We start from the raw sequence: 51039 nt of genomic DNA, 5'->3' as shown, positions 1-51039 counted from the left end.
TTTTGTGGCCGCGGCGCCGAACTCGCTACCGGTATCAGCCGGCTTTAGTTGCAGGCCGCGACGCTGCCTGCGGCAACGCCAGCGCAAACCTCGTCCTTCTTGATCCAGCCGGCGTCGATGACGACGTTGAGATTGTCCTTGGTGATCGCGACCGGGGTCAGGAAAAGCGACTTGACAGTGTTGCCGCCAGGCGTCGTGAAGTCCGTGACGCCGGCAATGTCGGTCATCTTCTTGCCGTCGGCCAGTTGCGAGGCAATCTCGGCGGCGTTCTTGCCGAGCTCGCGCGCATCCTTCCACACCGACACGGTCTGCGTGCCGAGCGCGATGCGATTCAGCGCGGCGTGGTCGCCGTCCTGGCCCGAAACCGGAACGGTTCCGGCCAATCCCTGCGCCGTCAGCGCGGCAACGACGCCGCCGGCGGTGCCGTCATTGGCCGCCACCACCGCATCGACCTTGTTGTCGTTGGCGGTCAGGAACTGTTCCATGTTCTTCTGCGCATTGGCCGGCAGCCAGCCGTCCGTATAGGCCTCGCCGACATTCTTGATCTTCCCGCCGTCGATGGCTTCCTTCAGCACTTCCATGGAGCCGGCGAACAGGAAATCGGCGTTCGGATCGGCACCCGAACCCTTGATGAAGACGTAGTTGCCTTCGGGCTTCGCCTTGAACACTTCGCGGGCTTGCATGCGGCCGACTTCCTTGTTGTCGAAGGTCAGGTAGAACACGTCCTTGTTCTCGATCAGGCGGTCATAGCCGACGACCGGAATGCCCTCGTCAAGCGCCTTCTGCACCGCCGGCCCGATGGCCGAGGCGTCCTGCGCCAGCACGATCAGCGCATTCGCACCTTGCGAGATCAGGCTTTCGACGTCGGTCAGCTGCTTGCCGGGATTAGACTGTGCGTCGGCGGAAATGTACTTGTCGCCGGCGGCTTCGATCGCTGCCTTCATCGCCGCCTCATCGGTCTTCCAGCGCTCTTCCTGGAAGTTCGACCACGACACGCCGATGACCTTGTCCTTCGCCTGCGCGACCGACGCCAGCGTCAGCGACATGGCGACACCCGCCAGCATGGCGACTGCAAATTTCTTCATGATATCCTCCCTGCGCCGCGCACGGCGCGACAAACTGACCCGAAGGCCGGCACAAGGCTCTCTTTTTTTCGAGCCTCGAAAAAATACTGATCCAACGCCGAAGCGCTGTCAACATCGATTCTGACGGTTTTTGACGGCCGTCGAATTTTTTTCGGGTCTCGGAATAAATAAATGACAGGACTTCCCGATTCTGCCAATATTCAGTGAGCGCGTCGACGGCCTTCGACGTTCACGAAGCGGCGGCGGCAGGGAGGAGACGCAGGCCATGTCGGTTGGAATCCGCCACGACGATCTACGCCGGCGCAACCGGGCGATGGTGATTTCGGCCGTGCGCAGGGCTGGCCAGCCGTCACGGACCGAGATCGCCGCGACCACTGGCCTCAGCCATTCGACCATTTCGGCGATCTCCTCCGACCTGATCCAGGAAGGCATCCTGACCGAGAGCAAGCCCAGCGAAGCGGCTTCGCTGAAGCGCGGCCGGCCACAGGTCGGCCTCGGCCTCAATCCGGAAGCCACCGCGGTGATGACCGTGGTGCTGTCGCTCAACTTCCTCTCCGTCGCCGTCATCGATTATGCCGGGCAGGTCATTGCCGAAGAGCAACGCCGCCTGGACACGCTGACCATGCCGCGCGACGAGCTGATCGGCGAATGCACGGCGATAGTCCGGCGCCGGTTCGAGGATCCCGATCTCGATGTCCGCAGCGTCGCCCGCATCGCGATGGGCATCCAGGGCATCACCGACACCCATGCCCGCGCCATGCTGTGGTCGCCGATCACGTCGCTGACCGACATCCCCTTTGCCGACATTCTGGAAGGCGAGTTCGGCATTCCCGCTACCATGGAAAACGACTGCAACATGATGGCGGTGGCGCTGCAATGGCGCGATCCCGAACGCTACCGCGACGATTTCATCGCCATCCTGCTCTCGCACGGCATTGGCATGGGGCTGGTGCTGAAGGGCGAACTGTTCACCGGCACTCATTCGTCCGGCGGCGAGTTCGGCCACATGATCCACCGGCCGGGCGGCGCGCTCTGCCGCTGCGGACGGCGCGGCTGCGTCGAAGCCTATGCCGGCAACTATGCCATCTGGCGCAACGCCAGGATGATGAGTGAGGATGCCGAACCGACCGATGTCGGCGACGCCGACATGCGCGCGCTCGCCGCCCGGGCGCGCGAGAGCGACGGGCCGGAGCGCGAAGCCTACCGCAAGGCGGGCGAGGCGCTCGGCTTCGGCCTTGGCAGCCTGTTCGCGCTGATCGATCCCGCACCCGTCGCCATGGTCGGCGTCAGCGCCGCCGCTTTCGATCTGATCGAACCGGCGCTGCGCGAGGCGATTGCCCAGACCGCCGGCGGCCAGCACTCGAAATCGATCTCCTTCGACACCGAGCCGAATGAGTTGCCGCTGATCCGCGAGGGCTGCGCCATGCGCGCGCTTGGCTTCGTCGACCAGGAGATTTTCGCGCCGGGCGTCCAGCAGCGAACGGGTTCGGCAGGAAAGAACGTGGCTTGATCGCGACTTGAGATGTGTTGAGGCCAGGCCGCGCCGTTCGCAGGCCTGAATATCAGCACATACCTAATCTTCCCGGATCGCGTATCCTGCCCCGCGGATGGTGCGGATGACGTCGGGCATGCGGCCATTGTTGACCGCCTTGCGCAGCCGGCCGACATGCACGTCGACCGTTCGCTCGTCGATATAGATCGTCTCGCCCCAGACATTGTCGAGCAGCTGGCTGCGCGAGAACACCCGGCCCGGATGCCGCATCATGAATTCGAGCAGCCGGAACTCGGTCGGCCCGAGCCTGATCTCGCTCTTCTTGCGGTAGACCCGGTGCGACTCGCGGTCGAGCACGATGTCGCCGACCTTGAGCATGCTGGACAGCACTTCCGGCTTGGCGCGACGCAGCAGCGCCTTGACCCTGGCCATGAATTCCGGCGTCGAGAACGGCTTGACCAGATAGTCGTCGGCGCCGGTGGAGAGGCCGCGCACGCGGTCGCTCTCTTCGCCACGCGCCGTAAGCATGATGATCGGCAGCCGCTCGGTCTCGGGCCGCATCCTGAGGCGCCGGCAAAGCTCGATTCCGGAAACCGCCGGCACCATCCAGTCGAGCACCAGCAGGTCGGGAACGTTTTCCTGCAGGCGGATCTCGGCTTCGTCGCCGCGCGTCACCACCTCGACCTGGTAGCCTTCGGATTCCAGATTGTAGCGGAGCAGCACCCCCAGCGGCTCCTCGTCCTCCACCACCATGATGCGTGGCGCTATCATCAGTCGGTTACCCCTGTCATGCAGCCGGCGCGGACATCGCTGTCTCGTCTTGCTTGGGACGATTGGCTGGCAATTGCGAGCCTGTCAGCACATAGTAGGCGTTCTCGGCGATGTTGGTGACATGGTCGCCAATGCGCTCCAGATTCTTGGCGCAGAACAAGAGATGCGTGCAGGCCGTGATGTTGCGCGGATCTTCCATCATGTAGGTCAGCAGCTCACGGAACACCGAGGTGTATTTGACGTCGATGCGCTCGTCGTCGTTCCGAAGCTTGGCGAGTGCCGCGGCGTCTGCGGCGGCGTATTCCTCGATCACCCCTTGCACCTGGACCAGCACCAACTGCGCCATCACATCGATGGAGTGCGACAGGTCGCGCGGCGTGACGCTGAGGCCGACGGTGCCAACGCGCTTGGCGATGTTCTTGGCAAGGTCGCCGATGCGCTCGAGATCGCCGGCCATGCGGATAGAACCGACCACCGCGCGCAAATCGTTGGCCATCGGCTGGCGCTTGGCGATCAGCGTGATGGCGCGGTCGTCCAGCTCGCGCTGGCGCGCATCCATGATGGCGTCGTCGGAGACCACCCTCTGTGCCAGTGCATTGTCGGAATTCAGAAGGGCCTTGGTCGCCCCGCCGACCATCGCGCCGGCCAGTTCGCCCATGTCGGAGATCAGCTTGCTGATCTGCCCGAGATCCTCGTCGAAAGAGGCGACGGTATGATGTTCACCCATGATCCTGTCCTCGTGCCTGAAAGTTGCCGCCGGACCACTCAGCCGAACCGGCCGGTGATGTAGTCCTGCGTGCGCTTGTCGTCGGGGTTGGTGAACATCTTGTCGGTGGCGCCCTCCTCGACCAGATAGCCGAGGTGGAACATGGCCGTGCGCTGCGACACACGCGCCGCCTGCTGCATCGAGTGCGTGACGATGACGATCGTGTAGTTTTGACGCAGCTCGTCGATCAGCTCCTCGACGCGGGCTGTGGCGATCGGGTCGAGCGCCGAGCAGGGCTCGTCCATCAGGATCACTTCCGGCGACACGGCGATGGCGCGCGCGATGCACAGGCGCTGCTGCTGGCCGCCGGAAAGGCCGGTGCCGGGCTCTTGCAGACGGTCCTTCACCTCGTTCCAGATCGCCGCCTTCTTCAGGCTCGATTCGACGATCTGGTCCATGTCGGCCTTGCGCTTGGCCAGCCCGTGGATGCGCGGACCGTAGGCGACGTTCTCGTAGATCGACTTCGGGAACGGATTGGGCTTCTGGAACACCATGCCGACGCGGGCTCTCAGTTCGACGACGTCGATGTTCTTGTCGTAGATGTCCTCTTCGTCCAGCGTGATCTTGCCGGTCACCCGCGCCGAGTCGATGGTGTCGTTCATGCGGTTGAGGCAGCGCAGGAAGGTCGACTTGCCGCAGCCCGAAGGGCCGATCAGCGCCGTCACCTGGTTGAGGCGGACGTCGAGATTGACGTCGAACAGCGCCTGCTTGTCACCATAGAACACGCCGACCTTGTCGCCGCGCATCTTGATCACTTCGTTCGACTTGGCGTTCATCTTGTCGCCCACTGCATTTTCGAGGGACTGTTCGGTCATGATGTTCATACAGATACCTTCTTTTACCAGCGCCGTTCGAAGCGGCGCCGCAGCACGATCGCTGTGATGTTCATGGCCATGAGGAAGACGAGCAGGATGATGATGGCGCCCGACATACGCTCGACGAAGGCGCGTTCGGCCTCGTTCGCCCACATGTAGATCTGCACCGGCAGCGCGGTGGCCGGATCGAAAGGCGTCGTCGGATAATCGGCGACGAAGGCCACCATGCCGATCAGCAGCAGCGGCGCGGTTTCACCGAGCGCACGCGCGAGACCGATGATGGTGCCGGTAAGGATGCCGGGGGCGGCAAGCGGCAGGATGTGATGGAACACCATCTGCATCTTGGACGCCCCAAGGCCGAGCGCTGCCGAGCGGATCGACGGCGGCACAGCGGCAAGGGCAGCGCGCGTCGCGATGATGATCGTCGGCAGTGTCATCAGCGTCAGCACCAGTCCGCCGACGAAAGCGGCCGAGCGCGGCATGCCGAGGAAGTTGATGAACACGGCAAGTCCGAGCAGGCCGAAGACGATCGACGGCACCGCCGCCAGATTGTTGATGTTGACTTCGATCAGGTCGGTGAGGCGGTTCTTCTTGGCGAATTCCTCAAGATAGATCGAGGCGGCGACGCCGATCGGCAGCGCCAAAAGCAGCACGATCACCATCATGTAGAACGAGCCGATGATGGCCACGCCCATGCCCGACGTTTCCGGGCGGCTGGAGGCGCCATAGGAGAACAGGCCGGTGTTGAAATGCTCGGCCATCACGCCGTCGGCCTTGAGCTTGTTCATCCAGGCGATCTGCTGGTCCGAGACCTTGCGGCGCGATTCCTCGACACTGAGGTCGATCTGGCCCTTGAAGGCGGAGTCGAGATTGGCGGCGGCGAGGATGTTGACGTCGCGCGTCGTGCCGATGACCGACGGGTCGGCGGCGACGATGTCGCGCAGCTGGACGCGGGCGCCTTCCGACAGGAAGCCCTTGAGCTTCATGACCATCGGCTTGTTGCTGGGATCGATGCCGAGCTTGGCGATCAGCGCGCGTTCGGCGAGCTTGGGATAATTTGCCTTGATCAGCACGCTCGGATCGGTGGCGCGCTTGTTGGACGGATCGATCAGCTTCTCGTCGAAGGTGATCGGCAGCGTCACCGTCGTCTGCCAGAAGGCGGTGTAGCCCTTCGAGACGATGGTGATGAGCATGATGGCGAGGAACGCCAGGCCGACGGAAATCGCCAGCCCGCCATAGATGCGGAAGCGGCGTTCGGCGGCGTAGCGGGCTTTCAGGCCGATATCGCGGCGCGGATGAGCCGCCGCCCGGACCATAGTATCCATGGGAATGTCGGTCATTCGTACTGCTCCCGGTATTTGCGCACGATGTACAGCGCGACGATGTTCATCACCAGCGTCAGCGCGAACAACGTCAGGCCGAGCGCGAAGGCGACCAACGTCTGTGGCGAATTGAACTCGAGATCGCCGGTAAGCTGGTTGACGATCTTGACGGTGATGGTGGTCATCGCTTCGAACGGGTTGACGGTGAGGTTGGCGGCGACGCCGGCCGCCAGCACGACGATCATCGTCTCGCCGATGGCGCGCGAAGCGGTCAGCAGGATGGCGCCGACGATGCCGGGAAGTGCGGCCGGCAGGATCACCCGCTTGATCGTCTCGGAGCGCGTCGCGCCGAGGCCGAGCGAGCCGTCGCGCATGGCGCGCGGCACCGCGGTGATGATGTCGTCGGACAGCGAGGACACGACCGGGATCAGCATGACGCCCATGACCAGGCCGGCAGTGAAGATGCTCTGGCCCTGGATGAAGGGCGAGCCGCCGGTCAGCGCCGCCGAGAGATCGCGCAGGAAAGGCCCGAGCGTGACGACGGCGAAGATGCCGTAGACGATGGTCGGGATGCCGGCGAGCAGTTCAAGCGCCGGCTTGACCACCCCGCGCACCTTGGGCGTTGCGTATTCGGCCATGTAGACAGCCGACATCAGCCCGACCGGCACCGCCACCAGCAGGGCGACGGCGGCGATGTAGAGCGTGCCGGCGAGCAGCGGGATCAGGCCGAACTGGCCCTGGCTGCCGCCGGAACCGGCGGCGGCAAAGCGCGGATCCCATACCGTGCCGAAGAAGAAGCTCATCGGCGACACGCTTTCGAAGAACTGGATCGTCTGGAACAGCATCGACAGCACAATGCCGACTGTGGTCAGGATGGCGATGGTCGAGGCCGCGAGCAGACCCCACAGCATCAGCTTCTCGACATTGTTCCTGGCGCGCGCCCGCGGCGCGATCTGCCTCAGCGCATAGAGGGCGCCGGCAATCGACAGAGCGAGGGTGACGACCGCGCCGAACAGTCCAAGCATGCCCTGGACCTTGTTCGTCTCGACGGCGATCGGGATCATGTAGTCCTGTGTATCCGATGCCAGCGCCACGCCCTTGGCGGCAAGCAGCGGCTGCAACTCGGCAAGGGTGGCGGGCAGCGCGGTGTTCGCATCGAGCTGGCGCAGGCCCTTGGCCAGGCTCTTGACCAGGCTGACATCAAGTGCCTCGCTGGCAACCTTGCTGTCGGCGGTGCGCTCCGGCAGGACGGCGTGAATGTGGCGGTCGAGATAGAAGGAGGAGCCGATGTTCCAGACGGCAAGCAGCAGAAGGGCAGGCAGGACGGCGAGCAGGAAGGCCCACCAGCCGTGGTAATGGGAGCGCGAGTGCGGCTTCACCGTGCCGTTTTCGTGCGCTGCGGCACGCTGCCGGCCGATCAGGAACGCAACCACGCCGATGGCGACGACAATGGCGAGTACGAACAAGGACGACATTGACCACCCCCGGGGAAGCTTTAGTCGCCAGCGCCAATGCGGCAGGCGATAAAACCAGGGCGCGGACTTGGTCCGCGCCCTGGCCTGGAAGATTGATTACATCGACTTCCCGGCGGCGAACGCGTCGCGCTGGGCCTGACGCTCGGCGTCCGGAGCAGCCACGAGGCCGTATTCGGCGAGCGGGCTTTCCGGGCCGACCATCTGGTCGTCGAGGAAGAATTCGACATACTCCTTCAGGCCGGGAACGACGCCGAGATGCGCCTTCTTGACGTAGAAGAACAGCGGGCGCGAAACCGGGTACTTACCGCTGGCGATCGTCTCGGTCGAAGGCACGACGTCTTCCACGGTTGCGACCTTCAGCTTGTCGGCATTGTTCTCGTAGAAGGAGAGACCGAACACGCCGACACCGGTCTTGTTGGAGTCGATGCGGGCGAGGGTCTCGGTATAGTCGCCGTCGATGTCGACAGCCTTGCCGTCCTTGCGGATGGCGATGCAGGTCTTGCCGATTTCCTTTTCGTCGGCAACGCCGGCGGCCTTGAGAGCGTCCTTGTCGCAGCCTGCGTCGAGAAGCTTGGTCTCGAACACTTCGCGGGTGCCGTGCTTCTCACCGGGAATGTAAGCGGCGATATCCCAGTCGGGCAGCTTCGGATTGACCTGGTTCCACTTGGTGTTCGGATTGTCGACCAGCTTGCCGTCGACGACCAACTTGGCGGCGAGCGCCTTGTAGATGTCGGCGGGAACCAGCGCCCAGTCCGGGCCCTTGATGTCGGTGGCGAAGACGATGCCGTCATAGCCGATACGGACTTCCTGGACTTCCTTGACGCCGGCGTCGGCGCAGGACTTCAGTTCGTCCTTCTTGATCGGACGCGAGGAGTTGGCGATGTCGATGGTGTCTTCGCCGACGCCCTTGCAGAATTCCTTGATGCCGGCGCCGCTGCCGCCGGACTCGACAACCGGGGTCTTGAAGTTGGTGAAGGTTTCGCCGAACTGCTCGGCGACGATCTTGGCATAGGGTAGCACGGTCGACGACCCGGCGACCTGGATCTGGTCGCGCGCGGCGGCGAAGCCGGACGACGCGGCGAGCGCAAGCGCTGCGGCCGACGCCGTGAGGAGAAATTTGTTCATGTGGCCTGCTCCTGTTCGGAAGATGGTCTCTCGGCACCCTTGTCCTAGGCGCCCGGTGAGGCCAATAGCTCCCGATTATTACAGTCGCATGACAGTTTCATGTCAGCCCGGTAACGTCTGACGGCCAAGTCGGAAACCGCCGGCTTCCAGCCTTGGCGGCGTATCGCAGGTTTGCCGCGGGAATCAGGGACTTGCGGGATTTTCTAGCCTCGTCTGCCCTCGGCGGCACGAGCCGCGCCGCCGAGAAAAGAAAAGCCGGACGGAAACGCGTTGCCCTTGGCCAGAGCGTGTCATGGCCGAGCCATCGCCGAAAACAGGTCCGTTGGGGTAGATTCGACGCTGTTCTAGTCGGCGGTCGCTGCTCCCGCCCGTAACCGAGGGAGCCAAATTCGATGCACCCATTGTCACGGCTGGTCGCCGGTTTTGGTATGGTGCGATCGCGCCATACCTTTGGGTAACCCGGCGTTTCCGGGGCGCCGCGAGCAAATCGCGTGCGCGGCGACCGCCCATCCAGGGACGGTGCACAGCCGCACGCGGAGATAAGATCTTAGCCGGCGCTGCGCTGAACCTGACTGTCCGCGCCGATCCAGCGCTCAAGCTTTTCGAGCAGCGCCCTTGGGCTGATCGGCTTGGGCAGATAGTCGTCCATGCCGGCCTCCAGGCAGCGCTCGCGGTCGCCCTTGAGCGCATGCGCGGTGACGCCGACGATCGGCACATGCGTGCCCGTCTCTTCCTCGAGCCGGCGAATGGCAGCTGTCGCCTCCAGCCCGTTCATCTCCGGCATCGACACGTCCATCAGGATCATGCGCGGATTGAGCCTGCCGAAGGCGTCGAGCGCCTTGCGGCCATTGCCGACGATTTCGAAGCCGTAGCCGGTCTCGCCGAGGATCTGGGTAAACACCATCTGGTTCACCTCATTGTCCTCCGCGACCAGAATGTCGAGCCCGCGCTCGCCCGTGGCCCGGACGCGCGCCCGAACCGGCGGCGGTTGCAGCTGGGCCCGCACCGAGGCGGTCGAGGACAGCTGTGCCGTCGACGGCGCCTGAGCGCCCCCGCCGCTCGCCAAGGGCAGCACGCGGCTCGCCTCCTCAGTGTGGTGGTGGCGCTGGATGGTGGCCACCAGCGTCTCCAGCAACACCGATGAGCGCGCCGGCTTGATCAGCTGGGCATCGATGCCGAGGTCGCGGTAGCTGGTGTTGGCGAGAGACTGGTCGACGGAGGTCAGCATGATGATCGGCGTATGGGCGAGACCCGCGGTGTTGCGCACGATCCGCGCCATTTCGGCGCCGCTCATGTTGGGCATCTGGTAGTCGAGCACGACGCAGTCGACCGGAACGCCATAGGCGGCGGCCGCGATCAGCACCTTCAGCCCTTCGGCGCCGCTTTCGGCCGCGCAGGAATCGAAGGTCCACGACGCCATCTGCTCGCTCAGGATCGACCTGTTGACGGCATTGTCGTCGACGATCAGCACGCGTGCACCGGTCACGTCCACCGGCATGATGCGTTGCCCGCTTTGCTGCTCCGCCCTGGGCAGCGTCACCGTGAACCAGAAGGTCGAGCCCTTGCCTTCGGCGCTCTCCACGCCGATCTCGCCTTCCATCAGCTCGACCAGCCGCGAGGTGATGGCGAGGCCGAGCCCGGTGCCTTCATGCCGCCTTGTCGACGAGGTGTCGACCTGGTTGAATTTCTCGAAGACGGCTTTCAGCTTCTCCTCGGGAATGCCGATGCCGGTATCGGTGACCGAGATGGTGAGCTTCGTTCCCGCGGGAACCCGGACGCCGGTGACGTCGACCAGCACATGGCCTTCGTCGGTGAACTTCACCGCATTGCCGAGCAGGTTGGTGACGATCTGCCTTACGCGCCCGACATCGCCGATGAACTGGCTTTCGAGACCGGGCTGGACACGCACGATCAGCTCGAGGTCCTTCTCCTTGGCGCGTGTCGACACCAGCGTCGCCACGTCCTCGATGGCCTCGGCAAGGTTGAAGGGCGCCGGGTCGAGCACGAGTTGGCCGGCATCGATCTTGGAGAAATCCAGGATGTCGTTGATGATGGTCAAAAGCGCGTTGCCCGACTTGACGATGATGTCGGTGAACGTCTTCTGCTTCGGGTCGAGGTCGGACTTGGCGAGCAGTTCCGCCATGCCGAGCACGCCGTTCATCGGCGTGCGGATCTCGTGGCTCATATTGGCCAGGAATTCCGACTTGGCGCGGTCGGCAAGCACGGCGCGCTGGCGCGCCTCGCTGAGCTCGGCCTCGCGCTGCTTCAGCTCGGTGATGTCGGTGGTCGAGCCGATCAGATAGAGCGAGCCATCGGACGCGATCATCGCGCCCTTGCGGGCGAACTGGTGCCGCACGCTGCCGTCGGCCAGCGTCACGGTCTCCTCGATCTCCTGCGTCTCGCCGGTGCGCAGCACGGCGAGGTCGCTGGCGACGAAGGCTTCGCCGTCCGGTCCGAATATCTCGACGTCGGTCTTGCCGGTCGCCTTGTCCTTGGTAAAGCCGGTGAGATCGCACCAGCCCTTGTTGACGTAGAACTGCCTGAGGTCGGAGCGCTTGGCGTAGATCGACACCGGCACATTGTCGATGAGACTGCGGAACACCTCGTTCTCGCGCATGCTCTCTTCCAGCGCCCGCTCGCGCGCCTTGACGTCGGTGATGTCGGTGCTGGAACCAACCAGATGCACCGACCCGTCGAGCGCCACCAGCCGGCTCTTGCGCGTCATCAATTGCCGCAGCGTGCCGTCGCGATGGGTAACCGGCTCCTCGACCTCCAAGACATTGCCGGTGACCACGACCTCTGTGTCGTCGAGGCTGTAGCTTTCGGCATCCTCGGTGCCGAACAGCTGGCGGTCGGTCCGGCCGATGACTTCCTCCTTGGCAAGGCCGGTCAGCGCGCACCAGGCCTTGTTGACGAATTCGATGCTGAGATCCTGGGCCTTGATGAAGGCTGCTACCGGCAGTTCGTCCATGACGTGCCGGAACAGGTCGATCTGGCGCATCGAGTCATGCAGCGCCTTCTCGCGGCTCTTGATATCGGAAATGTCGACGCGCACCCCGATGAAGGTGCCGTCGTCGGTCCGCATGTCGTAGACCTGGTACCAGCGGCCGTCGGGATTGAGGCGCTCGTAAGACGAGTTGGGCAGTCGGTAGCGGGCGAGGATGGCGTCCAGCCAGACGTCGAGATCTCCATCGTAGAGCCTGTCGATCTCGGCATCGCCGCTCAGCCGGAAATAGCCGGCCGAATGTCCCAGTTCCAGCGCCTCGCGGAAGCTGTGGCCGGGCTGCCATGCCGGCTTCAGCGCCGGCAGCGTGTCCTGCAGTTTGCGGTTGGCGAAGACGAAATTGTCGTCGCGGTCGTAGATGATGACGGCGGCCGGCAGCGATTCCAGCACGGTGGCAAGGTTCTTGCGGGCCTCCTCTGCTTCCGTCTCGCGCCGCTTGATCACCGCTTCGGCCAGCCGCGATTTCTCCAGCGCCTCGGCGAGCTCGGCCTCGCGATCCTTCATCTCGGTGACATCGACATAGGAGATCAGCCGCTTGCCGCCGGCCAGCGGCGCCAGCGATGCAATCAGCGTACGGCCGTCATTGCGCGGCAGTTGCCTGGAGCCCGCCACGCCGGCCATGATTTCGGCCTCGCGCTCCACGATGTGGCTCTGCCATACCGCGTCGTCGGTGCCGTAGGGGTCCGTGTCGCGGCTGGCCTGCATCACCTCGCGGAAGCCGCAGCCGATCCCGGCGCGCTTGGGATCGATTTCCCAGAAGTCATAGAAGGCGCGGTTGATCAACTCAGCGCGCATATCCGCATCGAGGACAAGGACGCCGATCGGCATCTGATCGACCATCGTACGAAGATTGGCGAAGGTCTCGGTGATTTTGGCGTTGGCGCTCTCGATCTCGGCGTCGCGACGCTTGACCTCGGTGACGTCGTAGTAGGTCAGCAGCCGCCTGCCGCCTGACAGCGCCGTCACCGAGAACATCATCGTCTTGCCATTGGCATGGCGAAACTCGCGTGGCGCGACGGAGCCGGCGCGAATCTCCTCGATGCGGGTGGCGAGGTAACGCTGCCATTGCTGCTCGTCGAGGTCGCCATAGATGCCGTTGCGGCGGTTGAGCTCCATCAACAGGCTGAACGGCGCGCCGACGGTCACGGCGCCGTCCGGAATCCTGGAGAGTTCGCGATAGGCCTTGTTGACGATCAGCGTGTCGAGCCGGGCGTCGAGAAGCACGACGCCCATGTGCATGGCATCCATCGTCCGCTCGAGATCGGCGAGATGCTGTTCGCTGCCCTCGCCGCGGGACAGGTCGTTCTGACCGAGTTCCTCGAAGGCACCGGCGAGTGCCGTCACGTTGCGACCGATGCCATGATAGCCGGCAAATTTACCCTCGCCGTCGAAGCGCGGCAGGCCGGTGATCGAGATCCACCGGCAATCGCTGCGGCCGCCCTTCAGCTCATAGACGAAGTCGCGAAACGGCCGATGTGCCTGCAGGTCCTCCAGATGCGCGGCGGCGCTATGGCTGCCCTTCAGCACCTGCTTAAGAAAATCGAAGCGGAAACGGCCGAGAATACTGGCGGGTTCAATGCCGGTGGCGGCCTGATAATTGTCCGAAAGCCGGGAAAACCGCAGCTCGGCATCTGTTTCCCAGGTCCAGTCCGCGGCTGCGTCGAGCATCTCGCGCAGCGCCTCGGGCGAAGACGCCTGCCAGGCGGGCGCAAGCGCGCCGTCGCCACGCGCAACCGCCTTGCGGGGAGCGTGCTTGCCAGCCGTCCCGACCGTCTCGTCCACTTCCGCCATGCCGCTCCCACCCCCAGGACCGAACCCCCTTCGCGACCCGTCGGCGGAATGTGCCCGAGAAGCATTAACGGACCGCTAACCATAACAACCCGCAGCCGGCCTCCGGCTGGATTCCGCATCGGCCCTGACTGCGGCATTGCATCGGTTGTCGGCCACGGCTCAGCCGCGTTATAAGTATATTGGGGTGTTGCTAATGTTCGGACGGTTCCTGCTTGTTTTCCTTTTCCCGGCGCTGCTTGCAGCGGGCGGGTGCGCGCGCAGCGGCGATGGCACCGTGGTCATCCCGAAGCCGCTAGACGTCAGGCGTATCTGGGACAAGCCTCCACCCCATGCGCAAACCAGCCAGTCGCAGGTGGGTGTCTTTCCGGTCGCACCACCGCAGGCACCAGCACGCGCGGCGGCCCGCAGGCTCGCCCCGCAGCCGAGACGGGTGACATCCAGTCCCCCGCCGTTTTCTTCCTCCGAGCCGGCCACTACTCTCGCCTGCAGGAATGTCAGCGAGCCCGGCAAGCGCTACCGGGTCGTCTGCGATTAAGCCTTGGCAGCGGGAGTTGCTCGACGAATTGACGGCGCCCAAGAGCAATTGCGCAAGAAGCAAATAGCTAAAGCGACGCCGCGCCCTTCTTGGGCTCCTTGGCGCCAAGCTTATCCAGCGCGATGCGAACCTGCCGCAGCTCGTCCTGCCAGCCGTCATCGTCGCTCATCGGTCCTTCCGACGCTGCACGCTGCAACCCGCGCGCCTCGGATTCGATGTCGCGAAGCCTGGCGATCTTTTGTTCGGTGGTCAGGGACTGGTCCTCGACAATTTCCTGCACCTTCATTTCCCTGAATGTGACCATGTCGATGGCTCCGGTTGGTCGTCTGTCACAACGCGGCAGCCGGCAAGCCGTTCCGGCGGCGAGCCGTTCGCCTGGATCGGGCGTCCCACGGCTGACCAGCCATCCGCCGAAAAGTCAGTCCGCGGGGACAGTTTCATTTCAAGATTGAGACAGGCGAAAGGCAGTGCCGACGCCACCATCCGTTGGCACGATCGACCGTGACCAATTTCACTGTGGTCCGCCGCTTGCTGTGAAACCTTTGTCCGACATCCCGCGTTGTAGGCAAAAAGGAGGGCGAAGATGTCTATCCACTTCACCGTTTCGGGGCTGACAAGGAACCTGATCCACTCGCTTGGACTGGATCATGAGTGGTGGCCAAAAGCCCTGACCCCGGAGCAGAAACTGTTGGTGGAATGCTATCTGGCCGGCCAGATTCCGGAATCGGCCTGGAACGACTACGTGTTCGAGATGCCCGAGCTGGAACGGCACGTCAACGCCAGGCGCGGACACCATTGAGCCTACATCAGCCGGTCGCGAAGCGAGCCGTCTGCGCCGGCAGGCGACCGCCTATTGCTTCGGTGACTTGAACTGCAGCGTAAACACATTACCCGCAACGCCCTTGGCAAGCGCCGGCGAAAAGCTAAGCGGCAGGCAGTTCCGCAACGCGGCAGTCGCGGCATCGACAAAGGCCTGACGCGCCTTTTCGTCACCGGCCACCTTGATGGCCGTCGTCTTGGGCGGGCCGATGAGCGTGCCGTCGCGCTTGAAGCTGAAGCTCAATGTGACCGTCGAATTGCCGGCATCCGCCGGCGGCGTCCAGCACGCCTGGATCGCCGTTCCGACATCGTTCATGGTGTTGAGCGATGCGGCATTCGATTGAGCGATTGCCGCCATCAATACTGTTCCCACAATCGCCGACAGTGCTGTGCCGCTTTTCATTTGCAGGTCCTCGTTTCTTCCACCGGCTGCCAGTCCGCACAGGACAACTGAAATCGATGATAGGGTCGGAGCCGGCAATGACAATATGCTTCGCAAGGACTTGATGCGGCTGCCGTTAGCGCGACTGCTCACCGTCCCCGGACAAAAGCCCTTTCAAAAGCAAAAAAGGCCGGCGCATGGCCGACCTTTCCTTCCATCTCTCGCTCAGCGCCAGTACATCCGTGGTCGTAGGCTGGAGATGAATTGCTATCCAGTAGACAGGGCTTTGGTTAACGAATCCTTATCGTTCGAGCAATTCCAGGAAAAGTGCGCAGCGGTTTTCCGTCCGGAATTGCGTAAAAACAAAGAACTAGAGCGGGTCGGCGATTCTATCAAAGCTGAACCGCTCTAAAGCCGCGCCGTCACGCCTTGGCTTGCGACTTCACATAGGCGATATAGCCGCGCACGTCGGCGGCCGGCTCGGCATAGGCCTTGCCGAGCTTCTTCTCGACCGCCGCCACATATTCCTTTGCCCATTTGGGCAAGGCGTAGTCGATGACCGCCAGGAATTCGAGCGTTGCCGCCAGACGGATGTCGGCGATCGACGGGTTCTTGCCGCCGATGAACGGCTTGCCGTCCCGGAAGAAGCTGTGAAACACCTCCAGCGGCTCGGCGATCGCGGCCATCGCCGCCTTCTGGGCCTCGGACTTCTTGTCGGGGTGGGCGTCGCTATGGCCGACCTCGCCGGCATATTGCGGGAAACCGAGGAACGGATAGGTGGCGCGCGCCACATAGGGGTAGAGCGTGCCGACCAGGTAGAACATGGCGCTGTCGATCATCGCCCGCTTGGCCGGCGCCTTGGGATAGAACTTCTCCAACCCATGCTTGTTGGAGAGGTATTGCATGATGGCGCAGCTTTCCCACAGCACGCCTCTGGGAAGCCCCTTGTCCTCGATCATCGGCGTCAAATGGGCGGGATTGCGCGCCATGAATTCCGGCGAGCGCGTATGGCCCCAGGCGTCGGTTTCGGCAGGGTCGAAGCCGGCCGCGCGGGCAAAGACGCGAACGGTCATGTTGTTGACGCTGGGCTTCAGCATACTGAGTTTTACGGCAGGTTTCTTCGCCGGCTTCGCCTTAGGCGCGGCTCTTGCCGTCGCCTTCACTGCCGGCTTCGCCGACGCTTTCGCTGCCGGCTTTGCCGCCGGCTTGGCCGCTGTTTTGGCCGCGGGTTTCTTCGCACTCTTCGTCGCTGTCTTGGCCATGTGTTCCTCCCTCTGTTTTTGTTTCAGTATGGGTTCTTCGGTGCCCGGTCGTCCGACAAGGTGGTGCGGGAGCGCTCGACCAGCGCCTGGATCGCATCGGCGAGATGCACTTCGGCAATGTTGTAGTCGCCGCGCGCGACACGCAGTCTGTGCGCTTCCATCAGCACATCGGCATGGGTGAAGCCTGCCGGCGGCTCGAAGCGGTAGGACGCCAGCTCGATCAGCAGGCCGACCGGATCCTCGAAATAGATCGAATCCATGAAGCCGCGATCCTTGACGCCGCTATGCTTGATACCGCGCTCGTCGAGCCGGGCGACCGCCTGCAGGAAGGTGACGCGCGACACTGCAAACGCGATGTGATGGACGCAGCCCGGATCGGTCGGCGTGCGCCGTTTCTCCGGCGTGCGGCTCTCATCGGTGAAGATGGTGATCAGCCTTCCGTCGCCCGGATCGAAATAGAGATGGCTTTCACTGGCCTTGTCGAGATTGGGCTGCTCGAAGATGAATGGCATGCCGAGCACGCCTTCCCAGAAATCGATCGAAGTCTGACGCCCGGCGCCGACCAGCGTGATGTGATGGACGCCCTGCGATTGCAGCTTCTGCATCGGCCTTCCTCCCGTGGCATCAACTGTCGTCCGGATCTGCCCGGCGCCCGGCGTTCTGCGCGCCGCTTGAGCCCGTGCAATGCTAATGCAATCGGCTGCCGCACGCCAGAAGCAGCGAATGCAACCAGAACCTGCCCCGACGCAAAGCGATGGATTCGGGTGATGGTGCGGAAAGCTTGGAGAGACTTGGTACGCCCAAGGGGAATCGAACCCCTGTTCCCGCCGTGAGAGGGCGGTGTCCTGACCGCTAGACGATGGGCGCGTTCAAGAACCGGCGATATAGGCTGACGGTTGGGAAAAAGCAACTGGGCTTCCGAGGTTTGATGAAAGCCGCGAAATGACTGTTGCAGGTCTAGCGTTTCGGCTCGATCAGGTCCCATAGATTTCCGTAGAGATCGGCGAACACCGCCACCGTGCCGTAGGGCTCATGGCGCGGCGTTTCGCGGAATTCGACGCCCTTTTCCAGCATCGCCTGATAATCCCTGGCAAAGTCGGAGGTTTCGAGGAACAGAAAGACGCGGCCGCCGGTCTGATTGCCGATGCGGCTTGCCTGCGCCGCGTCGGACGCTTCGGCCAGCAGCAGCCGCGCGCCCTGGCCGTCAGCCGGCGTCACCGTGACCCAGCGCTTGCCGCCGCCGAGATCGACGTCCTCGGTCAGGACAAAACCCAGCCGCTCGACATACCAGGTGATCGCCTCGTCGTAGTTTTTGACCACCAGCGCGATTGTCGCCACCCGGCGATGTTCGGCGAACCCGGTCATTGATACAACCTGGTCATTTGCTGCAACCAAGTCATTTGCTGCGGCCAAGTCATTTGTTTCGAACTGCAAAGCGGCCAATGATGCGGCGCTCGGCGATGTCGTAGACAAAGATGGTGCGGCTGCCGTCGGCAAGCTCGGCATCGATCGAGATCCGGTTGCCGGACAGCGACTGGCCGACCACCTTGGCGCCGACCGGCAGCACAATGTCGCCGCTGACCGGCTCGCCGGCCGGCGCCTGGATGTCGCTGGCCAGCGGCGGGCTGGCGGGTGGCGCGTTGCGGGCTTTGTAGACAAGCGCTCCGATCACCACCATAAGGGCGAGCAACAACAGGCCGAGATTGATGGCCATGAAGCGCAAGAGTTTCTTCCGCACGCCTTCGACTTCCGGGTCGAGTGGCTTTTCTTGGTCTTCGTCGGCAATTGGCCTGGCCATGGCAAAAATTCCGGAACTTTCTTTCGATGAGCGCTCATAACGAAGAGGGCCCTGGATTGATAGAGGACCAATTCATAGAGGCCGCGCCGACCGTGCTGGAGACCGGCACTGAGGCGGCCGGCCAGCGCCTCGACCAGTGGCTGGCCGGAATGCTCGGGCCGGATATGTCGCGCAACCGGGTGCAGATGCTGATCAAGCAGGGCGCGGTCAGGATCGGCGGCAAGCCTGTTGACGAGGCCAAGCGCAAGCTGGCCGCCGGCGACGTGGTGTCGGTTATCATGCCGGAGCCGGCGCCGGCCACGCCGCAAGGCGAGGCGATCGCTCTCGACATCCTCTATGAAGATGCCGAGCTGATCGTCATCAACAAGCCGGCCGGGTTGGTTGTCCATCCCGGCGCCGGCAACTGGACCGGCACGCTGGTCAACGCGCTGATCCACCATTGCGGCGACAGCCTCTCCGGTATTGGCGGCGTCAAGCGGCCTGGCATCGTGCATCGGCTGGACAAAGAGACCAGCGGCGTCATGGTCGTCGCCAAGACCGATCGTGCCCACAAGGCGCTGTCGGAGGCCTTTGCCGACCATGGCCGGACCGGCGACCTCCAGCGCGCCTATCTCGCTTTGGTCTGGGGCATCCCGCCGAGGCCGACCGGCACGGTCGATGCACCGCTCGGCCGCGCCGCCGACCGGGTGCGCCGCGCCGTGGTGCCGGAAGGCCGTGACGACGCCCGCCACGCCGTCACCAATTTCACCGTGGTCGAGCGCTTCGGCGAGCAGCAGCAGGAGTTTGCGACGGCCAGCCTGGTCGAGTGTCGGCTGGAGACCGGCCGCACCCACCAGATCCGCGTCCACATGGCCCATATCGGCCATCCGGTGGTTGGCGATCCGGACTATGGCCAGGCCTTCCGCACCAAGGCCAACCGGCTGCCCGAGCCGCTGAAAACGACGGTGAAGGCATTTCCGCGACAGGCGCTGCACGCGCGCCTACTTGAATTTCGCCACCCGGCCACCCATTTAACGATGAGGTTCGAGGCGCCGTTACCGAGGGACATGGAGGCACTCGTCGGCGGCTTCCGCAAGCTCTGAACCCGTCATCAAGGCGCTTCAAGCCAACCATCAATAAACCTGACTGGCGTTGTTCACTTTGGCGTGACACACTGTTTCGTGTTGAACAAATGCCTGTCTTTTCTGGTTTTGTTCCTATATACACCAGTTGCCGCGAGCGAGCCTTTTGGTGCTCGCGTCACATGCCCGCCGCGTTTCGGGGGCATCACTCCAATAGAGAGGGGGCGCTACCATGGCCCAGTCACTACCCAGTATCGTTTCCGGCGAAGGCGGCCTCAGCCGCTACCTGGAAGAAATCCGCCGCTTTCCGATGCTTCAGCCGCAGGAAGAGTACATGCTCGCCAAGCGCTATGCCGAGCATGAGGATACCACGGCTGCGCACAAGCTCGTCACCAGCCATTTGCGGCTCGTCGCCAAGATCGCCATGGGCTATCGCGGCTACGGCCTGCCGATCGGCGAGGTGATCTCGGAAGGCAATGTCGGCCTGATGCAGGCCGTCAAGAAATTCGAACCGGAGCGCGGCTTCCGGCTCGCCACCTATGCCATGTGGTGGATCAAGGCCTCGATCCAGGAATACATCCTGCGCTCGTGGAGCCTGGTCAAGATGGGCACCACCGCCAACCAGAAGCGTTTGTTCTTCAACCTGCGCAAGGTGAAGGGCAAGATCCAGGCGCTCGACGACGGCGACTTGAAGCCCGAACAGATCGCCGAGATCGCCACAAGGCTCAACGTGTCCGAAGCGGAAGTGGTGTCGATGAACCGCCGCCTGTCGGGCGACGCCTCGCTCAACGCGCCCATCCGGGCGAGCGAAGGTGAGTCCGGCGAATGGCAGGACTGGCTGGTCGACGACCACGAAAGCCAGGAAGAGATGCTGATCGAGCAAGATGAGCTGGAAAATCGGCGCACCATGCTGTCCGGCGCTCTTGCCGTGCTCAACGAGCGCGAACGGCGCATCTTCGAGGCGCGTCGCCTCGCCGAGGAGCCGCTGACGCTGGAAGAGCTGTCGGCCGAGTTCGACATCAGCCGCGAGCGCGTGCGCCAGATCGAGGTGCGCGCCTTCGAGAAGGTGCAGGATGCGGTCAAGGCCGCCGCCAAGCGCCAGATGCAGGCGCTGCGCACCATCGAGGCACAGCCGGCGGCTTAAGGCTGCCGCGCATCGAACAATAACAAAACGGCGGCGCCAGGATCTGGCGCCGCCGTTTTTATTTTAGCTCAGCGTCCACGATTGACGAAGCCGGCGAACCAGCCCTTTCTCCCCGTCACTATACGGGGAGAAATGCCCGGCAGGGCAATGAGGGGCAGCGCCAAGTCTGCGAGCAATCGCATTCGGAGAGCCGGCGTGCGATCATGGCCGAACGCCGCGCCGCCCCTCATCCGCCCTTCGGGCACCTTCTCCCCGTGAACGGGGAGAAGGAAGGCTCACGCGGTCGGCTGCTTGGTCTTTCTCAGATAGGGCAGGATCGTATCGAAGGCGCCGAAGCGCTTGATCGCGTCTTCGTTGGAGACCGCGGCGGTGATGATCACATCCTCGCCCTGCTTCCAGTTGGCCGGCGTCGCCACCTGGTGCTTTGCCGTCAGCTGGATGGAATCGATGACGCGCAGTATCTCGTCGAAATTGCGGCCGGTGGTCATCGGATAGGTGAGCACCAGCTTGATCTTCTTGTCCGGGCCGATGACGTAGACCGAACGCACCGTGGCATTGTCGGCCGGCGTGCGGCCCTCCGAAGTCTCGCCGGCGCCCGCCGGCAGCATCTCGTAGAGCTTGGCGACCTTGAGTTCCTTGTCGCCGATCAGCGGATATTTCACCACCTGGCCGGTCGCGGTCTTGATGTCGTCCTGCCATTTGTCGTGGCTCGAAACCGGGTCGACCGAAATACCGATGATCTTGACGTTGCGTTTTTTGAATTCGCCCTCCAGCCCGGCCATGGTGCCAAGCTCGGTCGTGCAGACCGGCGTGAAGTTCTTCGGATGGCTGAAAAGCACCGCCCAGCCGTCGCCGATCCATTCATGGAAGCTGATTGTGCCTTGCGTGGTTTCGGCCGTGAAATCCGGCGCGATGTCGTTGATACGAAGACTCATGGCGTGTCCCTACCCTTTGACTTGCCGCCGGCACAGTCAGCCCGCCGGCGCCGCTTGGTCTTCTTAGCACTGTAGGAGCATCCTTAAAACGCTGGCGGACACCGGCGCCGGGACCTATGGCGAAATATTTTCGCCCATTTCGTGGAAATGCGGCATTTCTTCCGGGACACCCTCAGCCGGGCAGTGCTCAGGCCTTCTTCACCGCCAGGGTAACCGCCAGATCCTCCATGCGCTGAGCCAGCGCACCAAGCGCGCTGGTCAGCACGGAGTCACTCTTGTCGGCCTTGGTCAGCGCCTCGTCGCGCGTCTTGCGCAAGGTCAGTACTTCGCTTTCCATGCCCTTGACGCGTTTTTGCAGCTCCGAAAGCTCGTCCATGACCATGATGCCGGCCATGACGGTCAGCCGCTGGTCGCCGATCTCGCCAAAAGAGTCCTTCAGATGCGAAACATAGCGATCGAAGCGCTCGGCAAGATCGATCAGGTGCTCTTCCTGGCCCTCGTCGCAGGCCATGCGATACTGCTTGCCGTCGATTGAAACCGTAACCTGTGACATGGGCCTACCTGTCCAGTACCGCGCGAATGGTTTCCATCGCGGTCACCAGCCGACGTGACACTTCCTTGTTGGCATCTTCCAGCCGTTCGGCGCGCGCTTCGGAATTGTCGAGTTCTTGCGCCAGCCTGGAGCGGTCAGCGTTCATGCGCTGCACCTCTGCCTCGGCTTCCGAATAGTCGCGCTCGTGCTCGAGCTTGGCCGCGACGGCGTTTTCAAGGCCCTCGATGGCTTTACCCAGCCGGGCTATGACTTCCTTGAGCGTGGTTTCCCCGGTCATGGCTTCGTCCCTGCACCCTGCCCATCACCGAATCGTTTGCGTTCAGAACGCGTTATTCAGGAAAGATTAGGCGCCGTGTGAAGGCGACGTCAACAAAGCTCTCGCGACTGTCCCCTGCTAACGCTAATGTAGAGGGGTTGCGGCATCACAAGCCCGGCAAAAACGCACCGATTTGTTGACTCAAGGGCCGCGCCTGCTATGTGTCGCGCACCCTTTCCAGGCCTCTCCCAAGGCCCCAAACCCCCACCCCGGAGGAAGCATGACCTCGCGTGAACAGCATGATCGGATGGCCAACGCGATCCGTTTTCTCTCCATGGACGCCGTCGAGAAGGCAAATTCCGGCCACCCCGGCCTGCCGATGGGCTGCGCCGACATCGCCACGGTGCTGTTCACCCGCTTCCTGAAATTCGACGCCAAGGCTCCGCATTGGGCCGACCGCGACCGCTTCATCCTGTCGGCCGGCCACGGCTCGATGCTGCTCTATTCGCTGCTGCATCTGACAGGCTACGAGGACATGACCCTCGACCAGATCAAGAATTTCCGCCAGCTCGGATCGAAGACCGCGGGCCACCCGGAATACGGCCATGCCGAGGGCATCGAGACGACCACCGGCCCGCTCGGCCAGGGCCTTGCCAATTCGGTCGGCTTCGCGCTCGGCGAGCGCATCATGAACGCCGCCTTCGGCAACGACCTCGTCGACCACTACACCTATGTGCTGGCCGGTGACGGCTGCCTGATGGAAGGCGTCTCCCAAGAAGCCATCGCGCTGGCCGGCCACCTCAAGCTGAACAAGCTGATCGTCTTCTGGGACAACAACAACATCTCGATCGACGGCCCGGTGTCGCTCGCCGACAACACCGACCAGGTCGCCCGCTTCCAGGCCTCCGGCTGGAACGCCAGCCATATCGACGGCCAGGATCCGGAAGCGATCGCCTATGCCATCGAGGCGGCGCGCCATTCCGACAAGCCGACCATGATCGCCTGCAAGACGACGATCGGCTTCGGCGCCCCGACCAAGGCCGGCACCAACAAGGCGCATGGCTCGCCGCTCGGCGCCGAGGAAATCGCCGGCGCAAGGAAGTTCTTCGGCTGGGATTCGGCCCCCTTCGAGATTCCGGCCGACATCCTCGACGCCTGGCGCGCTGCCGGCAAGGCTGGCGTCAAGTCGCGCACCGACTGGGAAGGCCGCCTCGCCAAGGCCGACGCCAAGCTGCAGGCCGAGTTCGAGCGCCGCGTCAGTGGCAAGCTGCCGTCGAATTTCGACGCCGTCATCGCCGACTACAAGAAGAAGCTCTCAGCCGACAAGCCGAAGGTCGCCACCCGCAAATCGTCGGAAATGGCACTGGAAATCATCATTGGCGCAGTGCCGGAGACCATCGGCGGCTCCGCCGACCTGACCGGCTCCAACAACACCAAGACCAGCCAGACCAAGAACATTACCCCGGACGACTACGGCCAGCGCTATGTCCATTACGGCGTTCGCGAGCACGGCATGGCGGCAGCACTCAACGGCCTGACGCTGCATGGCGGCCTGATCGCCTATGGCGGCACGTTCATGTGCTTCTCCGACTATGCCCGTCCGTCGATGCGCCTTGCCTCGCTGATGGGCATCGGTTCGATCTTCGTCATGACCCATGATTCCATCGGCCTTGGCGAAGACGGCCCGACCCACCAACCGGTCGAGCATCTGGCGGCACTGCGCGCCATTCCGAACCATTTTGTGTTCCGCCCGGCCGACGCGGTCGAAACCGCCGAATGCTGGCAGCTGGCGATCGAATCGAAAAAGACGCCGTCGACGCTGGCGCTGACCCGCCAGAACCTGCCGACGGTGCGCACCGAATACGCCGCCAAGAACCTCAGCGCTTCCGGCGCCTACGAGCTTGCCGCCGCCAGCGGCGAAGCGGCGGTGACGATCTTCGCCACCGGTTCCGAAGTCGAGATCGCGCTTGGCGCGCGCGACTTGCTGGAGAAGCACGGCCATCCGACCCGCGTCGTCTCGGTGCCCTGCTTCGAACTGTTCGACCTGCAGAGCGATGATTACCGCAAGAAGACGATCGGCAACGCGCCGGTGAAGATCGCCATTGAGGCCGGCATCCGCCAGGGCTGGGATCACCTCATCGGCACCGACGGCATCTTCATCGGCATGACCGGCTTTGGCGCCTCCGGCACCATCGAGCAGCTCTATCCGCATTTCGGCATCACCGCGGATGCGGCCGCGAAGGCGGCGGAAGCCCGCCTGCACGGCAAGTAAGGCATTGAGGGCCGGCGCGCGAATTGCTTCAGGCGATTTCGCGGGCTGGCCCAACCTAATCGATTTAAATCCAGGCCCTGCATGGCTGGATTCTTCGCCCGTCCGCCGCTATGAAGCAGCAGACCCAATTGCCTTCCAGCTCCCAGGGAGAGAAAAATGACCGTCAGAGTTGCCATCAACGGATTTGGCCGCATCGGCCGCAACATCCTGCGCGCCATCCATGAATCCGGCCGCAAGGACATCGACGTCGTCGCCGTCAACGACCTCGGCCCGGTCGAGACCAACGCGCACCTGCTGCGCTACGATAGCGTGCATGGCCGCTTCCCGCACGAGGTGTCGGTGTCCGGCGACCAGATCACCGTCGGCAAGGAGACCTTCAAGGTCACCGCCATCAAGGACCCGACGCAGCTGCCGTGGAAGGAACTCGGCATCGATATCGCGCTCGAATGCACCGGCATCTTCACCGCCCGCGACAAGGCCGCCGCGCACCTGACCGCCGGCGCCAAGCGCGTCCTCGTCTCGGCGCCGGCAGAGGGCGCCGACCTCACGGTCGTCTACGGCATCAACCACGACAAGCTGACCAAGGACCACATCGTCATCTCGAACGCCTCCTGCACCACCAACTGCTTGGCGCCGCTGGCCGCAGTGCTGCACGACGCGGTTGGCATCGAGAAGGGCATGATGACGACGATCCACTCCTACACCGGCGACCAGCCGACGCTGGACACCATGCACAAGGACCTCTACCGCGCCCGCGCCGCGGCCCTCTCGCAGATCCCGACCTCGACCGGTGCCGCCAAGGCGATCGGTCTGGTGCTGCCCGACCTCAAGGGCAAGCTCGACGGCATCTCGATCCGCGTGCCGACCCCGAACGTCTCGGTCGTCGACCTCAAGTTCATCGCCAAGCGCTCGACCACCGTGCAGGAAATCAACGAGGCCGTGATCGCCGCCTCCAACGGCAAGCTGAAGGGCATCCTCGGCGTCACCCATCACCCGAACGTCTCGATCGACTTCAACCACGATCCGCACTCCTCGGTCATGGCGCTCGACCAGACCAAGGTCATGGACGGCAACTTTGTTTCGGTGCTGTCCTGGTACGACAATGAATGGGGCTTCTCCAACCGCATGGGCGACACCGCCGTCGCTTTCGGCAAGACCATCGCCTGATCGCAAGGCTCTCTTTTCGAGACCTGAAACGCCCGGCTTTGCCCGGGCGTTTTTCGTTATGCACGACATGATCGTTGCGGCATTCCGGGCGACAGGGAATATCGGGCAGGGTCTGGCTTCCCTTGGATTGTGGCCGAGGCGCCAAACTATCCGGAAATCAGCGGCATAGGCCAAAAAGCCACCCTCCCGCCTTGCACTGGTCACGTCTTCGCCTCACTCTCCCGTAATTCGATGAGAACGCGAATGTGAGGGGCAAATTCGGATGGAGCATGCGATCTATCTCGTGACGCTGATCGGCACCGCGCTTGTCGTTGCCGCCGCGTTTTCGAGCCTGATCGCATTCCGCTTCGGCGCCCCCCTGCTGCTGCTGTTCCTCTGCATTGGTCTCGCCACCGGAACCGATGGCCTCGGCATCGAATTCGACAATGCGCGGCTGGCTTATTTTGCCGGCTCACTGGCGCTCGCCGTCATCCTGTTCGATTCCGGTTTCGGCACGCCGCTCAACGCCCTGCGCCAGGCGGCCGGGCCGGCGCTGTCGCTGGCGACCGTCGGCGTCATTCTGACCACCGGCCTGTTCGGCGCCGCCGCCTATTACCTGCTCGACCTCACCTGGCTGGAATCCTTCCTGCTCGGCGCCGCCGTCGCCTCGACCGATGCGGCTGCCGTGTTCTTCCTGCTGCGCGCCGGCGAGATCAATCTGCGCGAACGCGTGCGTGCAACGCTCGAAGTCGAATCCGGCACCAACGACCCGATCGCCATCTTCCTGACCATCACCTTGGTCGAGATCATCGCCGCCCACGCCAATCCGGAAACCAATGTCCTGGTCACCAACCTTGTCCTCGGCTTCCTGCTCAATATGGGCCTTGGCGCCGTCGTCGGCGTGCTCGGCGGTCTCGCCATCGTGCGCCTGGTCGACCGGCTCAACCTCGACCATGGCCTGTTGCCGATCTTCGTGCTGACCCTGTCGCTGATGGTGTTCGCCGCCGCCGGCGCCATCGGCGGTTCCGGTTTCCTCGCGGTGTATCTGGCGGGGCTGGTCGCCGGCAATTCCGACATCCGCGCCGTCACCATCCTGAAGCGCTTCCAGGACGGCATGTCGTGGCTGGCGCAGATCATCATGTTCCTGATCCTCGGCCTGTTCGCCACGCCCTCGCAATTTCCGGCGATCCTGGTGCCGGCGGTGCTGCTTGGCCTGTTCCTGATCTTCGTCGCCAGGCCGATCGCCGTCTGGCTCTGCCTGATCCCGTTCCGCCTGCCCCGTCCCGAGATCGCCTTTGTCTCCTGGGTCGGTCTGCGTGGCGCGGTGTCGATCCTTTTGGCCATCACGCCGCTGCTCGGCGGCCTGGAAAACGGCCGCACCATCTTCAACACCGCCTTCATCATCGTGCTGGTGTCGCTTGTCATCCAGGGCTGGACCGTCGGGCCTCTGGCGCGCCGCCTCGGCCTGATCGTGCCGGCCCGGCTCGGGCCGCTGGACAAGGTCGAACTTGAACTGCCGGGCTCGGCCCATCACGAACTGCTCGCCTATCGCGTCGCGCCGGGCAGTCCAGTGGCGCGCGGCGAACGCATCCCACGCTGGGCCAGGCCCTCGCTGGTGCTGCGCGACGGCCGCTCGATGCGCTTCCAGGACATGGGCCGGCTTGCCGCCGGCGACCACGTCTACATCTTCGTGCCGGACCGCTATCCGCGCCTGCTTGACAAGCTGTTTGCCAGCCGCGCCTTGGTCGACCCCGAGGATGCCGACTTCTTCGGCGCCTTCGCCGTCGATCCGACACGCTCGGCCGCGGAACTGGAAGCCGCCTATTCGCCGGGCCTGACCGAGGCCGAGAGCAAGCTGACCATCGGCGCCCTGGTCACAGAGCGCCTTGGCAGCCATGCCGAATATGCTGACCGTGTCCTGCTCGGTCCGATCGAGCTGATCGTGCGCGACGTCGACGACAAGGGCAAAATCACAGGCCTTGGCCTGTCCTTCGAACCGACCGCACCGGTGGCGCGCGTGCCGGTGTTCCTGAGCGCCGGCGAAATCCGCGACCGCCTCGCCGCCTTCGTCCGCAGATGGCGCAAGCCGGCCGAAGTGCCTGCTGCCGAGCTTCATGCGGAGGAAGCACCGGGGCCGGCCAATGAAAAGGCCGCGAGCGAAAGCTGATCTTTCGAGGCGACATCATTTTTGCGCGCGCGCCTTCACGCGGGCCTTGCATCGTCGTCGGTGCGGGGTATGGTCCCGGCGATTTTTCGCGAAAAGGGATCAGCATGGCCGGCTTCAAGACACTGGACGACATCGGCAACATCTCCGGCAAGCGCGTGCTGGTGCGCGTCGACCTCAACGTTCCCGTCACTGAGGGCAAGGTCACCGACGTCACCCGCATCGAGCGCATCGCCCCGACCCTGGCCGAATTGTCCGGCAAGGGCGCCAAGGTCATCCTGCTTGCCCATTTCGGCCGTCCCAAGGACGGCCCGACCCCGGAGTTCTCGCTGGAGCCGATCGCCAACGCGACGGCGGAGGTGCTCGGCCGACCCGTCGGCTTCGCATTGGACTGCATTGGCGACACAGCGGCAAGCGCCGTCGCCGCCATGAACAAGGGCGAAGTGCTGCTGCTCGAAAACACCCGCTTCTACAAGGCCGAGGAGAAGAACGATCCGGCCTTCACCGAAAAGCTCGCCGCCAATGGCGATATCTTCGTCAACGACGCCTTCTCCGCCGCCCACCGCGCCCATTCATCGACCGAAGGGCTGGCGCATCTCTTGCCGGCCTATGCCGGCCGCACCATGCAGGCCGAACTCGACGCGCTGGAAAAGGGCCTCGGCAATCCGGTTCGCCCGGTCGTCGCCATCGTCGGCGGCGCTAAGGTCTCGACCAAGATCGACCTCTTGATGAACCTGGTGAAGAGGGTCGACGCGCTGGTCATCGGCGGCGGCATGGCCAACACCTTCCTCGCCGCGCGCGGCACCGCCGTCGGCAAATCGCTGTGCGAGCACGACCTTGCCACCACCGCCAAGCAGATCATGATCGAAGCGGCCGAAGCCGGCTGCGCCATCATCCTGCCGGTCGACGGCGTCGTGGCGAAAGAGTTCAAGGCGGGTGCGGCCAGCGAAACCGTCGCCATCTCGGAGGTGCCGGCCGACGGCATGATCCTCGATGTCGGCGAGAAAACCGTGAAAGCCGTCGCCGACTGGATCGACCGCGCCGCGACGCTGGTCTGGAACGGTCCGCTCGGCGCCTTCGAGATCGCGCCTTTCGACCATGCGACGGTGGCAGCGGCCAGGCACGCAGCGGCCCGCACCAAGGCCGGCAAGCTGGTCTCGGTGGCCGGCGGCGGCGATACGGTGGCGGCACTCAACCATGCCGGTGTGGCCGACGACTTCACCTATGTCTCGACCGCCGGCGGCGCCTTCCTGGAATGGATGGAGGGCAAGCCATTGCCGGGCGTCGAGGTGCTGAAGCGCTGAGAGCGTCTGGCTTGAGCGATCAATACTAGGAGAGCGCGCCGGGGCGGCCGCAACTTTCAATCGATTCGAGCTTTCCGGCGTCATTTCTTTGGCGGTAATGTTCTGCTAGCGCGGAAACAACACCGTCAAGGAGAAGCAAAATGAGCGAACGTCTCGAAGACATTGCCGCCGCGATCGTCGCCGACGGCAAGGGCCTCTTGGCCGCCGATGAAAGCTCCGGCACCATCAAGAAGCGTTTCGACGTCATCGGCGTCGAATCGACCGCCGACAGCCGCCGCGATTACCGCGAGATGATGTTCCGCGCCAAGGACGCGATGACGAAATACATTTCCGGCGTCATCCTCTATGACGAAACCATCCGCCAGAAGGCCGCCGACGGTACGCCGCTGGTCGACATCATCAAGGCTTCAGGCGCCATCCCCGGCATCAAGGTCGACGCCGGCGCCAAGCCGCTGGCCGGTTTTCCCGGCGACACCATCACCGAAGGCCTCGACGGCCTGCGCGAGCGGCTCGCTGAGTATTACAAGATGGGCGCGCGCTTCGCTAAATGGCGCGCGGTGATCGACATCGACGTCGCCAAAGGCGTGCCGTCGGCCACCTCGATCGGCTCCAACGCCCATGCGCTGGCCCGCTATGCGGCGCTTTGCCAAGAGGCCGGCATCGTGCCGATCGTCGAGCCGGAGGTGCTGATGGACGGCGCCCACGACATCGACACCTGCTACGAGATCAGCAAGGCGACGTTGACGAAGCTCTACACCGAGCTTTATGCGGCCCGCGTTGTCCTCGAAGGCACCATCCTCAAGCCCAACATGGTTTTGGCCGGCAAGAAGTCGGGCAAGGTAAGTAGTCCGGAAGAAGTCGCCGAACGGACCATAAAGCTGTTCCGCGAGATGGTGCCGTCGGCGGTGCCGGGCATCGCCTTCCTCTCCGGCGGGCAATCGGACGAGGAAGCCACCGCCAACCTCAACGCCATCAACGTCATCGGTCCGCATCCGTGGAAACTGAGCTTCTCCTACGGCCGCGCCTTGCAGGCCGCCCCGCAGAAGGCCTGGAGCGGCAAGGCGGAAAATGTTGCCGCCGGCCAGGCCGCCTTTGCCCATCGCGCGCGCATGAACCATCTGGCGGCGCTCGGACAATGGCAGCCGGCGCTGGAAAAGGCCGCCTGACCATACCTCTTCTGTCTTGATCCGGACCCGGGCCGTGTGCCCGGGTTTTGTTTGCCCGGTTGTTGGGCCAGCCCTCCCGCATGACCATGTCCTCCCCGGAAAAACAGGCGGTCATGTCGGTTTGCGCCGACCCCGAACGTCCTTGGGGCGAACGACAGGGAGAAAGTTCATGCCAAACAACAAGATCGTTTCGCGGGAAGACTGGTTCGAAGCACACAAGGCGCATCTGGCGCGCGAAAAGGAACTCACGCGCTTTCGCGACCGCATCGCCGCCGAGCGGCGCGACTTGCCCTGGCTCAAGATCAGAAAGGACTACGTCTTTGAAACCGGGAAGGGCCCGAAGAAACTGGCCGACCTGTTCGCGGGCAAAAGCCAGCTGATCGTCTACCACTTCATGTTCGGCCCAGGCGCCGACTACCGCTGCGAAGGCTGTTCGTTCCTCGCCGACCACATCGACGGCGCCAACCTGCATCTCAAACACCACGACGTGTCACTGGTCGTGGTGTCGCGGGCGCCGCTGGCCGAACTGCTGCCCTACAAGCAGCGCATGGGCTGGAAATTCGACTGGGTGTCGTCCTACGCCTCGGACTTCAATTTCGACATGCAGGTCTCTTTCACCGACAAGCAGATCGCGGCGGGCGACACCACCTACAATTTCGAGACGCGTCCCCGGACATCGAAGGATCTTCCCGGCGCCAGCGTGTTCTACGGCGATGCGGCCGGCGACATCTTCCTGACCTTCATGACACGCGCCCGTGGCGGCGACCCGCTGATCGGCGCCTACCACTATCTCGACATGACGCCCAAGGGCCGCAACGAGACCGGTCCCTACAACGGGCTGATGGACTGGGTGCGGCTGCATGACGAATACCAGGAGAGGCGCCAGGCTGAGCACGATTGCTGCCGCTGACGAGAGTGGCAGCCGCGCAAGCCCGTTCATTTGCGGCGCCGCATGCGCTAAAGGGCTGGTTGCAATCCGTTCAATGGTATCGCCATGCGTTTTCCAGCCCTCCTCACCTGGCTCGCCTTCCCGGTCTATATCTGGCAGGGGCTTGGCGTGCGCCGCCGCACCACCCGCATGCTGCCGGCGCAGGGGCCGGTCATGCACGAAATATCAGGCAGGCAGCCGGCGATCTCGCTGCTGGTGCTGGGCGATTCCTCGGCCGCTTCGGTCGGCATCGGCAATTCCGAGGACGGGCTTGCCGCGCAGCTGGCCGCGTTGATCTCGCAAGGCACCGGCCGCGTCGTGCGCTGGCGGGCGGCCGGCTTCAATTCGGCAACGTCGGGCCAAATCCGCGATCATGTCCTGCCCAATCTGTCGGCCGATTCGTGGACGCATATCGTGCTGGCCATCGGCACCAACGACACCAAGAACTTTCATTCGGTGCCGCGCTTCAAGAAGGAGTTCGGCGGCCTGCTCTATGCGCTGCGCGCCAAATGGCCGGAGGCGCGCGTGGTGTGGTCGCCGGTGCTGGAATTCACCCGCGCGCCGGCCATGCCGCCACTGCTCGGCAAGATCCTCGAAATTCGCGCCACCGAGATGAACCGCATGGGCGAGCGCCTCTGTCTCGAGCGCGGTGCAGTGCCGGCGCCGCGGCTGCCGATCACCAACCCGGAGGCCGGCTTTGCCTCCGACGGTTTTCATGCCTCGGAGGCCGGTTACCGGGCCTGGGCCGAGCATCTGGTCGGCCTGGTGTTGGCGGATGGGCAAGGCGAGGCGCTGTAGCGGCTTGCGCCCTTACCCCCAATGGCCGAGCAGCGCCGTTATCGAGATCGCCGCCATGGCCAGCACCGCCAGCTTCCAGAAGTCGCTGCGCCGCTTCAGCCCCGGCCAGCCGAGCGGCTTGATCAGCTGGATTGCCATGATGCCAATGATGACGAGAGCGAGGAGTTTCGACATGCCGCTTTTGACCAGCATCGCGCGCGGCTGTCAAAGCGGTTCTCCCGTCATCTCAGCCGGCTGAGCCGTTCCTGACAAAAGACCCGTTTCTAAGGCACTCGCACGCTAACCCAACGCCTTCTTCGACGGCCTGACATCCTCCTGACAGACTGCTGTCAGGAGGGGTGTGCGATGATGCTCTCATCAAACACAGGAGAGTCGTCATGAACGGTTTTACGATTATGCGCAGCGTCCAGCACTATGTCGGCAAGATCCGCACCATACGCAACGAGATCCGCACCCAGCGTTTTATGAACGATCTGCCGGCGCACATCCGCAAGGACATTGGCTGGCCGGACATGTATGCCAACGGCCGCCACATCGATAGCTGAGATGTTTTTTTACGCGCCGCGCTTGGCTGCGGAGGCAGCGACGCCCAGATGTAACTCGCGGGGCTGCTGAAGGCTCCTGACAGTATGCTGTCAGGAGCGGCGTGCGATAAAGCGGTTAAGTTCAGGAGAAAGACATGGCCTTCATCCCTGCAAAAGCCTCGGCCTGGTTCGAGATTCCCGTCACCGACATGGACCGCGCCCGCGCCTTCTATGCGTCGGTGCTGCAGAACGATCTGGTGCTCGAGGAGAGCGGCCCGAATCCGATCGCCATGTTCAGCGCGCAGGAGCGGATGGCATCTGGCCACGTCTATCCCGGCAAGCCGGCAGCACCGGGAACCGGCCCGACGATCCATTTGTCGGTGGCCGCGCCCATCGAGGATGCGATGGAGCGGGTAACGCAAAATGGCGGCCAGGTCGTCTCGCCGGCGATCTCCATTCCAGCCGGCACATTCGCTTATTGCCTCGACCCTGACGGCAACAGTTTCGGCCTTTTCGTCTAGGTACGCGCATGGTGAAAAGCTGGAACGATAGGCTGAACACAGCGGGGATCAACGGCATCAAACCGTCGCCGCGCACGGTGGCCGACGTCGTCGAAGGCCAGTCGATGCTGGTGCCGACGGCACGCCAGGTCGACGATTTCATCCGCTCCATTCCCAAGGGCGTCGAAATGGATGTCCGCGCCCTGCGCACCGCTTTAGCCATCGAGCACGGTGCCGAAGTGACATGTCCGGTCACCATCGGCTATCATCTGCGCACCGTCGCGGAGGCCGCCAATGAGGATCTGGAGCGCGGCATGTCGCTGAGTGACGTCGCACCCTTCTGGCGGGTGATCGACGCCAAGACGCTGACAACGAGGAAATTGTCCTTCGGCGCGGAGTTCGTCGCCGCGCAGCGCAAGCGCGAAGGGCTAAAACCATAATGCATGTCGCCCGACCACGACATGCATAAAGACAACGCCGAGGGACCATACGATGCGCCGTGCCGACAGGCTCTTCCAGATCGTGCAGCATCTGCGCGGTGGCCGTCTGGTCACTGCCCAGAAGTTGGGCACATGGCTCGAGGTTTCCGAGCGAACCATCTACCGCGACATCGCCGATCTGCAGTCGACCGGGGTGCCGATCGACGGCGAGGCGGGCGTTGGCTACATGATGAGGGAGGGTTTCGACCTTCCGCCGCTGATGTTCACGCGTGACGAGATCGTGGCGCTGGTCGCGGGCGCCCGCATGGTGCGGGCCTTTGGCGGCGCCGCCATGGCCAGGGCCGCCGACGAGGCGCTTGTCAAGATCGGCGCCGTGCTGCCCGACGCCGAGAAAGACCGCATCGCCCGTACCGAGATCCATACGCCGATGTGGGTGGTGAGCGATGCCGCGCGCGAGGCGATCGACCTGATCGAGCGCGCCGTCGAGAAACGCCAGGTGCTGACCATCGACTACTCGGACGAGGCCGGCCGCGGCACCGCGCGCGACATACGGCCGCTCGGCCTGTGGTTCTGGGGCAAGGTGTGGACGCTGGTCGCCTGGTGCGAGATGCGCGACGATTTTCGCGCCTTCCGCATCGACCGCATCGCTTCGGTCGTGATCGCCGGCCGCATCTTCAAGCCGGAACGCGGTAAGCAGCTGGCTGATTTCTACCGGGCGGTGGAGCGCAGCGAAGACTACGGCATGACGCCGGATCGGGCGGCGCGTAGCTGAGGCAGCGCGAGACAACCGATGAAAAAGCCCGCTCGAAGCGGGCTTTTTTGTTGGTTGCCGAGAAGCTTACTCCTCGTCCGCTTCCTCATCCTTGTCTTTCGACTTCAAGGCCGAAAGCTTGGCGAAGACGGCGTTGGCATCGAGCTCGGCATCCTCGTCCTTGGGCTTTTCCGGCGCCGGCACCAACCGTTCGGTCAGCGCCGCCGGTAGCAGCGTATCGCCGACAGGCTGCGCCTGCTCGCGGCCGCGCGAGGCGCGATTGACTTCCATGTCGAGGTCGATCTGCGAGGCCAGACCCAGCGTCACCGGGTCCATCGGCTGCAGATTGGCCGAATTCCAGTGCTTGCGCTCGCGGATCTGGTCGATCGTCGACTTGGTGGTGCCGACGAGGCGCGAGATCTGCGCGTCCTTCAGCTCCGGATGGTTGCGCACCAGCCACAGGATGGCGTTCGGCCGGTCCTGGCGCTTCGACAGCGGCGTGTAGCGCGGACCCTTGCGCTTGGATTCCGGCACCCGCACCTTGGGGTCAGAGAGCTTCAGACGATGGTTTGGATCCTTCTCGGCGCGCGCGATCTCGTCGCGGGTCAGCTGACCGGTCATAATCGGGTCCATGCCCTTGATGCCTTGCGCCGATTCGCCGTCGGCGATCGCCTTGACCTCGAGCGGATGCAGCCCGCAGAACTGCGCGATCTGCTCGAAGGAGAGCGCAGTGTTGTCGACCAGCCAGACGGCGGTCGCCTTGGGCATCAGCAGCGTATTGGCCATTTTAAAAATCCTTCTCGTTCGCCCGCGTTCCCGCGCGGGCGGTGGTTTTAGAGCCACCAAAATGGGAAATTCGCGGCCTGTATAACCGCTCCGCTGTCATTTCGCAATGTTTTTGGGAAAGTCGCGGCAAGAGCGGCGACAGAGCATGGCAACGGCCGATCAGCGATCGGCGGTCGGTACCGCCGCAAGGGGCGGGCCACAAAGACAAAACCCGCCGGACAGGGTCCAGCGGGCTCGGAGCCGGCGACGCAAAACTGTCAGCGGCGGCTCTGGCTTCTTTCGGCAGGTCCGGCCTTTCGGGCCGGACCTGCCGGAAAATCAAATCGCCTGGCGGGCGATTCTCTCGATGTCGCCACGGTTGATGCCGAGGTCGTGCAGCTGACGGGCGTTGAGCTTGTTCAGCTCGCGCACGGTTTCGTTGTACATGCGCCAGTTACGGTAAGCGCGGATCGGGTTCATGGTAGTCCTCCATTTGTTGGATCAAATCGTTTCGATGCCGCTTAGATAGGCATCGTTGCCCAAGAAATGAACGGACGCTTTTGCATGGCCGCAATGCAATTGTGCATTGCAGCATTAAGCCTTTGTTCAGGATGCAGCAGGCGACGCGCGCACCCAGGATCCTAGCCGACGTCGAGCACGATCTTGCCGATATGCTCGCCCTCCTCCATCCGCTCATGCGCCCGCCAGGCATCCGTGAGCGGGTAGATCATGTCCATGACCGGCGCTATCCTGCGGGTGCCGAGCAGCGGCCACACCTGCGCCTCGAGCGCGGCGGCGATTGCCGCCTTGAATTCGACGGTGCGTGGCCTGAGCGTCGAGCCGGTATGGGTGAGCCGCTTGACCATGATCTTGGAGAAATCGGCGCTCGCCACGGCGCCGCCCTGCAAGGCGATCTGCACGATGCGGCCTTCTATCGCCGCCGCCTCGTAATTGCGCACGATGTAGTCGCCGCCGACCATGTCGAGGATGACATTGGCGCCCTTGCCGGCGGTCGCGTCCTTGACCGCGGCGACAAAATCCTCTTCGCGGTAGTTGATCGCCCGGTCGGCGCCGAGCTTGAGGCAGGCGTCACATTTCTCCTTGCTGCCGGCGGTGGTGATGACGTAGGCGCCGAAGGCGGATGCCAGCTGGATCGCCGTGGTGCCGATGCCTGACGAGCCGCCATGGACGAGCAGCGTCTCGCCGCTTTTCAGGCCGCCGCGCTCGAAGACATTGTGCCAGACGGTGAAATAGTTCTCCGGCACCGCCGCCGCCTCGGTGTGGGTGAAGCCGGCCGGCAGCGGCAGCACGCTGCCGGCATGCACCTTGACATATTCGGCATAGCCGCCGCCTGGCGTCAGCGCGCAGACCCGGTCGCCGATGCGCCAGCGCGATATCTCGTCGCCCAGGGCCGCCACTTCGCCCGACGCTTCGAGGCCCGGCAGGTCGGACGCGCCGGGTGGCGGCGGATAGGCGCCCTTGCGCTGCTGCACATCGGGCCGGTTGACGCCGGCAGCGCGAACCCGGATCAGGATCTCGCCCGGACCGGGCATGGGTACGTCGCGCGTTTCCGGCTTCAGCACCCGTGGGCCGCCGGGTTCGGAAATCGCAATGGCCGTCATCTTCGCCGGAATTTTCTGTGCGCTCGCCATGAACTGTCCCGTCTCGAATATGCCGCTCTGTCGCCGGCTGTTTGCATCAGCACCCCTGCCCTATGTATGCTGATTGCCAAATCAGGCAAATGCTGAATCAGGGAGGAGCGACGATGGCGATCTTCGACGACGAACCCAAAAAGAAAGCCCGTCCGCACGAGATCGGACAGGATCTGGCGCTGCTTTCGGTCGGCGAGCTCACCGAGCGGATCGGCATCCTGCGCGACGAGATCGCCCGGCTGGAAGGCGAGCTCAAGAGCAAAAGCACGACCAAATCCGCTGCCGAGGCGCTGTTTCGCCGTGGATGATTTCCACCGATAGGCCTTCGGAGCTGCGACGCGCGCCGCTGAAAAGCCCGAATGCCACTGTCTTCAGACCTGCGCCCCGAAATTCCAGCCGGATCAAAACATGTTCGCAACCTACAGGCCGATCCTTTCGCTGCTTCGCGGCACCGCCTTCCTGCTCGCAGCCTCCGGTCTGCACGGGCTGCTTCTGCCGCTGCGCGGCCAGGTGGAAGGGTTTTCAACGGCATCGCTCGGCCTGATGGGCACGGCCTGGGCCGGCGGCTTCGTCACCGGCTGTTTCTTTGCGCCTCGCATCGTGCGGCGCGCCGGCCATGTCAGGGCCTTCGGCGCCTTTGCCGCGTCGGGCGCCATCGTCGCCCTGCTCACCGGCCTCGTCATCGACGAATATATCTGGATCCTGCTGCGCGCCTTCACCGGCTTCACCATGGCCGGCGCCTTCATGGTCATCGAAAGCTGGCTGAACGAGAAGGCCACCAACGAGAACCGCGGCACCGTCTTCGGCCTTTACATGATGGTCACCTACGCCTCGATCATGGGCGGCCAGATGATCGTTGCAGGCGGCGACGTGAAATCGGCCTCGCTGTTCATGATCACCGGCATATTGTTCTGCCTGTCGCTAATCCCGACCGCCGTCTCGTCGGCTTCGCACCCCAAGCCGCTGCAGGACGTCAAGCTCGACGTCAAAGGGCTCTATGCCAATTCGCCGGTTTCGGCGATCGCCTGCCTGCTGATCGGCATCGCCAATGGCGCCTGGGGCACGCTGGGCGCAGTCTATGGCGCCCGCATCGGCATTTCCACGGCCGAGATCGCGCTGATGATGAGCCTCGTGGTCGTTGCCGGCGCCGCCATGCAGCTTCCGGCCGGGCGTCTGTCCGACAAGACCGATCGCCGTTTCGTGCTGGCCGGCGCTGCCTTCGGCGCGGCATTGTTCGCCATCCTGATGTTCCTGTTCGAACCGCGCTCCAGCCTGTTCGTCATCGTCTTCACCGCCGCCTATGGCGCCTTCGCCTACACGCTCTATTCGATCGCCGTGGCGCATGCCAACGACCACGCCCGCGCCGAGGACTTCGTCAAGGTCTCCGGCGGCCTGCTGCTGCTTTATGGCTTCGGCACCATGATCGGCCCGTTGCTGGCAGCCGGCCTGATGGGCTGGTTTCGTCCCGAGGGACTGTTTCTTGCAACCGCGCTCGCGCATCTTTGCCTGGCCGCCTACACGCTGCTGCGCATCAGCCGCCGCGCTCCGGTGCCGATCGAAGATCGCGACGCGTTCACGACGCAGCCGGCCGACCGCTCGGTCACACCGGAAGCCTTGCGGCTTGATCCGCGCAGAAAGAATGAAACCAATGGTTGAGATTTCGGGAGCTTTGCCCCACAAATAAGGCATGATCTTTTCCGACGCCTTCATGGCGATCGCCGATCCGAACCGGCGCTACCTTCTCGAAGAGCTCCGGCGCGGCCCGAAGACCGTCAACGAACTCGCTGCCGGGCTGCCAGTGTCGCGCCCGGCCGTTTCCCAGCATTTGAAAGTGCTGCTCGACGCGGGCCTGGTCAACGCCAAGGCCGAAGGCACCAGGCGCGTCTATGCGGTGAGCAGCGCCGGCTTCCTCGGATTGAACGTCTGGCTCGACCAGTTCTGGGAAGCCGGGGAGCTTGGGTCGCCCGGAAGCTGAGACATCGTCGGCCAGATTTCGGCGATCGGCGCTAACCGTTGTTGTAGGGAAACAGCTTGAAATAGGGCTGCGCTTCCTCGATCACGCGGGCCACCGACGGCCGCGCGAGCAGGCGGTCGTGGTAGCGCTTTACTGCCGGGTAGTTGTCGCCGAACGGCTCGACCTTGTTGGCATAGAACAAGGCCGGCGCCGCGGCGCAGTCGGCCATGGTGAAGGCATCGCCCACCGCCCATGTCCGCGACTGCATCTCCCTTTCGATGATGGCGTAGGAGCCACGCAGCTGGGCGCGGGCCTGCTCGACGCCGAACGGATCGGTGTTGCCTTCCGGCCGCAGGCGGTCGCCGACGACCTTCTGCATCGGCTCCTGGACATAGAAATCGTAGAAGCGATCGGCCAGGCGAACCTGACGGGCAAGATCGATATCGGCCGGGATCAGGTCGACCGGTCCGGGGTAATGCGCGTTGAGGTATTCGATGACGATGGTCGATTCCGGCACCGTATGGCCAAGCGCCTCGTCCTGCAGCACCGGCATCTTGCCGGCGGGCGACAGCTTCAGGAAGGCGGCACGCGACTGCTCGTTGCCGAGATCGACGATGACGGAGTTGAACGGCGTGCCGTTCTCGTAGAGCGCGATGAGCGGCTTCCAGCAGAAGGACGCCAGCGGGTGGAGATGCATGGTCAGAGACATTGTCTGCTCGCTTCTTTCTTAGGCAATTCCAGGAAAAGTGTGTAGCGGTTTTCCGTCCGGAATTGCGTCAAAACAAAAAGGATAGAGCGGTTCTGCGTTTCCGTGAAACGGTGAACCGCTCTGGTCATCGATTTCAATAGTGAGGCACGTGCTTACCTATCGCCGCAAGTCCGACCTGACAGTGACCGCGCTCAGCCTGCCTGGCTATGCGTCGCGATGGCGGCGACGATTTCCGGCCAGTCATCGGGATGCAGTTCGTGGCCGCCGCCTTCGATCCGCACCAGCCTTGCACCAGCGACCGCCTCGGAAAGAGCGGCGCCATGCTCGACCGGGAAGATCGGGTCCGCCGTGCCGTGGATGACGAGGAGCGGAGCCTTCATGTTATGCAAGCGGCCCTTCCAGTCCTCACCACCTTGAAGCATGAAGTGGTTGGTCGCGCTCAAAAGGCCACCGGAGCGGTCGTAGTCTTGCTCGACGAACGCTCTCGTCCGTTTCTCGTCGAACGGATGCGCAATGCCGGCGATGGCGCGCGCGTCACTGACCACGAAGCCTATCACCTGGTCACGATCCGCCCAATCGACCTTCGCGCCTTCGGCCGAATGCTCCCGATAGGCATCGGTCGTTCCGGGCAGACGGGACGTGTCCACGCCCATCGGCGAACTGCTGACGACCGTGAGCGTCGTGACGCGCCATGGGTGTTTCAGCGCCACAAGCTGCGCGATCATGCCGCCCATCGACATGCCGACGACATGCGCGCTCTCAACACCATGATCGTCGAGCACGCGGATGGCATCATCGGCCATGTCGTCGAACGTGTAGGGCGGCTCGCCCGGCGTATATTTGGTCGACAGCCCGGTATCGCGATTGTCGTAGCGGATCACGAAGCGGCCCGCATCGGCGAGCTTCCGGCAGAACGCCTCCGGCCACCAGAGCATGGAAGCCATGGCGCCCATGATCAGCAGCACCGCCGGATGCGCCGGATCGCCAAACGTCTGCGATACGATTTCGGGTTGCTCGTTCCTGCTCATGCTTCTCCTCCATCGCATTCAAATCCGATTGCATTTTGCAATCAGTTGCACGATAATAAGACTGATAAGATAATGCAACCAGTTTTTGCTGGAGACTCGCATGAGCACCGACCACCGGTCCGGATGTCCGATCAACTTGTCGCTCGAAGTGTTTGGCGACCGCTGGAGCCTGATCATCCTGCGCGACATGATCTTCGGCGGCAGGCGCCATTTCCGCGAACTGCTCAACGGGTCGATCGAGGGCATCGCTTCCAACATCCTTGCCGACCGGCTGAAGCGGCTGATGGAGTTGGGCATGCTGACCAAGGCCGACGATCCCTCCCACAAGCAGAAGGCAATCTATAGCCTGACCGAGATGGCGATCTCGCTGGTGCCTATCCTGGCGCATCTCGGCGCCTGGGGCCGTGTCTGGCTGCCGGTCACTGAGGAACTCTCGATCCGCGCCGAGCTTCTGGAGAAAGGCGGCCCACCGATGTGGGAGCACTTCATGGACGATTTGCGCCACGAGCATCTCGGCGCCCCCGCCCGCGCAGCGGGCCCCACCGTGCGCGCAATCTTGCAGGCCGGGTATGAGGCCGTGGTCGCGCGCAAGGCGCTCGGTGCCGTGCGCAACCCGGCCTGACCAACTTATTTTCGCAATTGCGGGCCGGCTCTGCTATCAAGGACCTGAAAGCAATAATTTATGGGATTGGACAACGCTCTTGGTCGAGAACTCTAAGGATACCGCCCGCGCACGGGCTGATTTGCGTTTCAAGAAGCAGGAAGAAGCGGCCACGGTCCGCCAGAAGGCGATGGCTGAGTATGTCGCTGAGAGCGACGCCCGCCAGGCCAAGACCAACAAGCTGAGGGCGCTGCGCCTGGCCAAGGAAGCCGAAGACCTCGCCAATGCGGCAGCTGCTCCGGCCAAAAAACCGGCGCGGGCCAAGAAAAAATAGCCTTCTTCACCAGCAGTCTGTAAGTAGCCGCACGGCGATGCCATATCGGGCGCGTGCCGGTCGCCGGCTCGTTCCATGGTGGCCTCGCCTTCCGTTTCGCCTTTTCACGCGAAGCAATTTCAACCGCAATCGGGATTTCGCATCTCCTGCGGCCGGTCGATGATTGACGCGTTTCAACAGGAGATTGCCATGACCGCACTGACGCTCGCCAAAGCCATCGAGATCATCGGCGCCGCCTTCGCCAAAGGTGCGGAGCTCAAGCTCAAGCCGCTGGGCGTATCGGTCCTCGATGCCGGCGCCCATCTTGTCGCCTTCCAGCGCCAGGACGGCGCCTCGTTCCTGCGTCCGCAAATGTCGGCTGGCAAGGCCTATGGAGCACTGGCGATCGGCATGGGCTCGCGCCGCGTCGAGGCCTTCGCCAAGGAGCGGCCGCATCTCGTCGCCGGCATCTCGGACGTATCGGGCGGCCGCGTGCTGCCCGTTGTCGGCGGCGTGCTGATCCGCGACAAGTCAGGCACCGTCATCGGCGCGGTCGGCATTTCCGGCGACACGTCGGACAATGATGAGGCAGCCGCAATCGCCGGCATCGAAGCAGCCGGCTTCACCGCCGACCCGGGCTGAGGCGCACCGAGCCCTTAATTCAAGTTGATATCCCGGCTTGCCGAGCGCATCGACACCGAGAAGCCGGCCAGTACATCGAACAGCGCAATCACCATCAGCGTGAAGAAGACGGAATGCGCCGCGCCCTTCACCAGCAGGAACTCGACCAGGAACGCCACGAAGACCAGCGTCGACAAGAGATGATCCAGGATCGAGGCATTCGTCGTGCGCACCGACTTCACCATTTCGGCGAACAGGAAGACCAGCGCGATCAGCACCATCAGGTCGCCAAGCGTCATCGAGAACACCCCGCCCGACATCATGCCGATCGAGAACATCTCGGTTGCCCACGGGTCGTCGCCGCTGCCGAAGATTCCGAGAAGTCCGAGATTGTAGAGCACGAAGGGCACGATCAGCAGCGGAATGGCACCGAACATTGCGGGTCTCCGGTTGGGTGCGTGTCGCCCAAAGGCGGGCTTCAGACAGCGATACGCACGGAAACAACAACTCGAGGTGCGCCGCACAGTGCCGCTCAGATACGGCGCGCTCTGATCTCTCACTAGCAGCGCCCGGGCCATTGTCGTCAAGATTTTTCGCGCGCGTAGCGAACACGGACAAAGACCGTCCGAAACAACGGCGTCAGCAGCAACCGGGCTACCACGTTGCGGTACCCGAAGGGGGCTCACCTGGTCGTCAAAAATAACGCTCAAGGTTCGAGCGGATGCGATCCAACACGGTGTGGCCGGAGGTGTCGGGAAGGAATTTCTTGCCGGTGATTGCCTCATAGGCCTGCGCGTAGACGCGCGAAGCCTGGCTTACGACCTCGTCCGGTATCTTCGGTATCGAATCCCTATAAGGATCGCACCGCGCCGAGACCCACGACCTGATGAAGTCCTTGTCGAAACTCTCCGGACGATTGCCGCTTTCGAAGGCCCCTTCGTAGCTCGCCGCGATCCAGTACCGGCTGCTGTCCGGCGTATGGATTTCGTCGGCAAGAATTATGGTGCCGTTCTTGTCGGTGCCGAATTCGTATTTCGTATCGGCGAGGATCAGGCCGCGTTCGGCGGCGCGCGCCTGGCCCCTGGCGAACAACTGCAAGGCGTAGTTCGATACGGTATCCCACTGCGCCTGCGTGAGAAGGCCCTGTTCGATGATTTCGGCCTTGGACAGAGGCTCATCATGAGCACCGTCCAAGGCCTTGCTCGTCGGCGTGATGATCGCCTCAGCCAGTTTTTCGTTGTCACGCAAGCCATCAGGCAGGCTGATGCCATACAGGTCCCGCTCACCCTTCCGGTACTTGGTCAATATCGAGGTGCTGGTGGTTCCCGCCAGATAACCGCGCACGACGATCTCGACCGGCAGAATATCGAGCCGGGTGCCAATGACGACGTTTGGGTCGGGGTATTCCAGAACATGGTTCGGACAGATATCGGCGGTTTCCTCGAACCAGTACCGTGCAATCTGGGTCAGGATCTCTCCCTTGAGCGGGATCGAGGTCAGGATGATGTCGAAGGCGCTGACCCGGTCGGTGGCGATGATGATGCGCCTGCCGTCCGGCAGGTCGTAGTTCTCGCGGACCTTGCCCCTGTAGTGGCCCGGCAATTCGGGAATGAAGGCATCGGACAGAGTGCGCATCGGATCTCCTGCCTTCCGAAGATTGGTGGATTCCATCATCGCATAAGCCCTCGACCCTCAGCATATCAAGCGCGAAGGGTTAGGCTTGCCCGACAATGCAAAAAGACCGGCCATTGGCCGGTCTTTTGATAGGCGCAAAACCGTGAAAAAGCTTCTCAGCTTTCCTTCGGCTCCAGAACCTGGCGGCCGCGATACATGCCGGTCTTCAGGTCGATATGGTGCGGACGGCGCATTTCGCCGGAATTCTTGTCCTCGACATAGGTCGGGGCCTTGAGGGCGTCGGCCGAGCGGCGCATGCCGCGCTTGGACGGAGAGGTTTTTCGTTTCGGAACGGCCATGGATATGCTCCACTAGATGGTCAAAATGCCCCGGCTGCCCTCGTGAAAGGGCCGCGTCAGGGGCCGGAATCTGAGAAAGTCGGGTGCCTATACACGCCCTGCGCCGTTTTGGCCAGCACTACCGAGAATTTTTTTAGGCCGAAACAAAGCCTCTAATCTAGGCAGCCGACATAAGCACCCGACCTGCCCGCGCGCCGCTCGATTAAAGCCGCCAGCCGCCTCAGCCCCGGCCCGGGCTTGGCCGGGTTGCGGGCGATCGGGTTGGGCAAGGTGACGGCAAGCAATGCCGCCTGCCGGCGCGACAGCCGTTTTGCCGAAACGCCGAAATGGTGCTGGGCGGCGGCCTCGATGCCATAGATGCCCGGCCCCCACTCGGCGATGTTGAGATAGATCTCCATGATGCGCCGCTTCGACATCACCGCGTCGAAATAGACGGCCAAGGGCAGCTCCACCACCTTGCGCACAGTGCCCAGCGGCTTCGACCACAGATAGAGGTTCTTCACCGTCTGCATGGTGATGGTCGAGGCGCCGCGCGTCGCTTCGCCGGCCAGCGCATCGTCGACGACGCCGCGCAATTCACCGAGATCGACGCCGCGATGGAAGCAGAACTGCCCGTCCTCCGACATGATCACCGAATTGGCCAGCACCGGCGACACGTCGTCGATCGAGACCCAGCGCCGGTCATAACCGGAGAACGTCGCCAGATCCTTCAGCATCAGCGTCGACACCGGATGCACGAAGGACGGCAGATAGAGGAAGGTCAGCACCACGGGTATCAGGGCCAGCACGGCAGCCACGACGATGCCACGCCGGCCCAGGCGCTCGAGACCGGCGCGGTTCAAGCGCCTCGGTCGCGCCATGTCCAGCCCTTCGGTTTCATGATCGACGATCGGTTCCGTCAAGCCGCCCCACCTGCGCTATCAGCTGCTCCGGCATAATGGCGAGAGGCTTCTTGCGCAATGTCTGAGTGTCGGCTACCGCTCCCGGCCATGACGAAAGACGACCAAATGGGCTTCGAAATCGTGCTTTCCGCGCGGGTGGCCCCGCTTGAGGCTATGTTGAGGCAGCTCCTCGACGCCCGCACGCTTTCGGGCGAGATCGCCCGGCCGGAGCGGCTGATGGCGGCCATGCGTCACGGCGTGCTGAATGGCGGCAAGCGGCTCCGTCCTTTCCTGGTCATGGAAAGCGCCGCACTTTTCTCCGCCGACGGCGAGGCAGCATTGCGCGTCGCAGCCGCGCTCGAATGCGTGCATTGCTATTCGCTGATCCATGACGATTTGCCGGCCATGGACGATGACGATCTGCGCCGTGGCCAGCCGACCGTGCACAAGGCCTTCGACGACGCCACCGCGATCCTTGCGGGCGACGCGCTTCTGACGCTCGCCTTCGACATCCTGGCCGATGAGGCAACGATGCTGCCGGCGGAGCGCAGGGCAGCCCTGGTGCTGGCGCTTGCCCGCGCCGCCGGCGCCGGCGGCATGGTCGGCGGCCAGACGCTCGACCTCGAGGCCGAGCGCAGCAGGCCGGACGAGGCCGGCATTATCCGGCTGCAGGCAATGAAGACCGGCGCGCTGATCCGCTTCGCCTGCGAGGCAGGCGCCATCATCGGCGGCGCGGCACAAGAGGACCGCGAAAGACTGGCCGAATTCGGCTCGGCGATCGGGCTTGCCTTCCAGCTTGCCGACGACCTGCTCGACCTGACGGCGGACGCGCACCAGATGGGCAAGGCGACCGGCAAGGACGCTGCCGCCGGCAAGGCGACGCTGGTGGCGCTGCACGGCGCCGGCTGGGCGCGCAGCCAGCTCAACGGCCTCGTCGGCCAAGCACATGCGCTGCTGGAGCCTTACGGCGAACAGGCAGTGCTGCTGAAGGAAGCGGCAAAATTCGTGGCGACGCGCAACAACTGAAGTTGCGACCAACTGGATGCGCTTAGTCCGGGTTCTCCAAGGTGAGATTCACCTTCTTGGCTGTTTTTGGCTCGTCGTTTCCAATGAGTGTCACGAAGTGGTTTAATACGTCCTGCGCAGTTTGCTCCGCGGTATGCCCGGCCACTGCCCATTGCGCAAAGTGCCCGTCAATGCACATGCGTGCGAGCCCGTAGACAAGCGCCCTCGCGGCTATCTGGGTCTCTGCTATGTCGTTTGACCGGAGCATGTTTCGTCGCTGCGCCTCTACCATCGACCGTTCTACCAACGCACGCACCGCTTCGTTATCGTGACGCAGCGACTCCGAACTATCCCAATCGATAAGACTCCGCGTCGAGATGACCTGGAAATGGGTGGGATTTCGAATTGCCCAGCGCAGATAGGCGATCCCAACTGCGGCAAAGCGCTCAATGGGGTCGTCCGTCGCTACGCTCTCGACTGCAATGGTAATCTCCGAGCGGAACCGGCTCATTGCCTGCTCTGCGACAGCCGTCATCAATGCGGTCTTGTTGGCGAAATGACGGAAGGGCGCGCCGGGAGAAACACCCGCCCGCTTTGCGGCTTCGCGCACGCTCACATTGTCAGGGCCGCCCTCCTCGACAAGTTGAACCGCGGCATCGATCAGCACCTCCCGCAGATTGCCATGGTGGTAACCAGTACGGCGAGGCGTCTCGGCTTTTGGCATCTCGTTCCCTTCGTTCAGTAGAGCTGCATCTCGCCTCTATATCATGCTGCCGCAAATCATGTAATCACTGTTTACAATCTCGGCATGAGGATGTAAGCAGTGATTACAGATGGGACGGAACAGGCCAGCGGTCTTCGCGGCTGCCAAATGCCCAGATGGAGGAACGAACATGCTCGCCAGAAACGCCGAACCTCGCCGTCCGCATTCGTTCACATCGCCCCGGGGTGCGGCCGAAGAACCCCAGCACAAGGAGAATTTCCGAACCGTTCTGTCGAACGCCGCTGTGCCCGGCGTCACGCTCTATCGGCTTGCCGCCGTCGCCGGGGTGGGAAGCGCGCTTATTCTTTTGGTCAACGCGGCTAAACGGAGTTCGCTCATCCCAACCACCGATCTAACGCAACTTCTCGCGCCACTCGCCGAGATATTGGCGCTTGGCCTCGTCATAGGCTTGTTTCTTGCGTTTGGCCGGCGCGCGGGCCTATTCGGCACTATCGCGTTTGTCATCAACTTCGTTGCACTGGCAAGTTTGGAAGGTGTGGAGGTGGTGATCAATCTCGTATTTTCGAAGCTTCCGCTGACGACCATCATCGACCTTCGAGCCGGACCGCTCGGCCTGGTCCTGGTCATCAGTTCGTTGCTTTTTCTAATTGGGACGCTCGTGTTCGTAATCTCTCTTGCCGTTGGAAGAGGCGTGTCGCGCATTCCGCTCGCTCTCTATTTCATTGGCGCAGTGCCTATCGCGCTTCGTGCGTTCGTGCCGGAGTGGGCTCTTGATCTAGGCTTGGTGGTTCTTGCGATAGCGATCGCCTGGCTTGCCGGATGGCTGTGGGTACGCGCGAGCGCTATCGACGAGTTCTGGCGTGAAAGGGTAACGACCCAACTGCTCAGAATTGATGCACCTATCGCCCGGTAGATTACTGTCGCGGCGGCATAGGATCAAAAGCCGTCATTCATTGACGTGCAGCCGCGACATCGACGGCCCCGCACGAACGAAATTTTAATGTAAATCAAGCGTAATCCCGACCATAATAATGATGCGTATGTGTTGGGGTTGCGCATGCCGGAATACTCTTCCTTCATCCGGTCGATCCGGGTCCGTTATCTGTCGGGATTGCTGATCTTCGCGCTGGCCTCCGCCGCGGTCATGTTCGCGCTCAACCGCGTCAATTCCTTCCGTCACGACGTCGATGCCCTCAGCAGCAATTTCGTCATCTTCGGCCGCGACCTGCGCAACGCCACCAATTTCGCCGAGACCACCGGCACCGCCTGGCGGGCCGAAACCCGCGACGGGCTGGTGGCGTCGGCCCGAGGCCACTCCGAGCGACTGGCCGGCGAGATCGCGACCCTGACGGCCCAGCTGGCCGCTATAAAATCACGGCTTTCGAAAGACACCCTCAACGAGCTCGATTCCGCGTCCGTGAACGGGGACCTGTTCTGGTCGGCGCGCGACATGGTGCGCAACTTCAACCTGATGTCGGTGGCGCAGAAGGTCGATGAATGGAGCTATCGCGAAATCCGCAATCAGAACGACCTGTTTGCCCAGCCGATGCTGGTCCGCGTCCGCACCGCCATGGATGCCGAACGCCATCTGGCGGACGCTTCGAGCGACAGGCTGCTGTTGTGGGCGAGCGGCCTGTTGTTCGCCGTCCTTGCCATTGTCGCCATGTGGGTCTTTCGACCGATGGAAAAGGCGATCCGCCGCGCCTTCGCCGAATCCGCAGAGTCGCTGTTCAAGGCCGAGGCCGCCGATCGCGCCAAATCCGAATTCCTGGCCAATATGAGCCATGAGATCCGCACGCCGATGAATGGCGTGCTGGGCATGGCCGAGCTGCTGGCCAAGACCGACCTGACCTCGCGCCAGAAGACGTTTACTGACGTCATCGTCAAATCCGGCAATGCGCTGCTCACCATCATCAACGACATCCTCGATTTCTCCAAGATCAACGCCGGCCAGCTGACGCTCGACCCCGCGCCCTTCCGCCTGTCCGAGGCGGTCGAGGACGTGGCGACGCTGGTGTCGGCGCGCGTCGCCGAAAAGAACCTCGAGTTGATCGTGCGCGTCGATCCGCGCCTGCCCTCCTTCGTCGTCGGCGACGCCGGCCGCTTCCGGCAGATCATCACCAATCTGCTCGGCAATGCGGTCAAGTTCACCGAAAAGGGCCATGTGCTGGTCGATGTCGGCGGCGACGTGGTCGACGGCGTCATCCAGCTCAAGGTCCGCGTCGAGGACACCGGCATCGGCATTCCGGCCGAGAAGCTGCAGAACGTGTTCGAGAAATTCGCGCAGGTCGACGGTTCCTCGACGCGCCGCCATGAAGGCACCGGGCTCGGCCTGGCGATTGCCGCCCGCCTCGTCGACCTGATGGGGGGCAAGATCGGCGTCGAAAGCGAGATCGGCCGCGGCTCCGTCTTCTGGTTTGCCGTGCCGCTGCCGGCGCACCAGCAGGCCGCGCGCGATGAGATCGTGCCGGTCGATGTTACCGGCGCCCGCGTGCTGGTCATCGACGACAATCCTGTCAACCGCGAGATCCTGCTCGAGCAGCTGAAAAGCTGGAGCTTCGACTGCGCCGCCGCCGAAAGCGGTGCCGTCGGCCTGGCCTTCCTCGACCGCGCCACTCAACTCGGCGCGTCGGTGGATTGCATCATCCTCGACTACCAGATGCCCGGCATGAACGGCGCCGACGTCGCAAGGGCGATTGCCGCCGACAGCCGCCTTGCCGCCATTCCGGTCGTGCTCTTGACCTCCGTCGACCAGGTCGATTTCGGCAAGATGGTCATCGATTTCGGCATCGCCGCTTATCTGACCAAGCCGGCGCGCTCGGCCATCCTGCTCGGCACCGTCATCTCGGTCATCCAGAAGGCCCGCGCCCAGGTCGGCAAGGCGCGCTTCGTTCGCGAGCCGGCCGCGCCGCAGGCGACACCAGCGGCCGCACCCGCCTTCACCATCATCCGCGGCCCGGCAATCCCGGCGCCGGCCGCGCCGGAGTCGGCCACGGCAGCCAATGGTCCGATCGACATCCTCATCGCCGAGGACAATGACGTCAACCAGCTGGTGTTCGGCCAGATCCTCAGCGGGTTGGGACTGAGCTATCGTATCGCCGGCAACGGCCGCACCGCGGTCGAGATGTACCGGGCGTTGCGACCGAAGCTGATCCTGATGGACGTCTCGATGCCGGAGATGAACGGCTACGAGGCGACCGGCGCCATCCGCGCGATCGAACAGCAGAGCGGCAGCCATACGCCGATCATCGGCGTCACAGCACATGCTCTGAAAGGCGATCGCGAAAAATGCATCGAAGCCGGCATGGACGACTATCTGCCGAAGCCGGTCTCGCCCGACCGCCTCGGCACCAAGATCGGCGCTTGGCTCAGCGAGACGGTGGTGGCGAAGACGGCTTAGCCACCCCATCCATGCCTCGGACGGGCAACCCCTCGGCCAATTTCATGACCGCCTATAGCCGAAATTCCTGTTGGATGCGACGGGCGCATTCGAGCGGCGAGAGCAAGCTGGTGTCGATCTCGAGATCGTAGCGGTTGCCCTTGTGGACACGGTCGTATTGCCAGCGCGCCAGGCCAGGCAGCCTGTCGGCACGCTGGGCCTCCCGCGCCTCGAGCACGGCCAGCGGCGCGAAGACGCCGACCACGTGGAGATCGAAGCCGGACAGCAGCGCCTGATACTCCGACATCTCGTCGTCGCAGAGCACGTCATCGACGATGAGGTTGTTACCCTGCCCGGCCATGGCGGCAACGGCGTGCCGCATGCCTTGCATCGCGCGCCGGCCGACCGGACCTGCCTGGATGACGACGGACGGCTTGCCGTCCTGCAATAGTGTTTCGAAGGCGAAGCCTTGCGCATGGTCCTGCAGCGCCTCGGGCAGCATCTCCAAAAAGGCGTCCATCTGCACATGCAGGAAGGGCTCGGCGGTGATCGTTTGCAGCGCCCTGGCGATCGAACTCTTGCCGGCGCTGCCGACGCCGTTGAGCAGGACAATTTTGGCTGTCACGTCAGAACCCCTTCTAGCCAGGATTTGCGATCCACGACCTACCGGTTCCGCACCACGATACAGGCGCCGCCGACGCTTTGCAGTTTCTGGCAAATGACGTTGGCGGCGGCGCGATTGTCTACACCGATGCGGACCGCATAGATACCGCGGCGCCCGATCGGCGTGCGCACCCGGCTGACGACCGGATCATGGCCGGAGAGCAGGGCCGGAAACCGGCCCCTCACCCGCAGCCATTGATTGATCGCAGCACCCCGGCGGAAATTTCCAGCCACCTGGACGCCCCATGGCTTGACGTTGATCGAGGCCATCGCCACGGTTCTCGACATGATCACCGGCAGTTTGCGGCAAGCGACGGCGAAGCTCATTTTCTTGTCGAGCGGCTGGATGGTGCCGGCATAGGTGGTGTCGGTGAACTTGTCGGCGGG

Annotated in this window: 55 protein-coding genes and 1 tRNA gene (1 of these 56 running past the window's edge); 25 read left to right on the top strand and 31 right to left on the bottom strand. The window is 63.4% G+C overall.

The annotated features are described in order from the left end of the window. Positions 1-44 precede the first annotated feature (44 nt). Positions 45-1085 carry a D-xylose ABC transporter substrate-binding protein gene (xylF, locus tag ACFX5Q_RS27880; protein ID WP_404283116.1) on the bottom strand — a complete coding sequence of 347 codons (1041 nt, stop codon included), beginning with the start codon at positions 1083-1085 and terminating at the stop codon, positions 45-47. Positions 1086-1350: 265 nt separating this feature from the next. Between xylF and ACFX5Q_RS27875 the strand changes: the two genes are divergently transcribed. Next, positions 1351-2595: an ROK family protein gene (locus tag ACFX5Q_RS27875; RefSeq protein WP_404283115.1), complete on the top strand. Its 1245-nt coding sequence runs from the start codon at positions 1351-1353 to the stop codon at positions 2593-2595. A 63-nt stretch (positions 2596-2658) separates the two neighbouring features. On the opposite strand, the gene phoB is transcribed toward ACFX5Q_RS27875, so the two are convergent. The 8 genes from phoB to ACFX5Q_RS27835 form a co-directional block, all read right to left on the bottom strand. Beyond that, the gene (phoB, locus tag ACFX5Q_RS27870) at positions 2659-3348 is read right to left on the bottom strand and encodes a phosphate regulon transcriptional regulator PhoB (RefSeq protein WP_006203872.1); all 690 of its coding nucleotides are present in this window, start codon (positions 3346-3348) and stop codon (positions 2659-2661) included. Between the two features lie 16 nt (positions 3349-3364). After that, positions 3365-4075: a phosphate signaling complex protein PhoU gene (gene phoU / locus ACFX5Q_RS27865; protein WP_404283113.1), complete on the bottom strand. Its 711-nt coding sequence runs from the start codon at positions 4073-4075 to the stop codon at positions 3365-3367. 38 nt (positions 4076-4113) lie between these two features. After that, a complete protein-coding gene (pstB, locus tag ACFX5Q_RS27860; RefSeq protein ID WP_006203874.1) occupies positions 4114-4938 on the bottom strand; it encodes a phosphate ABC transporter ATP-binding protein PstB in 825 nt (274 codons plus the stop codon). A gap of 14 nt (positions 4939-4952) precedes the next feature. Next, positions 4953-6269: a phosphate ABC transporter permease PstA gene (gene pstA / locus ACFX5Q_RS27855; RefSeq protein ID WP_404283112.1), complete on the bottom strand. Its 1317-nt coding sequence runs from the start codon at positions 6267-6269 to the stop codon at positions 4953-4955. Beyond that, positions 6266-7726, bottom strand: coding sequence for a phosphate ABC transporter permease subunit PstC (gene pstC, locus ACFX5Q_RS27850; protein WP_404283111.1), 1461 nt, complete (start codon positions 7724-7726; stop codon positions 6266-6268). The genes pstA and pstC overlap by 4 nt, the downstream gene beginning before the upstream one ends. 96 nt (positions 7727-7822) lie before the next feature. Further along, complete coding sequence (locus ACFX5Q_RS27845) at positions 7823-8851, bottom strand: PstS family phosphate ABC transporter substrate-binding protein (protein ID WP_404283109.1); 1029 nt, start codon at positions 8849-8851, stop codon at positions 7823-7825. A 547-nt stretch (positions 8852-9398) separates the two neighbouring features. After that, the gene (locus ACFX5Q_RS27840; protein ID WP_404283108.1) at positions 9399-13646 is read right to left on the bottom strand and encodes a PAS domain-containing protein; all 4248 of its coding nucleotides are present in this window, start codon (positions 13644-13646) and stop codon (positions 9399-9401) included. 602 nt (positions 13647-14248) lie between these two features. After that, positions 14249-14485: a hypothetical protein gene (locus ACFX5Q_RS27835; protein ID WP_192182223.1), complete on the bottom strand. Its 237-nt coding sequence runs from the start codon at positions 14483-14485 to the stop codon at positions 14249-14251. 279 nt (positions 14486-14764) lie between these two features. Between ACFX5Q_RS27835 and ACFX5Q_RS27830 the strand changes: the two genes are divergently transcribed. Continuing rightward, complete coding sequence (locus ACFX5Q_RS27830) at positions 14765-14980, top strand: hypothetical protein (protein ID WP_404283107.1); 216 nt, start codon at positions 14765-14767, stop codon at positions 14978-14980. A gap of 51 nt (positions 14981-15031) precedes the next feature. Here ACFX5Q_RS27830 and ACFX5Q_RS27825 read toward each other — a convergent pair whose 3' ends face one another. Next, positions 15032-15358, bottom strand: coding sequence for a hypothetical protein (locus ACFX5Q_RS27825; protein WP_404283123.1), 327 nt, complete (start codon positions 15356-15358; stop codon positions 15032-15034). A 130-nt stretch (positions 15359-15488) separates the two neighbouring features. Between ACFX5Q_RS27825 and ACFX5Q_RS27820 the strand changes: the two genes are divergently transcribed. Continuing rightward, entirely contained in the window at positions 15489-15794 is a 306-nt protein-coding gene (locus ACFX5Q_RS27820) for a hypothetical protein (protein WP_404283106.1), read from the top strand. Between the two features lie 10 nt (positions 15795-15804). Here ACFX5Q_RS27820 and ACFX5Q_RS27815 read toward each other — a convergent pair whose 3' ends face one another. The 5 genes from ACFX5Q_RS27815 to ACFX5Q_RS27795 all read right to left on the bottom strand — a co-directional run bounded on the left by ACFX5Q_RS27815 (position 15805) and on the right by ACFX5Q_RS27795 (position 18442). Further along, the gene (locus tag ACFX5Q_RS27815; RefSeq protein ID WP_404283104.1) at positions 15805-16644 is read right to left on the bottom strand and encodes a glutathione S-transferase family protein; all 840 of its coding nucleotides are present in this window, start codon (positions 16642-16644) and stop codon (positions 15805-15807) included. Between the two features lie 23 nt (positions 16645-16667). Then, positions 16668-17249, bottom strand: coding sequence for a VOC family protein (locus ACFX5Q_RS27810; RefSeq protein WP_404283103.1), 582 nt, complete (start codon positions 17247-17249; stop codon positions 16668-16670). A gap of 187 nt (positions 17250-17436) precedes the next feature. Further along, positions 17437-17511, bottom strand: a tRNA-Glu gene (locus ACFX5Q_RS27805). Positions 17512-17601: 90 nt separating this feature from the next. Beyond that, complete coding sequence (locus tag ACFX5Q_RS27800; RefSeq protein ID WP_404283101.1) at positions 17602-18009, bottom strand: VOC family protein; 408 nt, start codon at positions 18007-18009, stop codon at positions 17602-17604. Positions 18010-18058: 49 nt separating this feature from the next. Next, a complete protein-coding gene (locus ACFX5Q_RS27795) occupies positions 18059-18442 on the bottom strand; it encodes a fimbrial protein (protein ID WP_404283099.1) in 384 nt (127 codons plus the stop codon). Positions 18443-18468: 26 nt separating this feature from the next. Between ACFX5Q_RS27795 and ACFX5Q_RS27790 the strand changes: the two genes are divergently transcribed. After that, positions 18469-19524: an RluA family pseudouridine synthase gene (locus tag ACFX5Q_RS27790; protein WP_404283097.1), complete on the top strand. Its 1056-nt coding sequence runs from the start codon at positions 18469-18471 to the stop codon at positions 19522-19524. Between the two features lie 211 nt (positions 19525-19735). Next, positions 19736-20647 (top strand): RNA polymerase sigma factor RpoH, encoded by a 912-nt coding sequence (gene rpoH, locus ACFX5Q_RS27785; protein WP_404283095.1) that lies wholly within the window; start codon positions 19736-19738, stop codon positions 20645-20647. Positions 20648-20922: 275 nt separating this feature from the next. Here rpoH and ACFX5Q_RS27780 read toward each other — a convergent pair whose 3' ends face one another. From ACFX5Q_RS27780 to ACFX5Q_RS27770, 3 genes are all read right to left on the bottom strand, one after another. Then, positions 20923-21582, bottom strand: a complete 660-nt coding sequence (locus ACFX5Q_RS27780) for a peroxiredoxin (protein ID WP_120013472.1) — start codon at positions 21580-21582, stop codon at positions 20923-20925. A gap of 187 nt (positions 21583-21769) precedes the next feature. Continuing rightward, positions 21770-22135, bottom strand: coding sequence for a cell division protein ZapA (locus tag ACFX5Q_RS27775; protein ID WP_006200775.1), 366 nt, complete (start codon positions 22133-22135; stop codon positions 21770-21772). 4 nt (positions 22136-22139) lie between these two features. Next, on the bottom strand, positions 22140-22412 hold the full coding sequence (locus ACFX5Q_RS27770) for a DUF4164 domain-containing protein (RefSeq protein ID WP_006200774.1): 273 nt from the start codon (positions 22410-22412) through the stop codon (positions 22140-22142). Positions 22413-22671: 259 nt separating this feature from the next. On the opposite strand from ACFX5Q_RS27770, the gene tkt reads away from it, so the two are divergent. The 7 genes from tkt (at position 22672) to ACFX5Q_RS27735 (ending at position 32169) form a co-directional block, all read left to right on the top strand. Then, entirely contained in the window at positions 22672-24663 is a 1992-nt protein-coding gene (gene tkt, locus ACFX5Q_RS27765) for a transketolase (RefSeq protein WP_404283093.1), read from the top strand. A 156-nt stretch (positions 24664-24819) separates the two neighbouring features. After that, positions 24820-25830 (top strand): type I glyceraldehyde-3-phosphate dehydrogenase, encoded by a 1011-nt coding sequence (gap, locus tag ACFX5Q_RS27760; RefSeq protein WP_404283091.1) that lies wholly within the window; start codon positions 24820-24822, stop codon positions 25828-25830. A gap of 262 nt (positions 25831-26092) precedes the next feature. Next, positions 26093-27976: a potassium/proton antiporter gene (locus ACFX5Q_RS27755; RefSeq protein WP_404283090.1), complete on the top strand. Its 1884-nt coding sequence runs from the start codon at positions 26093-26095 to the stop codon at positions 27974-27976. Positions 27977-28080: 104 nt separating this feature from the next. Then, entirely contained in the window at positions 28081-29277 is a 1197-nt protein-coding gene (locus ACFX5Q_RS27750) for a phosphoglycerate kinase (protein ID WP_404283088.1), read from the top strand. A 140-nt stretch (positions 29278-29417) separates the two neighbouring features. Beyond that, on the top strand, positions 29418-30443 hold the full coding sequence (locus tag ACFX5Q_RS27745; protein ID WP_404283087.1) for a class I fructose-bisphosphate aldolase: 1026 nt from the start codon (positions 29418-29420) through the stop codon (positions 30441-30443). Between the two features lie 169 nt (positions 30444-30612). Then, the gene (locus ACFX5Q_RS27740; protein WP_404283085.1) at positions 30613-31353 is read left to right on the top strand and encodes a DUF899 domain-containing protein; all 741 of its coding nucleotides are present in this window, start codon (positions 30613-30615) and stop codon (positions 31351-31353) included. An 84-nt stretch (positions 31354-31437) separates the two neighbouring features. Then, positions 31438-32169 carry an SGNH/GDSL hydrolase family protein gene (locus ACFX5Q_RS27735; RefSeq protein WP_404283084.1) on the top strand — a complete coding sequence of 244 codons (732 nt, stop codon included), beginning with the start codon at positions 31438-31440 and terminating at the stop codon, positions 32167-32169. 12 nt (positions 32170-32181) lie between these two features. Here ACFX5Q_RS27735 and ACFX5Q_RS27730 read toward each other — a convergent pair whose 3' ends face one another. After that, positions 32182-32343, bottom strand: coding sequence for a hypothetical protein (locus ACFX5Q_RS27730; RefSeq protein WP_120013607.1), 162 nt, complete (start codon positions 32341-32343; stop codon positions 32182-32184). 203 nt (positions 32344-32546) lie between these two features. Between ACFX5Q_RS27730 and ACFX5Q_RS27725 the strand changes: the two genes are divergently transcribed. The 4 genes from ACFX5Q_RS27725 to ACFX5Q_RS27710 all read left to right on the top strand — a co-directional run bounded on the left by ACFX5Q_RS27725 (position 32547) and on the right by ACFX5Q_RS27710 (position 34405). Then, positions 32547-32714, top strand: a complete 168-nt coding sequence (locus ACFX5Q_RS27725; protein WP_404283082.1) for a hypothetical protein — start codon at positions 32547-32549, stop codon at positions 32712-32714. A gap of 134 nt (positions 32715-32848) precedes the next feature. Then, positions 32849-33214, top strand: coding sequence for a VOC family protein (locus ACFX5Q_RS27720; RefSeq protein WP_404283080.1), 366 nt, complete (start codon positions 32849-32851; stop codon positions 33212-33214). Between the two features lie 8 nt (positions 33215-33222). Further along, positions 33223-33633: a hypothetical protein gene (locus ACFX5Q_RS27715; RefSeq protein WP_404283078.1), complete on the top strand. Its 411-nt coding sequence runs from the start codon at positions 33223-33225 to the stop codon at positions 33631-33633. A 52-nt stretch (positions 33634-33685) separates the two neighbouring features. Then, positions 33686-34405: a YafY family protein gene (locus ACFX5Q_RS27710; protein WP_065518138.1), complete on the top strand. Its 720-nt coding sequence runs from the start codon at positions 33686-33688 to the stop codon at positions 34403-34405. Positions 34406-34471: 66 nt separating this feature from the next. On the opposite strand, the gene ACFX5Q_RS27705 is transcribed toward ACFX5Q_RS27710, so the two are convergent. The 3 genes from ACFX5Q_RS27705 to ACFX5Q_RS27695 all read right to left on the bottom strand — a co-directional run bounded on the left by ACFX5Q_RS27705 (position 34472) and on the right by ACFX5Q_RS27695 (position 36801). Continuing rightward, on the bottom strand, positions 34472-35170 hold the full coding sequence (locus ACFX5Q_RS27705; protein ID WP_006203788.1) for a DUF1013 domain-containing protein: 699 nt from the start codon (positions 35168-35170) through the stop codon (positions 34472-34474). A gap of 318 nt (positions 35171-35488) precedes the next feature. Then, positions 35489-35629, bottom strand: a complete 141-nt coding sequence (locus ACFX5Q_RS27700; RefSeq protein WP_404283076.1) for a DUF1127 domain-containing protein — start codon at positions 35627-35629, stop codon at positions 35489-35491. Between the two features lie 161 nt (positions 35630-35790). Continuing rightward, entirely contained in the window at positions 35791-36801 is a 1011-nt protein-coding gene (locus ACFX5Q_RS27695) for an NAD(P)H-quinone oxidoreductase (RefSeq protein WP_404283074.1), read from the bottom strand. 113 nt (positions 36802-36914) lie between these two features. On the opposite strand from ACFX5Q_RS27695, the gene ACFX5Q_RS27690 reads away from it, so the two are divergent. The 3 genes from ACFX5Q_RS27690 to ACFX5Q_RS27680 all read left to right on the top strand — a co-directional run bounded on the left by ACFX5Q_RS27690 (position 36915) and on the right by ACFX5Q_RS27680 (position 38776). Further along, the gene (locus ACFX5Q_RS27690) at positions 36915-37109 is read left to right on the top strand and encodes a DUF1192 domain-containing protein (protein WP_404283073.1); all 195 of its coding nucleotides are present in this window, start codon (positions 36915-36917) and stop codon (positions 37107-37109) included. 100 nt (positions 37110-37209) lie between these two features. Further along, positions 37210-38457 (top strand): MFS transporter, encoded by a 1248-nt coding sequence (locus ACFX5Q_RS27685; protein WP_404283071.1) that lies wholly within the window; start codon positions 37210-37212, stop codon positions 38455-38457. Positions 38458-38488: 31 nt separating this feature from the next. Next, the gene (locus tag ACFX5Q_RS27680) at positions 38489-38776 is read left to right on the top strand and encodes a helix-turn-helix transcriptional regulator (protein ID WP_192182141.1); all 288 of its coding nucleotides are present in this window, start codon (positions 38489-38491) and stop codon (positions 38774-38776) included. A 31-nt stretch (positions 38777-38807) separates the two neighbouring features. Here ACFX5Q_RS27680 and ACFX5Q_RS27675 read toward each other — a convergent pair whose 3' ends face one another. Then, entirely contained in the window at positions 38808-39464 is a 657-nt protein-coding gene (locus ACFX5Q_RS27675; protein ID WP_404283069.1) for a glutathione S-transferase family protein, read from the bottom strand. Positions 39465-39655: 191 nt separating this feature from the next. Beyond that, positions 39656-40492 carry an alpha/beta fold hydrolase gene (locus ACFX5Q_RS27670; protein WP_404283068.1) on the bottom strand — a complete coding sequence of 279 codons (837 nt, stop codon included), beginning with the start codon at positions 40490-40492 and terminating at the stop codon, positions 39656-39658. Between the two features lie 100 nt (positions 40493-40592). Between ACFX5Q_RS27670 and ACFX5Q_RS27665 the strand changes: the two genes are divergently transcribed. From ACFX5Q_RS27665 to ACFX5Q_RS27655, 3 genes are all read left to right on the top strand, one after another. Further along, a complete protein-coding gene (locus ACFX5Q_RS27665; protein WP_404283066.1) occupies positions 40593-41114 on the top strand; it encodes a winged helix-turn-helix transcriptional regulator in 522 nt (173 codons plus the stop codon). Between the two features lie 79 nt (positions 41115-41193). Next, positions 41194-41427 (top strand): hypothetical protein, encoded by a 234-nt coding sequence (locus ACFX5Q_RS27660; RefSeq protein ID WP_192182137.1) that lies wholly within the window; start codon positions 41194-41196, stop codon positions 41425-41427. Between the two features lie 189 nt (positions 41428-41616). Further along, complete coding sequence (locus tag ACFX5Q_RS27655; protein WP_192182136.1) at positions 41617-42048, top strand: heme-binding protein; 432 nt, start codon at positions 41617-41619, stop codon at positions 42046-42048. 14 nt (positions 42049-42062) lie between these two features. Here ACFX5Q_RS27655 and ACFX5Q_RS27650 read toward each other — a convergent pair whose 3' ends face one another. The 4 genes from ACFX5Q_RS27650 to ACFX5Q_RS27635 all read right to left on the bottom strand — a co-directional run bounded on the left by ACFX5Q_RS27650 (position 42063) and on the right by ACFX5Q_RS27635 (position 44860). After that, entirely contained in the window at positions 42063-42464 is a 402-nt protein-coding gene (locus ACFX5Q_RS27650; protein WP_120013490.1) for a hypothetical protein, read from the bottom strand. Between the two features lie 256 nt (positions 42465-42720). Further along, positions 42721-43662, bottom strand: coding sequence for a phosphoribosylaminoimidazolesuccinocarboxamide synthase (locus tag ACFX5Q_RS27645; protein ID WP_404283065.1), 942 nt, complete (start codon positions 43660-43662; stop codon positions 42721-42723). Between the two features lie 155 nt (positions 43663-43817). Continuing rightward, positions 43818-44000: a 50S ribosomal protein L32 gene (gene rpmF, locus ACFX5Q_RS27640; RefSeq protein ID WP_006203806.1), complete on the bottom strand. Its 183-nt coding sequence runs from the start codon at positions 43998-44000 to the stop codon at positions 43818-43820. Positions 44001-44152: 152 nt separating this feature from the next. Then, a complete protein-coding gene (locus tag ACFX5Q_RS27635; RefSeq protein WP_404283121.1) occupies positions 44153-44860 on the bottom strand; it encodes a transglycosylase domain-containing protein in 708 nt (235 codons plus the stop codon). 129 nt (positions 44861-44989) lie between these two features. Between ACFX5Q_RS27635 and ACFX5Q_RS27630 the strand changes: the two genes are divergently transcribed. Then, on the top strand, positions 44990-45907 hold the full coding sequence (locus tag ACFX5Q_RS27630) for a polyprenyl synthetase family protein (RefSeq protein WP_404283062.1): 918 nt from the start codon (positions 44990-44992) through the stop codon (positions 45905-45907). 22 nt (positions 45908-45929) lie between these two features. Here the strand turns inward: ACFX5Q_RS27630 and ACFX5Q_RS27625 are convergent, their stop codons facing one another. Beyond that, positions 45930-46610, bottom strand: a complete 681-nt coding sequence (locus ACFX5Q_RS27625; protein ID WP_404283061.1) for a TetR/AcrR family transcriptional regulator — start codon at positions 46608-46610, stop codon at positions 45930-45932. 169 nt (positions 46611-46779) lie between these two features. On the opposite strand from ACFX5Q_RS27625, the gene ACFX5Q_RS27620 reads away from it, so the two are divergent. Together ACFX5Q_RS27620 and ACFX5Q_RS27615 are read left to right on the top strand one after the other, a co-directional pair. Continuing rightward, complete coding sequence (locus tag ACFX5Q_RS27620; RefSeq protein WP_404283059.1) at positions 46780-47523, top strand: hypothetical protein; 744 nt, start codon at positions 46780-46782, stop codon at positions 47521-47523. A 144-nt stretch (positions 47524-47667) separates the two neighbouring features. Beyond that, a complete protein-coding gene (locus tag ACFX5Q_RS27615; protein WP_404283057.1) occupies positions 47668-50010 on the top strand; it encodes a response regulator in 2343 nt (780 codons plus the stop codon). Positions 50011-50062: 52 nt separating this feature from the next. Here the strand turns inward: ACFX5Q_RS27615 and ACFX5Q_RS27610 are convergent, their stop codons facing one another. Beyond that, positions 50063-50614, bottom strand: coding sequence for a chloramphenicol phosphotransferase CPT family protein (locus tag ACFX5Q_RS27610; RefSeq protein ID WP_404283056.1), 552 nt, complete (start codon positions 50612-50614; stop codon positions 50063-50065). A gap of 38 nt (positions 50615-50652) precedes the next feature. Further along, a protein-coding gene (locus ACFX5Q_RS27605; RefSeq protein WP_404283120.1) for a lytic transglycosylase domain-containing protein crosses the window boundary here: on the bottom strand, positions 50653-51039 show its 3' end. The gene runs 450 nt beyond the window's last position; the window shows 387 of its 837 coding nt (coding positions 451-837); its start codon lies off the right edge, out of view; the stop codon is at positions 50653-50655.

Origin of the sequence: Mesorhizobium sp. IMUNJ 23033, assembly GCF_044778005.1 — a bacterium.
In the GTDB taxonomy this organism is placed as follows: Bacteria; Pseudomonadota; Alphaproteobacteria; order Rhizobiales; family Rhizobiaceae; genus Mesorhizobium; species Mesorhizobium amorphae_A.
Note: the sequence above shows the minus strand (reverse complement) of the source record. Positions and strands in the feature narration are given on the sequence as shown.

Bases quoted from the DNA above. Each gene is read 5' to 3' on its own strand.
- ACFX5Q_RS27800 (WP_404283101.1), bottom strand. From the start codon at position 18,009: ATGACCGGGTTCGCCGAACATCGCCGGGTGGCGACAATCGCGCTGGTG.
- ACFX5Q_RS27625 (WP_404283061.1), bottom strand. From the start codon at position 46,610: ATGCCAAAAGCCGAGACGCCTCGCCGTACTGGTTACCACCATGGCAAT.
- ACFX5Q_RS27680 (WP_192182141.1), top strand. From the start codon at position 38,489: ATGATCTTTTCCGACGCCTTCATGGCGATCGCCGATCCGAACCGGCGC.
- ACFX5Q_RS27665 (WP_404283066.1), top strand. From the start codon at position 40,593: ATGAGCACCGACCACCGGTCCGGATGTCCGATCAACTTGTCGCTCGAA.
- ACFX5Q_RS27775 (WP_006200775.1), bottom strand. From the start codon at position 22,135: ATGTCACAGGTTACGGTTTCAATCGACGGCAAGCAGTATCGCATGGCC.
- ACFX5Q_RS27685 (WP_404283071.1), top strand. From the start codon at position 37,210: ATGTTCGCAACCTACAGGCCGATCCTTTCGCTGCTTCGCGGCACCGCC.
- pstC (WP_404283111.1), bottom strand. From the start codon at position 7,726: ATGTCGTCCTTGTTCGTACTCGCCATTGTCGTCGCCATCGGCGTGGTT.
- ACFX5Q_RS27615 (WP_404283057.1), top strand. From the start codon at position 47,668: ATGCCGGAATACTCTTCCTTCATCCGGTCGATCCGGGTCCGTTATCTG.
- ACFX5Q_RS27790 (WP_404283097.1), top strand. From the start codon at position 18,469: ATGAGCGCTCATAACGAAGAGGGCCCTGGATTGATAGAGGACCAATTC.
- rpmF (WP_006203806.1), bottom strand. From the start codon at position 44,000: ATGGCCGTTCCGAAACGAAAAACCTCTCCGTCCAAGCGCGGCATGCGC.
- tkt (WP_404283093.1), top strand. From the start codon at position 22,672: ATGACCTCGCGTGAACAGCATGATCGGATGGCCAACGCGATCCGTTTT.
- ACFX5Q_RS27675 (WP_404283069.1), bottom strand. From the start codon at position 39,464: ATGTCTCTGACCATGCATCTCCACCCGCTGGCGTCCTTCTGCTGGAAG.
- ACFX5Q_RS27705 (WP_006203788.1), bottom strand. From the start codon at position 35,170: ATGGCCAATACGCTGCTGATGCCCAAGGCGACCGCCGTCTGGCTGGTC.
- ACFX5Q_RS27795 (WP_404283099.1), bottom strand. From the start codon at position 18,442: ATGGCCAGGCCAATTGCCGACGAAGACCAAGAAAAGCCACTCGACCCG.
- phoB (WP_006203872.1), bottom strand. From the start codon at position 3,348: ATGATAGCGCCACGCATCATGGTGGTGGAGGACGAGGAGCCGCTGGGG.
- ACFX5Q_RS27670 (WP_404283068.1), bottom strand. From the start codon at position 40,492: ATGAGCAGGAACGAGCAACCCGAAATCGTATCGCAGACGTTTGGCGAT.
- ACFX5Q_RS27840 (WP_404283108.1), bottom strand. From the start codon at position 13,646: ATGGCGGAAGTGGACGAGACGGTCGGGACGGCTGGCAAGCACGCTCCC.
- ACFX5Q_RS27875 (WP_404283115.1), top strand. From the start codon at position 1,351: ATGTCGGTTGGAATCCGCCACGACGATCTACGCCGGCGCAACCGGGCG.
- rpoH (WP_404283095.1), top strand. From the start codon at position 19,736: ATGGCCCAGTCACTACCCAGTATCGTTTCCGGCGAAGGCGGCCTCAGC.
- ACFX5Q_RS27820 (WP_404283106.1), top strand. From the start codon at position 15,489: ATGCTTCGCAAGGACTTGATGCGGCTGCCGTTAGCGCGACTGCTCACC.
- ACFX5Q_RS27710 (WP_065518138.1), top strand. From the start codon at position 33,686: ATGCGCCGTGCCGACAGGCTCTTCCAGATCGTGCAGCATCTGCGCGGT.
- ACFX5Q_RS27825 (WP_404283123.1), bottom strand. From the start codon at position 15,358: ATGGCGGCAATCGCTCAATCGAATGCCGCATCGCTCAACACCATGAAC.
- ACFX5Q_RS27835 (WP_192182223.1), bottom strand. From the start codon at position 14,485: ATGGTCACATTCAGGGAAATGAAGGTGCAGGAAATTGTCGAGGACCAG.
- ACFX5Q_RS27690 (WP_404283073.1), top strand. From the start codon at position 36,915: ATGGCGATCTTCGACGACGAACCCAAAAAGAAAGCCCGTCCGCACGAG.
- ACFX5Q_RS27720 (WP_404283080.1), top strand. From the start codon at position 32,849: ATGGCCTTCATCCCTGCAAAAGCCTCGGCCTGGTTCGAGATTCCCGTC.
- ACFX5Q_RS27725 (WP_404283082.1), top strand. From the start codon at position 32,547: ATGAACGGTTTTACGATTATGCGCAGCGTCCAGCACTATGTCGGCAAG.
- ACFX5Q_RS27655 (WP_192182136.1), top strand. From the start codon at position 41,617: ATGACCGCACTGACGCTCGCCAAAGCCATCGAGATCATCGGCGCCGCC.
- gap (WP_404283091.1), top strand. From the start codon at position 24,820: ATGACCGTCAGAGTTGCCATCAACGGATTTGGCCGCATCGGCCGCAAC.
- ACFX5Q_RS27845 (WP_404283109.1), bottom strand. From the start codon at position 8,851: ATGAACAAATTTCTCCTCACGGCGTCGGCCGCAGCGCTTGCGCTCGCC.
- ACFX5Q_RS27755 (WP_404283090.1), top strand. From the start codon at position 26,093: ATGGAGCATGCGATCTATCTCGTGACGCTGATCGGCACCGCGCTTGTC.
- ACFX5Q_RS27630 (WP_404283062.1), top strand. From the start codon at position 44,990: ATGACGAAAGACGACCAAATGGGCTTCGAAATCGTGCTTTCCGCGCGG.
- ACFX5Q_RS27780 (WP_120013472.1), bottom strand. From the start codon at position 21,582: ATGAGTCTTCGTATCAACGACATCGCGCCGGATTTCACGGCCGAAACC.
- ACFX5Q_RS27815 (WP_404283104.1), bottom strand. From the start codon at position 16,644: ATGGCCAAGACAGCGACGAAGAGTGCGAAGAAACCCGCGGCCAAAACA.
- ACFX5Q_RS27830 (WP_404283107.1), top strand. From the start codon at position 14,765: ATGTCTATCCACTTCACCGTTTCGGGGCTGACAAGGAACCTGATCCAC.
- ACFX5Q_RS27735 (WP_404283084.1), top strand. From the start codon at position 31,438: ATGCGTTTTCCAGCCCTCCTCACCTGGCTCGCCTTCCCGGTCTATATC.
- ACFX5Q_RS27635 (WP_404283121.1), bottom strand. From the start codon at position 44,860: ATGGCGCGACCGAGGCGCTTGAACCGCGCCGGTCTCGAGCGCCTGGGC.
- ACFX5Q_RS27740 (WP_404283085.1), top strand. From the start codon at position 30,613: ATGCCAAACAACAAGATCGTTTCGCGGGAAGACTGGTTCGAAGCACAC.
- ACFX5Q_RS27645 (WP_404283065.1), bottom strand. From the start codon at position 43,662: ATGCGCACTCTGTCCGATGCCTTCATTCCCGAATTGCCGGGCCACTAC.
- ACFX5Q_RS27620 (WP_404283059.1), top strand. From the start codon at position 46,780: ATGCTCGCCAGAAACGCCGAACCTCGCCGTCCGCATTCGTTCACATCG.
- ACFX5Q_RS27730 (WP_120013607.1), bottom strand. From the start codon at position 32,343: ATGTCGAAACTCCTCGCTCTCGTCATCATTGGCATCATGGCAATCCAG.
- ACFX5Q_RS27715 (WP_404283078.1), top strand. From the start codon at position 33,223: ATGGTGAAAAGCTGGAACGATAGGCTGAACACAGCGGGGATCAACGGC.
- pstA (WP_404283112.1), bottom strand. From the start codon at position 6,269: ATGACCGACATTCCCATGGATACTATGGTCCGGGCGGCGGCTCATCCG.
- ACFX5Q_RS27810 (WP_404283103.1), bottom strand. From the start codon at position 17,249: ATGCAGAAGCTGCAATCGCAGGGCGTCCATCACATCACGCTGGTCGGC.
- xylF (WP_404283116.1), bottom strand. From the start codon at position 1,085: ATGAAGAAATTTGCAGTCGCCATGCTGGCGGGTGTCGCCATGTCGCTG.
- ACFX5Q_RS27750 (WP_404283088.1), top strand. From the start codon at position 28,081: ATGGCCGGCTTCAAGACACTGGACGACATCGGCAACATCTCCGGCAAG.
- phoU (WP_404283113.1), bottom strand. From the start codon at position 4,075: ATGGGTGAACATCATACCGTCGCCTCTTTCGACGAGGATCTCGGGCAG.
- ACFX5Q_RS27700 (WP_404283076.1), bottom strand. From the start codon at position 35,629: ATGAACCCGATCCGCGCTTACCGTAACTGGCGCATGTACAACGAAACC.
- ACFX5Q_RS27650 (WP_120013490.1), bottom strand. From the start codon at position 42,464: ATGTTCGGTGCCATTCCGCTGCTGATCGTGCCCTTCGTGCTCTACAAT.
- pstB (WP_006203874.1), bottom strand. From the start codon at position 4,938: ATGAACATCATGACCGAACAGTCCCTCGAAAATGCAGTGGGCGACAAG.
- ACFX5Q_RS27695 (WP_404283074.1), bottom strand. From the start codon at position 36,801: ATGGCGAGCGCACAGAAAATTCCGGCGAAGATGACGGCCATTGCGATT.
- ACFX5Q_RS27770 (WP_006200774.1), bottom strand. From the start codon at position 22,412: ATGACCGGGGAAACCACGCTCAAGGAAGTCATAGCCCGGCTGGGTAAA.
- ACFX5Q_RS27745 (WP_404283087.1), top strand. From the start codon at position 29,418: ATGAGCGAACGTCTCGAAGACATTGCCGCCGCGATCGTCGCCGACGGC.